This is a genomic window from Variovorax sp. YR750, from assembly GCF_900109805.1.
Classification (GTDB): Bacteria; Pseudomonadota; Gammaproteobacteria; order Burkholderiales; family Burkholderiaceae_C; genus Variovorax; species Variovorax gossypii.
In genome coordinates, this window is the sequence record NZ_FOBJ01000001.1 from 511558 (window position 1) to 565712 (window position 54155).

Sequence of the window (54155 nt, forward strand, 5' to 3'; positions counted from 1 at the left end):
GCGACTTCGCCAAGGGCAAGGACGGCGGCGCGCTCGGCCTGATGCACGTGCAGAAGAACTTCCTGCTGCCGGGGCTGAACAACATCTTCATCGCGCAGGCTTCCAACGGGCATTCGTCGCTCAGCGGCAAGTTCTACAACCTGGACAACAGCACGACCACCACCGGCTTCCTGCTGCCGGCGGGCATCGGCCAGTCGGACGCCTTCCTGTTCGCGCCGCTGGTCGAGCGCACGGTAATCACGCCGCAGCCCGGCGCGAAGCAGCGCCGCATCCTCGACTCGATGGACTTCCAGATCGGCCGCTTCGGCGGCCAGACGCTGATCGGCTACCAGACCACGCGGCCCGACAACGGCCCCGAGACGCGCGACTTCACTCTCGGCGGGCGGCTGTCGTACGGCATCGCCAAGTACACCAAGCTGCTGGCCGAACTGGGCACGACGCGCCGCAGCACCGACGGCCAGCCGAAGCAGACGCTGAACAAGGGCACGATCGCCGTGGCCTTCTCGCCGAATACCGACTTCTGGACCCGGCCCGAATTCCGCCTCTACGCCACGCGCGCGAGCTGGAACAAGGCCGCGGCCGACGCCAACGCCGGCACCTTCGGGGCCAACGGGCGGCGCAGCGCGACCATCTTCGGCATCCAGATGGAAGCCTGGTGGGAGTGAGCGGGCGAATGGCGATCCCGCACGCCCTCCTGGCGGCGCTCTTGTTGCGCTCGCAACGCTGTGTTTCGTCCGGGAAATCACAGCGCGCGGCCCCGAAGGGGCTGCCTAAACTGCCGCCGGCTCCGGAATCCGGCAATCCAGACAACAGAAGAGACAAGCAGATGAACACATCCCGATTCGCCATTGCCGCCCTGTGCCTCGCCATGGGAAGCGGCGCCGCCATTGCCCAGCAGCAGAGCGTGGAAGTCCTGCACTGGTGGACCTCCGGCGGCGAGGCCGGCGCGCTCAACGTGCTCAAGGGCAACCTCGAGAAGCAAGGCGTGAAATGGAACGACATGCCCGTGGCCGGCGGCAGCGGCGAAGCCGCCATGACCGCGCTGCGGGCGCGCGTGACCTCGGGCAACCCGCCCACCGCTTCGCAGATGTTGGGCTTCGACATCCTCGACTGGGGCAAGCAGGGCGTGGTGGCCGACCTCAACGCGCTCGCCCAGAAAGGCGGCTGGGACAAGGTGGTGCCCCCCGCGCTGCAGAAGTTCTCGAAGTTCAACGGCAAGTGGATCGCCGCACCCGTCAACATCCACTCGACCAACTGGGTGTGGGCCAACCAGGCGGTGCTGGCCAAGGCCGGCGTGACGGCCGAGCCGAAGACCTGGGACGAGTTCATCGCCGCCGCCGAGAAGGTGCAGAAGGCAGGCTTCATCGCCATCGCCCACGGCGGCCAGCCGTGGCAGGACGCGACGCTGTTCGAGAGCGTGGCGCTGTCGACCGGCGGCATCGACTATTACCGCAAGGTCTTCATCGAGCTCGACGGCAAGACCATCGCCTCGCCGACCACGGAGAAGGTGTTCCAGCGCATGAGCCAGCTGCGCAAGCTGGTCGACAAGGACTTCTCGGGCCGCGACTGGAACGTGGCCTCGGGCATGGTGATCGGCGGCAAGGCCGGCTTCCAGGTGATGGGCGACTGGGCCAAGGGCGAGTTCTTCAACGCCAAGCAAACGCCGGGCAAGGACTTCGCCTGCTTCCGCTTTCCGGGCACGCAGGGCGTGGTCACCTTCAACACCGACCAGTTCGTGATGTTCAAGATGAAGGACGCCGACAAGGAGGCCGCGCAACAGAAGCTGGCCGCCGCGATCATGGAGCCGGGCTTCCAGTCGGCCTTCAACGTGGTGAAGGGCTCGGCGCCTGCGCGCACCGACGTGCCGGACACCGCCTTCGATGCCTGCGGCAAGAAGGCGATCAAGGACGTGGCCGAGGCCAGCCAGGGCAACACGCTGGTCGGCTCCATGGCGCACGGGCACGCGGTGCCGGCTTCGATCAAGAACGCGTTCTACGACGTGATCACGCGGCACTTCAACGGGCAGCTCGACGACAAGAAGGCAGTGGCGGCGCTGGCATCGGCGGCAAAGAACTGATCCCTGCCGCTCTTGAAAGCTCACAACAACCTGCTCCCCCGGCTCCTGCTGAGCCCCAGCGCCCTGCTCGTGCTGGTCTGCGTGTACGGGTACATCATGTTCACGGTGTACCTGTCGTTCACGGCGTCGACCATGCTGCCCACCGCCGAGTGGGCAGGCACGGCGAACTACGAACGACTGCTCGGGCTGGAGAACTGGGAGGTGTCGCTGCGCAACCTCGCGGTGTTCGCCGGCCTCTACATCGTCATCGCGATGGTGCTGGGGCTGGCGCTGGCGATCCTCATCGACCAGAAGATCCGCGCCGAGGGCGTGCTGCGCTCCGTCTTCCTCTACCCGATGGCGCTCTCGCTGATCGTCACCGGCACGGCCTGGAAATGGCTGCTCGACCCCGGCGTCGGCCTGGAGCACACGCTGCAGAGCCTGGGCTGGAGCAGCTTCTCCTTCGGCTGGATCAAGGACGGCGACATGGCCATCTACTGCGTGGTCATCGCCGCCGTGTGGCAGACCTCCGGCTTCGTGATGGCGATGTTCCTGGCCGGCCTGCGCGGCGTGGACAGCGAGCAGATCAGCGCCGCGCGCGTCGACGGCGCGCGCACCTGGCAGATCTACGCGCGCATCGTGATTCCGCAGCTGGGGCCGGTGTTCGTCTCGGCCTTCGTGATCCTGGCGCACATGGCGATCAAGTCCTACGACCTGGTCATCGCGCTGACCAACGGCGGCCCGGGCCGCTCGACCTGGCTGCCCTCGGTCTTCATGTACCAGTACACCTTCGCGCGCAACGAGATGGCGGTGGGCGCGGCGAGCTCGGTGCTGATGCTGATTGCGATCAGCGTCGTGGTCGTGCCCTACCTGCTGCGCGAGATGCGGGGAGCGAAAAACAATGGCTGAGCGAAGCCTGCGCCTTGCGCTCTACGCGCTGCTGGCCGTGATGGCGCTGGTGTTCCTGATGCCGGTGTACGTGATGGTCGTCAACTCGCTGAAGCCGCTGGAGGAGATCCGCAACGGCAACCTGATGACGCTGCCGGTCGACTGGACCCTCGCGCCCTGGCGCGCCGCCTGGAGCACCGCGCAGATCGGCGTGCAGCCCACGGGGCTCAAGCCCTACTTCATCAACTCGTTCCTGTTGGTGGTGCCGGGCGTGGTGCTGTCGACGCTGATCGGCGCGGTGAACGGCTACATCCTCACGCAGTTCAGGGTGCGCGGCGCGCACCTGCTGTTCGCGGCGATGCTGTTCTCGGTGTTCATCCCGTTCCAGATCGTGCTGATCCCGATGGCCAAGACGCTGGGCCTGCTGGGCATCGCGGGCACGGTGACGGGGCTGGTGTTCGTCAACACGGTGTACGGCATCGGCTTCACCACCCTCTTCTTCCGCAACTACTACGCCGCGTTTCCGCAGGAGCTGGTGCGCTCGGCGCGCATGGACGGCGCGGGCTTCTTCGGCGTGCTGTGGCGCATCCTGCTGCCCAACAGCACGCCGATCATCATGGTGACCGTGATCTGGCAGTTCACCAATATCTGGAACGAGTTCCTCTTCGGGGCCTCGTTCAGCGACTACAGCTCGTTTCCCATCACCGTGGCGCTGAACAACCTCGTCAACAGTTCCACGGGGGTGAAGGAATACAACGTGCACTTCGCAGGCGCCTTCATCGCGGCGCTGCCGACGCTCATCGTGTATCTGGTTTCCGGCAAGTACTTCGTGCGCGGCCTCATGGCCGGCTCGGTCAAAGGCTAGTTAGCTTGTTAGGTAGTGAATGGCATCCCTGGACTTGATTGGCATCCGCAAGAGCTTCGGCCCTGTACATATCCTGCACGACATCTCCATCGCGCTGGAAGACGGTGAGTTCCTCGTGCTCGTCGGCCCCTCGGGCTGCGGCAAGAGTACGCTGATGAACATCATCGCAGGGCTGGAAGAGCCCACCGAAGGCCGGCTGCAGCTCAACGGCGGCGACATCACGCGCGCAGCACCGGCCGAACGCAACATCTCGATGGTTTTCCAGTCGTACGCGCTCTACCCCAACATGACGGTGGCGAAGAACATCGAGTTTCCGCTGGAGATGCGCAAGGTCGACAAGGCCACGCGCGCCGAGCGTGTGAAGAAGGTCGGCGAGCTGCTGCAGATCGGCCACCTGATGGACCGCAAGCCGCGCCAGCTCTCCGGTGGCCAGCGCCAGCGCGTGGCGATCGGGCGTGCGCTGGCGCGCGAGCCGCAGCTCTATCTGTTCGACGAGCCGCTGTCCAACCTCGACGCGCAGCTCAGGCTGGACATGCGCACCGAGATCAAGAAGCTGCACCAGCGGCTCAACGCCACCATCGTCTACGTCACGCACGACCAGATCGAGGCCATGACGCTGGCCACGCGCATCGCGGTGATGAAGGGCGGCGTGCTGCAGCAGTTGGGTACGCCGCACGAGGTCTACAACCGGCCGGCGAATACCTTCGTGGCGAGCTTCATGGGGTCGCCGCGGATGAACCTGCTGAAGATGCGGATGGCGAGCGAGCGGCATGGGGAGCTGCGGCTGGTGGGCGGCGATGGCGGTGTCGGGGCTACCGCGATCAAGCTGCCGCCGGGTGTGTTGTCCTCGGTGCCGCAGGTCGTACTGGCCGGGCGGGACGTGATCGTCGGACTGCGAGCCGAGGCCGTGGACCTGGCCGCCGAGAGCATGGAGCCCGGCCCCTCGCATTGCCATCTGGAAGCGCGTGTGCAGGTGGTCGAACCAACCGGCGCGGACACGCTGGTGCTGCTGGACATCGACGGGCATGACTTCACGGCGCGCCTGCCGCCGGATGTGGCGCTGTCGGCTGGTGCTCGGGCCCGGTTTTCTGTCGATCTGGCGAAGGTGGTTTTCTTCGATGTGGAGACTGAGCAGCTGATCGCCTAGCCTGCCGCCTGAGCAGGATCGGACCCCATGCCTCTTCGAGCCACTCCGTCGACATGCTTGAGCATGTCCGGCAGCCTGTGCTTTCCCGCCATCGACAACACCCGGCGCTTCGCTTCGTCGCAGGTCATTCCGGCCGCCGTGACGAAGAGCGGCCGGCTGCTGCCCCCGCGAAAAAGGAAGGCCTCCAGCGGAACACCGAGGTACTTCGTCTTCGCCACGCCGACGACCGGTACCGCTCGCTCCAATTTGTTCCAGAGCGCGGCACCGAGGCCATCCCGCGGCGGATCGCCGAGAGTCACATAGCCGTCGACGACGATGCATTCGAGGGGCTCGCGGACTTCCTTCAGCACAGCCTCGATGCACGGCAGCTCGCGCCGGAAAAACTCGCCGGGAACATACTCGGCGACGGCAGGAATGCGAACGACGATCTCTCGCGCCGCAACAGCATCGCTCCAGTTTCGAAGCAGCACGCCGGCAGCGACACCGCCGGCTCCCTGGTAGTCGACATCAACCGCGAGTATCACTGTCGTGTCCTGACATGGGCTGCTCCACTGCGCGGGCTCGCAACTCGCCCCGGATTTCACATCGACCATGAAAAAATCCTCAAGCGCCACAGGCACTTGAGGATTTTGAAAGGGGTCTGGTAGGACGTACTGGATTCGAACCAGTGACCAACGGATTAAAAGTCCGCTGCTCTACCAACTGAGCTAACGTCCCGGAACCATTTTTTGCTTTTTACCGGAAGTGATATCCGGCAAAGCCAAAGATTATAGCGCGACGTTGGACGCGATTTTGTCCAGAACCCAACCTGCCGCGCATTGACCGAAAGTCGCGGTCACGCTGACCACCGATCCGTAGCCGTGGCAGTTGAGCGAACCGTCGCCGCTTTCGATGGCGCACGAGGCATCCGGCGGTGCCACGCTCTCGCGGCTGAACACGCAGGCGACGCCGATCTTGCGGCCCTCGCGCGGGGCGCCGTGCTCCTTGCGCAAGCGCTGGCGGAGCTGGGCCAGCAGCGGGTCGTGCGTGACCAGCGACAGGTCTTCGATGTCGACCTTGTGCGCCTGCCGCTTGCCGCCCGCCGCGCCGACCGTGATGAAGCTGCTGCGGGACGCGCGTGCCCATGCCGCCATGGCCACCTTTGCCTTCACCTGGTCGCAGGCGTCGATGACGGCCGTTGCCGGTCTGTTCGCAGCCTGCGCAGCCTCGAGGAGCGAAAGCCAGTTGCCGGGCTCGACGAAATCGTCGATGGCCTGCACCTTGCACTCGGGGTTGATCTGCGCGATGCGATCGCGCATGGCTTCGACCTTGGCCTGCCCCACGGTCGCGTCGAGCGCATGGATCTGGCGGTTGATGTTCGACTCCGACACGTGATCGAGGTCGATCATGGTCAGCCGCCCCACTCCGCTGCGCGCCAGCGCCTCGACGGCCCACGAGCCCACGCCGCCGATGCCGACGACCAGCACGTGCGCATTACGGATGCGCGCGGCGCCGGCCACGCCGTACAGCCGCTCGAGCCCGCCGAAGCGGCGCGCAAAGTCGGGCGCCGCGGTGTCGGTGACGACATCCGCGGCGGCTGGAGGAAGAGTGGTGATGGACGCGTTGGCGATGATGGTGCTCAAGCGGAATGCTCCGCCCGCATCAGCGCAGGCGCGAGAGACGTTCGCGGCCGGCCTGCGCGGCTTCCGACTGCGGGTAGGCCTTGGTCAGGTCTTCCAGCGTGCGGCGCGCGGCGCGCGTGTCCTTCAGCTCGATCTGGCAGTTCGCGATCGACAGCACGGCCTCGGGGGCCTTGGCATGGTCGGGCGCGAGCGAGAGCATGGAGCGGAAGTTCGCGATGGCCTCGTTGTAGTTGCGCGTGGCGTATTGCGCATTGCCCAGCCAGAACAGCGCCGAGGCGTTGTAGCCGCTTTGCGGGTAGCGCTTGACGAATTCGGCGAACGCGGTCTGCGCCTGCGCGAACTGGCCCGAGCGGAACACGCCGAGGGCGGCCTCGAAGTCGGCCTTTTCCTTCGGGTCGGCATTGAACTCACGGCCGTCCACCGACACCTTCGAAGGCTCGCTCTGCTTGAGCTTGTCGTCGATGGTGGTCTGGCGCGACTGCATTTCGCTCAGCGTGCGGGTGAGCTGCTCGTTCTGGCCGGTCATGCGAGCCAGGTCGCCTCGCATCTGCTCGATCTGGTTCTGCAGGTCGAGCAGGCTGCGGCGCAGCTGGCCGTTTTCGTCGGTCAGCCGCTGGTCGGTCTGCTGGCGCATGGCCTCGACGCGCTGGCGCAGGTCGAGGATGGCGCGGCGAGCCTCGTCATCCTCGAACAGCGCGGCCTGCGACGCCGCCGAGACGCAAAGCAAGGCAGCGGCCAGCGCCGCGCCTCTCAGCATGACGCGTGGCATCACCGGGTGTAGCGGATTTCGGCGCGACGGTTCTGCGCCCAGACTTCTTCACCGGAGCCGGTGACGGCAGGCTTTTCCTTGCCGAAGCTCACGGCCTCGATCTGGTTGTCGTTCACGCCAAGCAGGGTCAGCGCGCGACGCACGGCTTCGGAACGCTTCTGGCCCAGCGCAAGGTTGTACTCGCGGCCGCCGCGTTCGTCGGTGTGGCCTTCGATGGAGATGCGACGCTGCGGGTTGGCCTTCAGGAACCTGGCGTGGCCGTCGATCACCGACTGGAACTCGGGCTTGACCGTGTAGCTGTCGTAGTCGAAATACACGATGCGCGCCACGCCCACCGGACCCTGCGCGGTGCCTGCGGTCGGATCGATGGTGACAGGAGCCACGGTGCTGGCGCCCTGCTGGCCGCCGGCGGTGCCGGAACGGTCGGTCACCGGCGTTTCGTTGAGCTTGGTGCCCGACGAGCAACCGGCGATGAGAGCCACGATGGCCAGCGAATAGATCGTACGTTTCAACATTTTTGAAAACTCCTCAAATAAACCTTAGTCATTGCTTTTGAAACGGACCCCAGTCCGGTTCCCTGATGTCTCCCGCCTGTCCCGCCAGTCGTGCCTTTATTTTTCCATCGAGCGTGGTCGTCATCAGGGCTTCGCGGCCCTGCAACTGCGTTGCGTAGACGATCAGCTTGCTGTTCGGAGCAAAACTCGGACTTTCGTCCGCGGAGGTGTCGGTGATCGCGCTGACGTTGCCGGTTGCCAACTCCATCACGTGGAGTTTGAAGGCGCCGCCCACTCGCGAGATGTAGGCCAACCACCGGCCATCGCCGCTGACAGACGGAGAGATGTTGTAGGTGCCGCTGAAGGTCACCCGGGTCGGACTGCCGCCGCCGGCGCTCATCTTGTAGATCTGGGGAGCACCGCCGCGGTCGCTCACGAAGTAGATCGTGCCGCCGTCGGCTGAATACACCGGCTCGGTGTCGATGCTGGAGCTCTGGGTCAGGCGGCGCGGTTCGCCGCCGCTGGCCGGAATGGAGAAAAGCTGCGAGCCGCCATCGCGGCTGAGCGTGACGGCGAGCGAGTTGCCGTCGGGCGCCCATGCCGGAGCGCTGTTCGAACCCTTGAAGTTCGCGAGCAGGCGACGCTGGCCGGTGGCCACGTTGTGCACGTACACCACGGGCTTGCGCGACTCGAAGGACACGTAGGCCAGTTGCTGGCCGTTGGACGACCAGCACGGAGAGATGATGGGTTCGGGGCTGGCGAGTGCGGCCTGGGCGTTCTCGCCGTCGGCGTCGGCCACCCACAGCGAGTAGCGGCTGCCGGCCTTCGTGACGTAGGCAATGCGGGTCGAGAAGATGCCCTTTTCGCCGGTCAGCTTCTCGTACACGTAGTCGGCGATGCGGTGCGAAGCCAGGCGCAGGTCGCCCTGGGGAACGGTGTAGCTCTGACCACCCAGATCTTGGCCCTTCACCACGTCCCACAGGCGGAAACGCACGTCGAAGCGGCCGTCGGCCAGACGCGTGACGCTGCCGACCACGAGCGAATCGGCCGTGCGCTGGCGCCACAGGGAAAGATCGGGGCGCGATGCCTCGTCGAGAGCCTGGCCCGAAGCATCGACGCCACGGAACTGGCCGCTGCGCTCCAGGTCGGCCTGGACGATGTCGGAGATCTTCTGCGGGGAGGATTCCTGTCCCTTGAACGGAACGAGCGCGATCGGCAACTGCGTGAGCCCCACCCCGGAAACCTCGACCCGGAACTGGGCCAGAGCGGGAATCATGGGGGTGGCAGCGAGGGCCGCTATGACGGTGCGGCGTGCAAATAGCGATGAAGAAGGAGTTGGAATTTGAGCTGGCAACGGCTTGTTCATGCGGTTCGGAGAGGTTTCGGGGTGAAAAGTTCTCCCCTGCTTCAACGGGCCACATGTTACACACTGGCTTGGGCCCGCCGTCACAAAACGTTTATCCGTCAGCGCAGTCCTACAGGCGCGGCTGCGGCAGGCCCCGCACGAGGGGCCCCGTAGAATCCGCCGCCATGCAAGCATCCCCCGGCGGCGAGAACGCACGCCCTCCCCTGATGCGCCGTCTGGCGCGACTCATGACCTGGTTCGGCGGCTCCCGCCAATGGTGGGCTCTCGGATTGAGCGGGGCACTGCTGGCAGCCATCACGGAGCCGCTGATGGCTGCTCTGCTGAAGCCCCTGCTCGATCGGGGCTTCACGCGCGGCGAGATGCCGCTGTGGTTCGTTCCCGCCGCCGTGCTGCTGCTGTTCGCGGTGCGCGGCATCGCACAGTTCATTTCCCAGTACGCGCTCTCGCGCATCGCCAACGAAGGCATGCAGAAGCTGCGTCGCGTGCTGTTCGAGCGGCTGCTCGGCGCCGAGCTCGCGCTGTTCGCACGGCAATCGGCCAGCGCCTTGTCGAACACGGTGGTCTATGAAGTGCAGACCGGCGCGATGCTGCTGGTGCAGGCATTGCTCGGCCTCTCGCGCGACGGCTTCACGCTGGTTGCCCTGCTGGGCTACCTGATCTACCTGAACTGGAAGCTCACTCTCATCGTCGCCTTCCTGGTGCCCAGCATCTCCTGGATCATGAAGGTGTTCTCCAAGCGGCTCTACCGTCTGACCCAGCAGGGCCAGCAGGCCACCGACGAGCTGGCCTACGTGGTCGAGGAAAACGTGCTCGCCCACCGCGTGGTGCGGCTGCATGGCGCGGAAGGCGCACAGGGCCGCCGCTTCGAGCAGCTGAGCCAGCGCCTGAACCGGCTGGCCGTGAAATCGACCATCGCGCAAGCGGCCACGACGCCGCTCACGCAGATGATGGCCTCGCTGGCGCTCTCGGTGGTGGTGATGATCGCGCTCTGGCAAAGCGGCAAGCAGGGCTTCACCGTGGGCGGCTTCGTCGCCTACATCACGGCCATGCTGATGCTGATCGCGCCCATCCGCCGCCTTGCCGAGGTGGCCGGCCCGATCACGCGCGGCCTCGCCGCGCTGGAACGCGGGCTGATCCTGATCGACGACGTGGCGCCCGAGTCTCAGGGCACGTTCAGCATCGAGCATGCCCAGGGCCGCATCGAGCTGCGCAACGTGCGGGTCAGCTACCGCGGCGACGACGAGCAGCGCGCGCTCGACGGCGTGAGCCTGACCATCGAACCCGGCCAGGTGGTGGCCTTCGTCGGCCCTTCGGGTTCGGGCAAGACCACGCTGGTCAACCTGCTGCCGCGCTTCGTGCAGCCCAGCAGCGGCCAGGTGCTGCTGGACGGCCACGACACCAGCGAATGGCAGCTCAAGAGCCTGCGCGCCCAGTTCGCGATGGTGAGCCAGGACGTGGTGATGCTCAACGAGACACTGGCGGCCAACGTGGCGCTGGGCGCCGAGATCGACCGCGAGCGCGTGATGGAGTGCATAGCAGCGGCCAACCTGAGCGCGCACGTCGAGAGCCTGCCCCAGGGCCTCGACACGGTGCTGGGCCACAACGCCACCCAACTCTCCGGCGGCCAGCGCCAGCGCCTCGCCATTGCCCGCGCGCTCTACAAGAACGCGCCAGTGCTGCTGCTCGACGAGGCCACCTCGGCGCTCGACACCGAATCCGAACGGCTTGTGCAGGACGCCCTTCAGCGCCTGATGCAGAACCGCACCACGCTGATCGTGGCGCACCGCCTCTCGACCATCCAGCACGCCGACCGGATCATCGTGATGGAACAGGGCCGCATCGCCGAGCAAGGCAGCCACGAGCAGCTCATGGCGCTCGACGGGCTCTATGCACGACTGCAGACGCTGGCGATGCGCAGCGCCTCGCCGGGGCAGGATCCGACGCTCTGACGGGCAGCTCGTGCTGCCTCAGAGCAGCACGATGTCGTACTGCCCCTGCCCGATCGCCGGCTCGGCCTGCAGCGAGATCGGCTTGCCGATGAAATCGCTCAGCCCCGCCAGGTGCTGGCTCTCCTCGTCGAGGAAAAGTTCGATCACCTGCGGCGACGACACGATGCGGAACTCGCGCGGCGTGAACTGCCGCGCCTCGCGCAGGATCTCGCGCATCACGTCGTAGGCCACGCTGCGCGCGGTCTTCACGATGCCCTGCCCGCCACAGGCGATGCAGGGCTCGCAAAGCATGTGCGCCAGCGACTCGCGCGTGCGCTTTCGCGTCATTTCCACCAGCCCCAGCTGCGAGAAGCCGCCCGCCGTGGTCTTCACGCGGTCGCGCGCGAGCTGCTTGCGGAACTCCGCCAGCACCTGCTCGCGGTGGTCGTCGCGGCCCATGTCGATGAAGTCGACGATGATGATCCCGCCCAGGTTGCGCAGCCGCAGTTGGCGCGCGATGGCCTGCGCCGCCTCGAGGTTGGTCTTGAAGATGGTGTCGTCGAAGTTGCGCGCGCCGACGAAGCCGCCGGTGTTCACGTCCACCGTGGTCAGCGCCTCGGTCTGGTCGACCACGAGGTAGCCGCCCGACTTGAGGTCGACGCGCCGACCCAGCGCCTTCGCGATTTCCTCGTCGACCGAATACAAGTCGAAGATCGGCCGCTCGCCCTTGTAGTGCTGCAGCTTGCCGGCCGCCTTGGGCATGAATTCGAGGCCGAACTTCAGCAGCACGTCGAACTGCTCGCGCGAGTCGATGCGGATGGTCTGCGTCTCCTCGCCGGTCATGTCGCGCAGTACGCGCTGCAGCAGGCTCAGGTCCTGGTGCAGCAGCGACATCGGCGGCATGCGCATCGAGGCCTCGCGGATGCGCGACCAGGTCTTGCGCAGGTAGGCGATGTCCTCGGCCAGCTCGGCGTCGCTCGAATCCTCACCGTTGGTGCGCAGGATGAAGCCGCCCGTGTTGGCCGGCACCACGCCGCCGCTGTCGGCAGCCGCCGCTGCCTCGATCAGCGCCAGCATCCGGCTGCGCAGCGACTCGCGCTGCTCCGCCGGGATCTTCTGCGACACGCCGATGTGGTTGTCCTGCGGGAGAAACACCAGCAGCCGCCCGGCGATGCTGATCTGGGTGGAAAGCCGCGCGCCCTTGGTGCCGATGGGGTCCTTGATGACCTGAACCAGCAGCGACTGGCCCTCGAACACCTGCTTCTCGATGGGCACCATCGGCCCGCCGTTGCGGTGGTCGCGCTCCGGCGCCGGTGCGCTGGGCCGAGAACCCGGCGTGAACGGCGCCACGATGTCGGCCACGTGCAGGAAGGCGGTGCGCTCCAGGCCGATGTCGATGAAGGCCGACTGCATGCCCGGCAGCACGCGCGACACCTTGCCCAGGTAGATGTTGCCGACCAGCCCGCGCTCCAGCGTGCGTTCGACGTGCAGCTCCTGCACGGCACCGTGCTCGATCAGCGCCACGCGGGTCTCCTGCGGAGACCAGTTGATCAGGATGTCTTGCATGGAATTCTCAGGTTTTGAAGCCGGCGTTTCGAAGCAGCCCTGCCGTCTCGAACATGGGGAGTCCCATGATGCCCGAATAGGACCCGCTGATGTGCTCGACGAACGCCGCGGCAGCGCCCTGAATGGCATAGGCACCGGCCTTGCCCAGCGGCTCGCCGCTTCCGGCATAGCGGGCGACCTGCGCCCTGGTGATGTCGGCAAAGCGCACGCGCGACACGCTGAGCGCCGCATGGCTCTTCCTGCCGTGGTGCAGCGCCACCGCGGTCAGCACGCGATGCGTGGTGCCCGAAAGCATCCGCAGCATGCGCTCGGCGTCCTTTTCGTCTTCGGGCTTGCCGAGGATGGTGCGGCCGAGCGCGACCGTGGTGTCGGCGCAGAGCACCGGTGCTTCCGCCAGGCCCCGCTTGCGCATCCGCGCCACGGCGGCATCGAGCTTCAGGCCGGTGACGCGCTGCACGTAGGTGGCCGGCGCCTCGTTGGGCAGCGCGGCTTCGAGCGACTCGGCATCCTCGTCGGCATCGGCCAGCAGCAGTTCATGGCGGACGCCGAGCTGGCCGAGCAACTGGGCTCGGCGCGGGCTCTGCGAGGCGAGGTAGATGAAATCCGGCAAGGCTCAAATCTCCTGTGGCGTCGGCTGTTCGCCGGCCACGACGTGGTTCCAGACCAGCCCCTGCGGCAGGCTCGCGGGTCCGAACAGAAAGTGAAGGACGCGCCGGCGCGCCGGCGACTTCGCGCGCGACGAGGCGTGCAGCAGCAAGGGGCGCATCAGCAAGGCGTCGCCGTGCGCCGCCGTGCAGACGGTTTCGCCATGGGCGGCTCGCAACGCCTGCGCTTCGTCGCCGTCCAGCCGGCCGGCGCGGTGGCTGCCCGGCACGACACGCAGCGGCCCGGCATCGGCGCCGCAGTCGTCCAGATGCACACGCACGGCGAGCAGCGACTGCAACACATCGATCGGTGGCTGCACGTACGGCTCACCCTCCTTGATGACGCAGGGCATGCCGCCGCCCGAGGCAGGGATCGACGTGTCCTGATGAAGAGCGACCAGCCAGTTCCTGTCGGCGGTCTTGTCGAAGAGCGTGCACTGCACGGCAACAGACGATGCATCGAGCAGGCCCATGCCGGAAAGCCGCGCCTTCAGCTGGATGGCCATCTCGCTGCACGACGGATGGGCCAGGAGGTTGCGGCTGCCCGCCGCCTGCCCCAACCAGTGATCGAGCGATTGCGCCGTGGCATCGAGCAGCTCGTGCGGCAACAGCGCCGGCACCAGCGCATGGCCTCTTTCCTCGAGCAACGCGACCTGCCCGTCGGCGTTCGTCATTCGCGGTGGTAAGGATGGCCCGCATTGACCGACCACGCCCGGTACAGCTGCTCGACCAGCAGCACCCGCGCCATCGCGTGCGGCAGGGTCAGGTCGGACAGGCGGATGCGTTCGTGGGCCGCGGCCTTGAAGGCGGGATCGAGCCCGTCGGGCCCGCCGATGACGAGCGCGACGTCATCGCCCTCGCCCTGCCAAGTCTGCAGGCGCGCGGCCAGCGCCTTGGTGGTCAGCGCCGTGCCGCGCTCGTCGAGCACGACGATGCGCATGCCGCGCGCGATCGCGCCTTCGATGCGCTCGCGCTCGGCGGCGTAGAGCGTTTCAAGTGTCTTGGAGCCGCGCGGCTCGGTCTTGACGGCGCGCAACTCGAGCTTGAGTTCGGGCGGAAAACGCTTGGCATAGTCGTCCCAGGCAGTCTGAGCCCAATCGGGCATGCGCTGCCCGACGGCGACCACCAGCAGCTTCATGCGCGACGGGCTGGCGCCTTCCTGGCGGCCGTCGTCTTCTTCGCGGCGGGCTTCTTGGCGGCGGGCTTGCCCACGACCTTGACCGGCACGCGTGCCGTGGTGGTCTTCTTGGCAGGCGCCTTCTTCGCTGCGGTCTTCTTGGCCGGAGCCTTCGCAGCCTTGGCTTCCTGCTCTGCCGCACGGATGGCGGTCTTGGCGGCGCTCGAGCGGCGCAGCGTCGGTTCCTTGGCAGCCTTCTTTTCCTCGGCACCAGCCTTGGATGCAGTGGCTGCCGCCGGCTTGACGCCGCCGAGCTTGGCTCGCACCGGCTTGTCGCCCCAGATCTCTTCCAGGTGGTAGTACTGGCGGATGGCGGGCTGCATGATGTGCGCCACGGCCGAGCCGCAGTCCACGATGATCCACTCGCCGTTGTCCTCACCCTCCACGCGCGGCTTGGCGAAACCGGCTTCGCGCACCGCGTCGCGCACGCTGGCGGCCAGCGCCTTCGTCTGGCGGTTGGAGGTGCCCGATGCGACGATCACGCGCTCGAACAGCGGCGAAAGATGCTCCGTGTCGAATACCTTGATGTCCTGCGCCTTGACGTCTTCGAGGCCATCGATGATGGCTCGCTGGAGTTTCTGGGTGTCTTTCTTTGCGGCGGCTTCAGTGGTCATCAGGCAGAGCGGTAGAGGTGGTGTTGGTCAATATAGCGTGCAACCGTGGGCGGAACCAGCGAGGAAATGTCCACGCCGAGCGCCGCGCGCCTCCGGATCTCGGTGGCGCTGATGTCCATGGGAGGCAGTTCGAGCGCCTCGAAACGCGCGCCAGCCGGGAGGCCGGGCAGTGATTTCGGATCAAAACGGGCAGTGTTACCCGTCGATAGTGCGCGATACGCTACAGAAACAATAGCAATGCCGAGTATATCCTGCCAGCCGTGCCAGGTCGGCAGCGCGCTCGCCTGGTCGGCGCCCATGATCAGCACCAGCTGCGCGCCGGGCTGCTCGCCCTGAAGTTCGTGCAGAGTGTCGAGGGTGTAGGTTGGGCCGTCGCGCAGCACTTCGCGGCTGTCGATGACGACGGTGCCCTTCAGGTCGCCGAAAGCCAGCCGGGTCATGGCGAGCCGGTCTTCCTTCGGCGTGAGCGCCCTGCTCTTGTGCCAGGCCTGGCCAGTGGGAATCACGTGCAGTTCGTCCAGATCGAGCTGCGCCATGGCGGCTTCCGCAAGTGCCACATGGGCGTTGTGCGGCGGATCGAACGCGCCGCCGAAAACGCCGATGCGGCGCGGTGCCTTGCCGGAAGAAGGGTTCACAGCCAGTCGCGACGGACGATGAAGTTGCTGTACAGCGCGGCCTCGGGGCTGCCGGGTTCGGGCTGCTGCTGGTAGGCCCAGCTCGCCAGCGGCGGCATCGACAGCAGGATCGACTCCGTGCGTCCGCCCGACTGCAGGCCGAAGTGCGTGCCGCGGTCCCACACGAGGTTGAACTCCACGTACCGGCCGCGCCGATAGAGCTGGAAATTGCGCTCGCGCTCGGTGTAAGGCGTTGCGCGGCGGCGCTCAACGACCGGCAGGTAGGCCGGCAGGAAAGAGTCGCCCACGGAGCGGATCATCGCGAAGCCGTTCTCGAAGCCGCCTTCGGAGAAATCGTCGAAGAAGATGCCGCCGACGCCGCGCTGCTCGTTGCGGTGCTTCAGGAAGAAGTACTCGTCGCACCAGGTCTTGAAGCGCGGGTACTTGTCGTCGCCGAAAGCGGCGAGCGAATCGCGGCACACGGTGTGGAAGTGCACCGCGTCTTCCTCGAAGCCGTAGCACGGCGTGAGGTCCATGCCGCCGCCGAACCAGCAGACCGGCTCGCCGCCTTCGGGAAGCGCGGCCAGCATGCGCACGTTCATGTGCACGATGGGCACGTACGGATTGCGCGGATGGAACACCAGCGACACGCCCATTGCCTCGAAGGGCGCGCCCGCGAGTTCGGGTCGGTTCTGCGTGGCCGAGGGCGGCAGCTTCGGACCGCGCACCTGCGAGAAGCCGCAGCCCGCGCGCTCGAAGAGTTCGCCGCCTTCGAGGATGCAGGTCAGGCCGTTGCCCTGGAGCGGCTCGCCGGGCGCCTTCTGCCAGGCGTCGCGCACGCAGGTGCCGCCATCGGCCTTCTCGACCGCCGCGATGATCGAATGCTGCAGCCCGCGCAGGTATTCGCCGACGGCCGCCGGATTGGTCTGCTGCATCAGGAGCCGTGAGGGTTGCGCGCGTGCACCGCGCGGAAGCCGATGTCCTTGCGGTACTGCGCGCCATCGAAGCTGACGCGCGCCGCGACCTCGTAGGCCCGCTGCTGCGCCTGCTTCACGCTGTCGGCCAGCACGGTCACGCAGAGCACGCGGCCGCCGCTGGTCTTGAGCTCGCCGTTGTCGAGCGTGGTGCCCGCATGGAACACCACCGCATCGGGCGCCTCGGCCGGAATGCCGGTGATGCGGTCTCCCTTGCGCGGCGAGAGTGGATAGCCGTGCGCTGCCATCACCACGCCCAGCGCCACGCGGCGGTCCCACTGCAGCTCGACCTGGTCGAGCGTGCCGTCGGTGGCGTGCCAGAACACCTCGAACAGGTCGGACTTCAGGCGCATCATGATCGGCTGCGTCTCGGGGTCCCCCATACGGCAGTTGAACTCGAGCGTCTTGGGGTGGCCGGTGGCGTCGATCATCAGGCCGGCGTAGAGGAAGCCGGTGAACGGAATGCCGTCCTTTTCCATGCCGCGGATAGTCGGCAGGATGATCTCGCGCATGGCGCGCGCATGCACCTCGGCCGTGACCACGGGCGCGGGCGAATACGCACCCATGCCGCCGGTGTTGGGGCCTTCGTCGTTGTCGAGCAGGCGCTTGTGGTCCTGGCTGGTGGCCAGCGCGGTCACGTTCTTGCCGTCGCACAGCACGATGAAGCTGGCTTCCTCGCCCTGCAGGAATTCCTCGATGACGACGCGCGCGCCGCCTTCGTTGTGCTGAATTCCCAATGGATTGCCGAACTTGTTGTCGACCAGCATGAAGTCGACGGCCTCGTGCGCTTCCTGCGCGGTCATGGCGACCACCACGCCCTTGCCCGCCGCCAGGCCGTCGGCCTTGACGACGATGGGAGCACCCTTGGCGTCGATGTAAGCATGCGCGGCCGCGGCGTCGGTGAAGGCCTCGTACTCGGCCGTCGGGATCTTGTGGCGCTTCATGAAGGCCTTGGAGAAGGCCTTCGAGCTCTCGAGCTGAGCGGCCGCCTGCGTCGGGCCGAAGATGCGCAGGCCGTGCGCGCGGAACTCGTCGACCACGCCGGCAGCCAGCGGCGCCTCGGGGCCGACCACGGTCAGCGCGATCTTTTCCTTGATGGCCCACTCGCGCAGCGCGGCGGGCTCGGTGATGTCGATGCAGTCGTAGCGCTCGTCGCTCGCCGTGCCGCCGTTGCCCGGCGCCACGTACACGCGGCTGACCCGGGCAGCCTGAGCCAGTCGCCATGCGAGAGCGTGTTCGCGGCCCCCTCCCCCAATTACCAGTACCTTCATTCGCGGGCCTTCATTTCTCGCTGTGATTCAACAAACATTCATTCGGCGACGGCTGCTCACTCGGACAGCGAGGCGTTGTGATACACGTCCTGCACGTCGTCCAGGTCCTCGAGCACGTCGAGAAGCTTCTGCATTCTTGCGGCGTCCTCTCCGGTCACGTCCACGGTGTTCTCGGCGCGCATGGTGACTTCGGCCGCATCGGGCTTCAGGCCGGCGGCTTCGAGCGCGTTCTTCACGGATTCGAAGTCGGCCACGGCGGTGAGCACCTCGATGGCGCCGTCGTCGTCGGTGATGACGTCCTCGGCGCCTGCCTCGAGCGCCGCTTCCATCACCTTGTCTTCACTGGTGCCCGGCGCAAAGATGATCTGGCCGCAATGCTTGAACTGGAAGGCCACCGAGCCTTCGGTGCCCATGTTGCCGCCGTGCTTGGAGAACGCGTGGCGCACTTCGGCCACGGTGCGCACGCGGTTGTCGGTCATGGTGTCGACGATGATCGCCGCGCCGCCGATGCCGTACCCTTCGTAACGAATTTCTTCGTAATTGACGCCTTCGAGGTTGCCCGTGGCCTTGTCGATGTTGCGCTTGATGGTGTCAATGGGCAGGTTGACCGCCTTGGCCTTTTCCACCGCCAGCCGCAGCCGGGGGTTTCCGCTCAGGTCGGCGCCGCCGGCACGGGCGGCCACCGTGATTTCTCTGATGGCGCGGGTCCAGAGCTTGCCCCGCTTCTCGTCCTGGCGGCCCTTCCGGTGCTGAATGTTCGCCCACTTGCTATGTCCGGCCATGGCTTTCTATCTCGCTGTCCTGTGTTTCTGTGTCAATCCGAGCAGGCCCCGAGTTTACTGTCCGGCGCACACAACGCCGGTCCCGGGGGGGCGGAATTCGGCTCAATGCTTTTGGTGATAATTGTTCGATGACGCCATCGCCTTCCGTCGGGCCCGGGAATCCCGACGCCCTGCCACCGCACGCACCCTTGCCGCTGTACTACAGCACCGAGGCGGAGCATCAGGCGTTCCTGAGGCGCATCTTCGACAGCACGGCGGCCGACTACGACCGCATCGAGAGCGTGCTGGCCCTGGGCACGGGCCCCTCGTACCGCCGTGCGGCGCTGCAGCAGGCCGGACTCTCGGCGGGCATGAAGGTGCTCGACGTGGGCATCGGCACCGGACTGGTCGCGCGCGAGGCCCTGAAGCTCATCGGCTCGATGGGCCAGCTCGTCGGCGTCGACCCCAGCGCCGGCATGATGAGCCAGGTCAGGCTGCCCGGCGTCGAGCTGGTGCGCGGCGTGGCCGAGGCCCTGCCCCGGCCCGACGTCAGCTGCGACTTCGTGAGCATGGGCTATGCCATGCGCCACATCAGCGACGTGGCCGCCGCCTTCTCCGAATTCCATCGCGTGCTGCGCCCCGGCGGGCGCGTGGCGGTGCTCGAGATCACCAAGCCCGAGGGCCGCGTCGCGACGGCGCTGCTCAGGGGCTACATGCGCGCCGTGGTGCCGCTGATCGCACGCGTGATCGGCCGCCAGCGCAACACATCCGAACTGTGGCGTTATTACTGGGACACGATCGAGGCCTGCATTCCTCCCGAGCGGGTGATGCAGGCGCTGGCCGCCGCGGGCTTGCGCGACGTGCGCCGGCACACGAGCCTCGGCGTCTTCTCGGTCTACACCGCCATCAAACCAGAACACACCGTCGAGGCCAGTTGACAGTGCCAGCTCAGGACGAAACCTCCACTTCCCATCTGCGCGTCGAGCGCCTTTCGCTGCCCGCCAGCCTGGCGCTGGCCGCTGGCGGCAAGGCCCCATTCGCCGCGCTCGGCTACGGCACGCCGCACGGCGTGGCATGGATGCCGACCGTCAACGCACGCGTGCTGTCGGCCACCGGAGCCATGGCCGACGTCTGGCACGTGAGCAACGGCTCGCACGTCAGGTCGGGCACCACTGGCATCGCGCGCTGGCGCACCGACGGGCACTGGCTGCTCGGCGCCATCGACCTCGACGAAGCCGCCGAGAAGCAGGGCCTGGCCGAGCTCGCGCACCGCGCCTATCGCGACCTGTTCAAGACGCTCGACCAGGCCGGCACGCCGCACCTGCAGCGCATCTGGAACTACCTGCCACAGATCAACGCCGACGGCGGCGGGCTGGAGCGCTACCGCCAGTTCAACCTCGGGCGGCAGGAAGCCTTCCTCGAAGCAGGCCGCGCCGCCTTCGAGGGTGCCCCGGCCGCCTGCGCGCTGGGCATTCACCAGGGCGCGCTGTCGATCCGCTTCCTGGCCGGTCAGCGCGCGCCGCTGCCGGTCGAGAACCCCCGGCAGGTCTCGGCCTACCGCTATCCAGAAACCTACGGCCCGCGCTCGCCGACCTTCTCGCGCGCCGCGCTGGCGGACATCGGCGACGGCAACATCGCCCTCTTCATCTCCGGCACCGCGAGCATCGTGGGCCACGAGACCGTGCACCACGGCGACGTGCAGGAGCAGACGCGCGAGACCCTGCGCAACCTGCAGGCGGTGATAGCCGCCGCCAACGAGCGCTGCAGCGCGAAGTTCTCGCTGGCCGAGCTCGACTGCGTGGTCTACGTGCGGCATCCGTCCGACACCGAGACGGTGCGCGGCATCCTCGAAGGCGCGCTCGGTGCCGATGCGCCGATGGCGCGCCATGCCGTGTACCTCGAAGCCGACATCTGCCGCAGCGACCTGCTGGTCGAGATCGAGGCCCACACGGTCGCGGCCGGCGAACTGCGGGCCTGACCGGTCGTCGTCCGACCGCGCCTCGCCCGACCTACCGATCCAATGACCCGCGTGCTGAGACTTCTCACATCGATTCCGCTCGCGTTGATGCTCTACGCGTTGCTGCTGTTCCTCGGCCTGATCTCCCTGGTCTGGAACCTCTTCGCCATGCTCATCCATCCGGTGATGCCGGCGGGGCCCGCGCGCACGCTGGGCCGCATGACCATCGCCTTCGCCTACCGCATGTTCTGGTGGCTGGCCTCGGTGACCGGCATGATGCGCATCGATGCCACCTGCCTCGACCCGATGCGCAAGGAGCCCGGCGTGATCTTCGTGGCCAACCACCCGACCATGCTCGACGCGCTGCTGCTGGTGGCGCGGCTGCCGCGCAGCGCCTGCATCATGAAGGCCGACCTGATGGGCAACATTTTCCTGGGCGCGGGCGCCCGGCTGGCGCGCTACATCAGCAACAAGTCGGCGCGCACGATGGTTCGCCTGGCGGTGAACGACCTGCGCAACGGCGGCCAACTCGTGATCTTTCCCGAGGGCACGCGCACGGTGACGCCGCCGCTCAACCCGTTCCGCCCCGGCACCACGCTGATCGCCAAGCTGGCGCAGGCGCCCATTCAAACGGTGTTCATCGACACCGACTCGCCCTACCTCGCCAAGGGCTGGCCGCTGTGGCGCGTGCCGCCGCTGCCCATCGTCTTCAGGCTGCGGCTGGGCAAGCGCTTCGCGCCCACGCAGGACAGCGACGTGCTGCAGGCCGAACTCGAACAATACTTCCGACAAAACATGGAACAGCGCGCCACCGACGCGTCCCCCGAATGCCAGACGCCTCGCGCACACACCTTGTCCTGATCCCCAGCTACAACACCGGCGAACGGCTGTTCTCGACGGTCGCCGCCGCCCGCGCGCAGTGGAGCCCGGTGTGGGTGGTGATCGACGGCAGCGACGACGGCACCGGCGAGCGCCTGCAGCAGATGGCCGAGGGCGATCCGGGCCTGCGCGTGTGGGTGCTGCCGCAGAACCAGGGCAAGGGCTCGGCGGTGCTGCACGGCCTGCGCGCCGCGAAGGAGGCAGGCTTCACTCACGCGCTGACGATGGACTCCGACGGCCAGCACCCGGCCGACCTGATCCCCGCCTTCATGCAGGCCTCGCTGCGGCGCCCTGAGACCATGGTGCTGGGCCGCCCGGTGTTCGACGCCAGCGCGCCGCTGCTGCGCGTGCGCGGACGGCGCGTGTCGAACGGCTGGACGCAGCTCGAAACCCTGTTCGCGGGCGTCGGCGACTCGCTCTACGGCTTTCGCGTGTATCCCGTGGCCGACCTGATCGCGGTGATGGCACGCCAGCCCTGGATGCGGCGCTTCGACTTCGACACCGAGGCCGTCGTGCGGCTGGCATGGCGCAGCGTCAAGCCGGTGAACATCGACGCGCCGGTGAAATACCTCACGGCGGAGGAAGGCGGCGTCTCGCACTTCCGCTACGGCCGCGACAACGTGCTGCTCACCTGGATGCACGCGCGGCTGATGATCGAATTCGTCCTCCGGCTGCCCTTGCTGCTGTTCCGCAAGCTGGCGAAGAAGCCGCCGTTCCAGGACTGATGTCTTGTTCCCTCCCCCAGAGGGAGAGGGTGCAAATGCACTATGACGCCTCGGCCGCGCCGCCCAGCGCTTTGTAGAGCGTCATCGTCGCGTTGAGCTGGTTCAGCCGGTTCTGGGCCAGCGACACCTCCGCCGTGCGGCGCCTGTCCTTCGCATCGAGCACCGGCTGCAGCGTGGTCGCACCCGCGCGGTATCGCACCTCCGACAGGCGCTCGGCTCGCTGCGCCTCCTGCAGCGCCAGTGCCAGCTTTTCGCTTTCGGCGCGAAGCTGCGCACGCGACGAGAGCGCGTTCTCGACCTCCGACAAGGCCGTATAGAGCGACTGCCGGAAGCCCACCACCGCCTCTTCGTACTGCGTCTGCGACACCGCCACGGTCAGGCGCGCGGTGTTCCATTGCAGGAACGGCAGCGTCAGCCCTGCGCCCAGCGTGCCCACGGGGTTCTTCAGCAGCTCGCCCAGCGCGGTGCTCGAGGTGCCCAGCGAGCCCGTCAGGCTCAGCGCCGGATAGAAGCCGGTGCGCGTGGCGTCGACGTTCGCCAATGCGCTGCGCAGCCTCTGCTCGGCGGCACGCAGGTCCGGGCGGCGGCCCAGCAGGCTCGCGGGCACGCCGGCATCGATGACAGGCAAGGCGGTGTCGAGCAGCTGCGTCGGCTCGGCGGCCATCTGCTCCGGCGGCTGGTCGAAGATGATCGCCAGCGCGTTGCGCGCCTCCACGCGCTGCTGCAGCAACTGCGTGTGCGCGGCCTCCTGCGTGGCGAGGTTCTGGCCGGCCTGCGCCACGTCCAACCCCGACACCGCACCCGCCGCGTACTTGACCCGCGCCAGCGCGAGGATGCGCCGGCCATCTTCCATGCCCGCCTCGCTCAGCGCTATGCGCTGGTTCAGGTAGCCCGCCTGCCAATAGGCGCCCGCCGTGGTGCCGATCAAGGCCAGCGCGGCCGCCTGGCGGTCGGATTCGGTAGCCTTCAGTTCCCATTCGGCGGCGCTGCGCACCGCCGAGAGCCGCCCCCACAGGTCTAGCTCGTAGCTCAGCGTCACCAGCGAGCTCGACGCGGAACCGGCCACGCCGCCGCGCTTCAGGTCGTAGCTGCGGCTGGTGTTGGCCTGCCCGACCACGCTCGGCGCGAGGTTCGTGTTCGCCAGCCCGGCCTGCAGCTGCGCGCGCTGCACGCGGATGCCCGCCACGGCCAGGTTGTTGTTGGTGCGCAGCGCGTTGTCGATCAACTGGTCGAGCTGCGGATCGTTGAAAGCCTTCCACCAGCCGGAGGACAGCATCGCGGCCGCGCTGCCCGGGCCGGCCGACTGCTGCCAGCCCTGCGGGATCTCCAGCGGGCGCTGCGCGCGCTGCTCCGGCTTGAACAGGGTGCACCCGCCGAGCAGCAACACGGCCGCCGCCACCGCCGACGGAAGAAGACGCGCCCTACTCACGAGCCAGCGCCTCGATGGGATCCAGCCGCGCCGCATTGCGCGCCGGCAGGTAGCCGAACAGCACGCCGATCAGCGACGCGCAGAGAAACGCCGAAACCACGGCGCCGATTGAAAAGATCATTTGCCATTGCTTGACGAGAAGCGAGAAGAGAAAGCTGATGCCGTACGAGAGCGTCACCCCGATCAGGCCGCCCACCAGGCACACCAGCACCGCCTCGGTCAGGAACTGCTGCAGCACGTCGCTCTGGCGCGCGCCCACCGCCATGCGGATGCCGATCTCGCGCGTGCGCTCGGTCACCGACACCAGCATGATGTTCATCACGCCGATGCCGCCCACCACCAGAGAGATCACCGCGATGAGCGACAGGAGCAGCGTGAGCGACTGGCTGGTGCGCTCCGCCGTCTTGACGATGCTGTCCATGTTGAAGGTGAAGAAATCCTTGGTGCCGTGGCGCAGCGTGAGCAGCTTGACGATGCTGTCCTCCGCCGCCTTGGTGGGCTGGTCGTCGCGGATGCGCACCGTGATGTTGTCGAAGTGCTGCTGCCCGAAGAGACGGCTCGCGCCGGTGCTGTAGGGCAGCCAGATGTTGAGCGACTTGTTGCCGTCGCCGAACACCGTCTTCTTCTCCTGCGCCACGCCGATCACCGTGCACGGCAGGCTGCCCACCAGGATGATCTTGCCCACCGGCTCGGTGCCGTCGGGAAACAGCTTGCGCTTCGTGTTCTGGTCGATCACCACCACCTGCGACTGATGGCGCACGTCGGAGGCGGTGAAGGCCGCGCCGCTGGCCATCTGCATGTCGCGCACGCGGAAGAAACTGTCGCTCACGCCGTTCACGGTGCCGTTGATGTCGACGCTGCGATAGCGCAGGCGCAGGCTGCGCGAAGTGGTGGGCGTCACGCTGTGCACGTAGGGCTGCACCGCGATGGCGTCGAGGTCCGAAGGCATCAGCGTGCGGATGCTCGTGGCCTTGTCGTCGCCGAAGTCGCGGCCCGGATACACGTCGAGCGTGTTGGTGCCGATGGCGCGGATGTCCGACAGCACATAGCGCTTGGCGCCCTCCCCGATGGCCGCGATCGACACCACCGAGGTGATACCGATGATGATGCCCAGCATGGTGAGCGCCGTGCGCATGCGGTGCGCCATCATCGAGCGCCAGGCCATGCGGAAGGCCTCGGCGAAGCGGGCCCAGCCGGTGCTGAAGCGCGCGATGCCCAGCCTGGGCCTCGTCATCGCCGTGGGGGCTGCAGTATCAGCTTGCGCCGCCTGCGCTGGCGCCGCCACGGTCGGCACGTTGGGGCGGTCGCCCACGATCACGCCGTCGGCGATCTCGATGATGCGCTCGGTGCAGCTCGCCACCTGCATGTCGTGCGTCACGATGATGATCGTGTGCCCCTGCGCATGCAGTTCGCGCAGGATGCCGATCACCTCCTGCCCGCTGCGGCTGTCGAGCGCGCCGGTGGGCTCGTCGGCCAGGATCACCTGCCCGCCGTTCATGAGCGCGCGCGCGATGCTCACGCGCTGCTGCTGGCCGCCCGAGAGCTGGCTGGGCCGGTGCTCGGTGCGGTCACCCAGCCCCAGCCGCGCGAGCAGCTGACGCGCGCGCGAGTCGCGTGCCTGGCCGTCGGTGCCGGCGTACACGGCGGGCACCTCGACGTTGCCGGTGGCCGTCAGGTGCTGCATCAGGTGGTAGCGCTGGAAGATGAAGCCGAAGTGCTCGCGGCGCAGCTCGGCCAGCGCGTCGCTGTCGAGCGCACCCACGTCCTGGCCCGAGACGGTGTAGGTGCCGGTGCTCGGTCTGTCGAGGCAGCCGAGGATGTTCATCAGCGTCGACTTGCCCGAACCCGAGGCGCCGACGATGGCCAGCATCTCGCCGTTGCCGATGTCGAGGTTCACGTCCTTGAGCACCTGCACTTCCTGCTCGCCCGAGGGAAAGCTGCGACCGATGCCGCGCAGGGTCAGCAGTGGCTTCTTCGGCTCCTGCGTCATCAGCGCTTGCCCCGTCCGCCGCCACCGTTGTCGCCGGTCTCGCCGCGCTCAGGCACCGCGGAGGCATCGCCGGTGATGACGTTGTCGCCTTCCTTCAGGCCTTCGAGCACCTGGGCCTGGAAGTTGTTGGAAATGCCGACGCGCACCTTGCGCTTTTCCACGGTCTGGTCGGCCTTGAGCACGCGCACTTCCTGGCGACCGTCCTTGTCGCGCTCGCCGAGCGCCGTCAGCGGCACGGTCAGCGCCTGCTTCGCCTCGCCCAGCAGGATGGCGACCTGCGCCGTCATGTCCACGCGCAGCGTGCGGTCGGGGTTGGGCACGTCGAACAGCGCGTTGAAGAACACCGCGTTGTTGATCTTCTCGGGCGAAGGCTGCACCGCGCGCAGCGTGCCGTGATAGCGCTTGTCGGGGTCGCCGAGGATGGTGAAGTACACCGGCTGACCCGGCTTCACCCGCACCACGTCGGCTTCGGAAACCTGCGCCTTGACGGTCATGGTCGACAGGTCGGCCAGCTTCATCAGCGTGGGCACCTGGAAGGCCGCGACCACGGTCTGGCCCTCGAGCGTGCTGATGGAGACCACGTCGCCGTCGATGGGCGCGACGATGCGCGTGTACGAGAGGTTCTGCTGCGCCGAGGCCACGGCCAGCTTCTGCTGGCGGATCTGCGCTTCCAGCGATACAGCATCGGCGCGCAGTGCTCGCAGCTCGGCGTCGGCGCTTTCCATGTCCTGCTTCGCGGCCGCGTCCTGCGCGAGCATTTCCTGCTGCCGCGTCCATGTGAGCTGCGCCTGCTTGACGCGCACTTCCTTCGCCAGCTTCTGCGCCTGCAGGTTGTCGAGCTTGGCCTGCTCCTGCGCCAGGGTGTTCTGCGAGATGACGGGGTCGATCTCGGCGAGCCAGTCGCCCTTTTTCACTGTCTGCCCGAGCACCACCTTCAGCGACTTGAGCTGGCCGCTCACCTGCGCGCCCACCTCGACCTGCTTGAGCGCCTGCAGCACGCCGGTGGCGAGCACCGCGTTCTCGAGATCGGTGCGCTGCACGGTGGATGTGAGGTATTCGCTCTTCTTCGCCGGGCTCAGCAACGAAGAGGCAATGACGGCCAGCACGATGAAAACGGCAATGCCGATCAGGTATTTGCGCGATCGCCGGGGCGGGTTATTGGTCATGCAAAGAAAAAGAATGAAGGCGCCAGGGGCAGATTGTTTCGCGCGAGGAATTCGACGCCGAAAAAGAAAAGAAGCTACGCGGGTTTTCGCACAATCCTAGCTGCGTTTGCTGAAGGGCTTTTAAAGACCCGCGCTTTGTATTGACACCATCCTCTTACAAGCGGACGCACAGCGATTCCTGCCCCGGCCAGATCGTGACTTTAGGCACTGTCCGCACGCGAATTGCACTCCTACATTCGCAATTGGGCAGCGCATTGCAGGCCGCCCACGACAGCAGATGCCAATGGTCCGCGAATATCTTTTTCGCGGCCGGGGCATCTCTTTTTCGATGCATTCAATTAAGGGGAAACGACCATGAAATTCAAACAGTCGAACACGCTGCTGCGCAATGCAGCACTGGCCGGTGCAATTGCAACGCTGCTGGCTTTCAGCGGCGCGGCGAGCGCGGCCCACATGCCGCAGGACAGCGACATGCTGCAGACGACGGGCATCGTCGCCAGCGTCGGCACGCCCGCTTCGAAGATCGGGATGGAAGAAGTCTCGGCCCAGCAAGACCTGCTGAGCCTCGTTGCGCCCGCCGCCGAGCCCGAGAAGGCTCAGCCCGTGAATACCGCCATGGTCAACAGCTGCTCGAGCCGCTGGTACTGGCGCAGCCTGCTGGAAGAAATGGCTTGCGGCTTCTCCGGCCAGGGCTGGTTCAACTGAACCTTGCGACGTGAAAAAGCCGCCCTCGAACGGGGGCGGCTTCGAAAGAGCTGAAGAAGAAGCTCAGCGCGCGCGGCGCGAGCGAAGCAGCAGCGTGATCAGCAGCAGCGACAGCACCACGAACGCGATGAACGACCAGTTCGCCAGCGTCAGGCCGAACAGCGACCAGTCGATCTTCGAGCAGTCGCCGCCGCCGCGGAAGATCATCGGCAGAGCGCGCTTCAGCGGGAAGGTCTCTATCATCCCGTAGAGGTCGCGCCCGCAGGAAACGACTTCGGGCGGATACCACTGCAGCCAGCTCTGCGAGGCCGCCGTGTAGGCACCGCCCAGCGCGGCCAGCAGCGCCAGCACTCCGCCCACGACCCGCAGCCCCACGTTGCGGAACGCACCGGCCAGCCCGGTGAACAGCGCCACCAGCACCAGCGCATAGCGCTGGACGATGCACATGGGACAGGGCTCGAGCCCAACCACGTGCTGCAGGTAGAGCCCGAAGGCCAGCATCAGGACACAGGCAAGGCAGATCAGCCCGAACGCGCGGCGCGGCGCGCCGAAGTACCAATCGATCAAGGAGATACCCAATCTTCTTCTACGAACACTCTGGCCTTGCGCGGATTGGCGACGACGGTGTCGCCCTCCTTCAAGCCCAGATCGCGGAACTGTTGCGCAGGGAGTTGCGCTTCGATGATGGTTCCGGAGCCCGGATTATCTGGATTCGATTCCGCGGGCTCAAGTTCCAGCCGCGCGATGGGTCCGACAACAATTGCGCGCGACAGCGTGGCGACGATGCCCGAGGCGCCGTTCACGTAGCGTGTCACGTCGATGTCATGCGGGCGCACGTAGGCGCGTGCCTTGGCGTCACGCGCGCCGCTGTGCTCGGGCGAGTCGAGGCGCATGCCGTCCAGCTGCACCGCGCCGTTGTCGGCACGGCCGTGGAACAGGTTCACGTCGCCCAGGAAGCCGTAGACGAACGGGCTCGCGGGCTGGTCCCACACTTCCTGCGGCGAACCGACCTGCTCGATCTGACCCTTGTTGATGACCACCACGCGGTCGGCCACCTCGAGCGCCTCTTCCTGGTCGTGCGTGACGAAGATGGACGTGACGTGCAGCTCGTCGTGCAGCCGGCGCAGCCAGCGGCGCAGTTCCTTGCGCACCTTGGCGTCGAGCGCGCCGAAGGGTTCGTCCAGCAGCAGCACCTTGGGCTCCACCGCCAGCGCGCGAGCCAGCGCAATGCGCTGGCGCTGGCCGCCGGAAAGCTGCGACGGGTAGCGGTCGGCCAGCCAGTCGAGCTGCACCAGCTTGAGCAGGTCGGTCACTTTCTGCCTGATCTGCGCGTCGCTCGGTCGCTCCTTGCGCGGCTTCACGCGCAGGCCGAAGGCCACGTTCTCGAACACGGTCATGTGGCGGAACAGCGCGTAGTGCTGGAACACGAAGCCCACCTGCCGCTCGCGCACGTGCACGTCGGTGGTGTCCTCGCCAGAGAACAGGATGCTGCCGGTGTCGGCCGTCTCCAGCCCCGCGATGATGCGCAGCAGCGTGGTCTTGCCGCAGCCCGAGGGGCCGAGCAGTGCGACGAGTTCGCCCGAATCGACGTCGAGGCTCACGTCGCGCAGCGCGCGGAAGTCGCCGAACTGCTTGCTGATGTTGCGGATTTCGATGCTCATGACTTCTGTTCTTTCTCGTTCACTCAGGCCGCGGAGGCTTCCGGCGGACGCTCGGGGGGCAGCTCGGCAATGGCCTTCATCTCGCGCTCGTGGCGCCATTCGATCACCGACTTGATCACCAGCGTGACCAGCGCCAGGATCGCCAGCAGCGAAGCCACCGCGAAGGCGGCCACCGACTGGTATTCGTTGTAGAGCACTTCCACGTGCAGCGGCATGGTGTTGGTCTGGCCGCGGATGTGGCCCGACACCACCGACACCGCGCCGAACTCGCCCATGGCGCGCGCGTTGCACAGGATCACGCCGTACAGCAGGCCCCACTTGATGTTGGGCAGCGTCACGCGCCAGAAGGTCTGCCAGCCGGTCGCGCCGAGCACGATGGCGGCCTGCTCCTCGTCGGTGCCCTGCGCCTGCATCAGCGGCACGAGCTCGCGCGCGATGAACGGGAAGGTCACGAACACGGTCGCCAGCACGATGCCGGGCACGGCGAAGATGATCTTGATGTCGTGCTCGGCGAGCCACGGTCCGAGCCAGCCCTGCGCGCCGAACACAAGCACGTAGATCAGGCCCGCCACCACCGGCGACACCGCGAACGGCAGGTCGACCAGCGTGGTGAGCAGCGCCTTGCCGCGGAACTCGAACTTGGCGATGGCCCAGGCGCCGGCCACGCCGAACACCAGGTTCATCGGCACGGCGATGGCGGCCGTGATCAGCGTGAGGCGGATGGCGCTCCAGGCATCGGGCTCCTTCAGCGCATCGATGTACGCGGTGACGCCCTTGCGCAGCGCCTCGGTCGCCACGGCGGCCAGCGGCAGCACGAGGAACAGGAACATGAACCCGAGCGCGAGGCCGATGAGCAGCCAGCGCACCCAGGCGGCTTCGGTGGTGCCGGCCTGGGCGCGGCGAACGACTTTGGAAGGGGCACTCATGTCAGCTTCCCGAACGGCGACGCTGCCAGGCCTGCAGGCCGTTGATGACCAGCAGCAGCAAGAAGGAAATGACCAGCATCACCAGCGCGACCGCGGTGGCACCCGCGTAGTCGTACTGCTCCAGCTTGCCGATGATGATGAGCGGCGTGATCTCCGAGATCATCGGCATGTTGCCGGCGATGAAGATCACCGAGCCGTACTCGCCGATGGCACGGGCGAAGGCCATGGCAAAGCCGGTCAGCAGCGCCGGAGCGATGGACGGGAAGATCACCTTGGTGAAGGTCTGCAGCCGCGTCGCGCCGAGCGAGGTCGCGGCTTCTTCCAGTTCCTTCTCGGCGTCTTCCAGCACCGGCTGCACCGTGCGCACCACGAAGGGCAAGCCGATGAAGATCAGCGCGATCACCACGCCCGCCGGCGTGAAGGCCAGCTTGATGCCGTGCGGCTCCAGCAGTTGCCCGATCCAGCCATTGCCCGCGAGCAGCGCGGTCAGCGAAATGCCGGCCACGGCCGTGGGCAGCGCGAACGGCAGGTCGACCAGCGCGTCGACGATGCGCTTGCCCGGAAACTTGTAGCGCACCAGCACCCAGGCCACCAGCAGGCCGAACACCGCGTTCACGATGGCGGCGATCAGCGAGGCGCCGAAGGTCAGCCGGTACGAGGCCATCACGCGAGGTGCGGTCACGGCCACCCAGAACTGCTCCCAGCTCAGCGTGAAGGTCTTGAAGACCAGCGCCGACAGCGGGATCAGCACGATCAGGCTCAGGTAGAGGATCGAGAAGCCGAGCGTGATGTGGAAACCGGGCAGTACGCGCTTGGCGCCCCCTGCCCGGTTGGCACGAGAAAAAGGCGCTCCCGCCGACGGGAGCGCCGAAGTGACAGCGCCGCTCATTTACTTTCCGCCGGGGGTGTACAGCTTGTCGAACTGGCCGCCGTCGTTGAAGTGCACCTTCTGCGCTTCGCCGAGGCTGCCGAAGAGTTCCTGCACCGTGAAGAGCTGCAGCGGCTTGAAGGTCGAGGCGTACTTCTTGAGCACCGTCTGCGAGCGCGGACGCAGCGCGTGCTTGGCGGCGATTTCCTGGGCTTCCTCGGAGTACAGCCAGTCGAGATACGCCTTGGCGAGTTCGCCGGTGCCCTTCTTGTTGACGGTGCGCTCGACCACGGCCACCGGGTTCTCGGCCACGATGCTGATCGAGGGGTAGACCGAGTCGACCTTGCCGGTGCCGAATTCGCGGTCGATGGAGACCACTTCCGACTCGAAGGTGATCAGCGCGTCGCCGATGTTGCGCTGCAGGAAGGCGGTGGTCGCGTCGCGGCCGCCGCGTGCCAGCACGGGCACGTTCTTGAACAGCTTGCCGACGAACTCGGCGGCCTGGGCGTCGGTGCCGCCCTTCTTCTTGATGTAGCCCCAGGCAGCCAGGTAGGCGTAGCGGCCGTTGCCGCCGGTCTTCGGGTTGACGATCACGACCTGCACGCCGGGCTTGACCAGGTCGTCCCAGTCCTTGATGCCCTTGGGATTGCCGTTGCGAACCAGGAACAGCATGGTCGACGTGGTCGGCGCTGCGTTCTCGGGGAATTTCTTGTTCCAGTCCTTCGCGACCACGCCGGCGTTGGCGAGGAAGTCGATGTCGGTGGAGGTGTTCATCGTGACCACGTCGGCGTCGAGGCCGTCCGCCACCGCGCGGGCCTGCGCGCTGGAGCCGCCGTGCGACTGGTCGATCTTCACGTCCTTGCCGGTGGCCTTCTTGTAGTGCGCCACGAAGGCCGCGTTGTAGTCCTTGTAGAACTCGCGGGCCACGTCGTAGGAGGCGTTCAGCAGCCCGGTGCCTTGTGCGAAGGCGGTGCTGCCGGCGAGTGCGGAGGACGCCAGCGCGAGCACGGCGACGAAGGTCTTGATTCTGGAAGTCATGTGGTTGCCAGGTTTTCTGAAAATTCACGGCCCGCCGACCATGCGGCGGGCTCGTCGGTCAGCGACTGGAGCAGGGCAAGGCCCAGCGGCCAGTCCCCGTGTCCCGAGTCGATGTTGATGTGGCCCGCATTCTGCATCCGCACGAACTCGCTGCCCCAGGCGCGCGAATACGCGCCCGCCAGGCGGATCGGACAGTACGGGTCGTTGCTGCTGGCCACCACGATGCTGCGGTAAGGCAGCGCGGCATACGGCACGGGCGCGAAATCGGAGAGCACGGCGCGGCGCTCGGGGTCGGCGGGTGCGACCAGCAGCGCGCCCTGGATGCGGGCCGCGGCCTCGGGCGGCAGGTGGGCCGTGGCGATGCAGCCCAGGCTGTGCGCCGCGATCACCACCGGGCCGTCGCTCTCCAGCACCAGCTTCGCCAGCGTCGAGACCCAGGCTTCGCGCTTGGGCGAGGCCCAGTCGTCCTGCACCACGCGCGCGGCGCCCGGAATGCGCTCCTCCCACAGGCTCTGCCAGTGGCCGGGCCCGGAGTCGCGCCACCCCGGCACGATGACAACACGCGTCTGCATGACTGAGCCGCCCTGCCCGCTTACTTGTTCGGCTGCGGCGTGATGCGCAGGTACGGGCGCACGGCCTTGAAGCCCTTGGGGAAGCGCTCCGCCAGCTCGGCCGGATCCTGGATGGCCGGGATGATGACCACGTCGTCGCCGTCCTTCCAGTTCACGGGCGTGGCGACCTTGTGGCTGTCGGTGAGCTGCAGCGAGTCGATGACGCGCAGGATCTCGTCGAAGTTGCGGCCGGTGGAGGCCGGATAGGTGATGGTGGTGCGGATCACCTTCTTCGGGTCGATGATGAACACGCTGCGGACGGTGGCCGTGGCCGAGGCGTTCGGGTGGATCAGGTCGTACAGGTCGGCCACCTTGCGGTCGGCGTCCGCGATGATGGGGAAGTTGACCGTGGTGTTCTGCGTGTCGTTGATGTCGCCGATCCATTCCTTGTGCTTGGTGGCCGGGTCGACGCTCAGCGCGATGGGCTTCACGCCGCGCTTGGCGAATTCGCCCGACAGCGCGGCGGTCTTGCCGAGTTCGGTGGTGCACACGGGGGTGAAGTCGGCGGGATGCGAGAAGAACACGATCCACGAATCGCCGGCCCACTGGTAGAAGTCGATGGGGCCTTCGCTCGAATCCTGGGTGAAATTGGGGGCGGTGTCGCCGAGACGCAGAGTAGCCATGGTCGCTCCTGGATTGGATGAGAGTCCCGGATTGTGCGAACCCTTGCTTCAATGCCAAACGAATATCTGCTTGTTTGGATATGACGTTTTCCGCATAACGAGGCCGCCCAGCCCCAGGGCGGCCCCGGAGCTAGAACATCCGCATGTCCGCGCTCTGCAGGTGTTCCATCAGGAAGTCGATCAGCTTGCGCACCGCCGGCACCAGCGCCCGCCGCGCCGGGAACACCATGTGCGCAACCACCGGCGGGGGGCCCCAGCCCGGCAGCAGCCGCACCAGCCGGCCGGCCTCCACGTCGGCGCGGCACATGTAGTCGGGCAGCATGGTCGCGCCGATGCCGCCCAGCGCGCCGAACTGCAGCGTGGCGAGGTCGTCCGCGACGTACAAGGGCGTGTGCGAATGGACGAGGCTCTCGCCGTTCGGGCCTTCCAGCCGCCAGTCGCTGCGCCCTTCCCCGTTGACCGACATGGCCGCCGTGGGCAGCTTCGCCAGGTCGGCCACCGTCTGCACCGGGCCATGCCGCGCCAGCAGCGCCGGGCTCGCCACCAGCACGCCGCGGCTGTAGCCGAAGGTCTTGGCCACCAGCACCGTGCTGTCCTCGATGGCGGGACGCACCCGCAGGGCGATGTCGATGCCCTCCTCGATCAGGTCGACCGGCCGGTTGATCACCTTCATGTCGATGCGTACCGCCGGGTAGCGCTCCATGAACACCGGCATCAGCTGCGCCAGCCCGCTGTGCGCAATGGTGACGGGGCAGCTCAGCCGCACCAGCCCGCTGGGCTCGGTCTGCACCTGGGCCACCGCCTCGGCCGCCGCCTGCGCCGCGTCGCGCATGGCCGACGCGTGCCGAAGGTAGATCTCACCGGCCGGCGTGAGCGACAGCCGCCGGGTGCTGCGCTGCATGAGCTGCACCCCGAGGCGCTCTTCCAGCTCCGCCACGCGGCGCGAGAGGCGCGACTTGGGAATGCCCATTGCCCGGCTGGCGGCTGCGAAGCCGCCGCGCTCGGCCACTTCGGCGAAGAAAACCATGTCGTTGAGGTCTTGCATGGCAGTCATTGTCCTGCAGATGGAACGATGTAGGCAAATTTTGGCTACTTATCACCCACTCGGTCGAAAAATAGAATTCTCACATCCGCCGGCCACATTGAGCGCCGACAGCCAACACAGAAAGTGATTGATTGAAATGAAGCTGCTCCACATCGACTCCAGCATCCTCGGCACCAACTCGACCTCGCGCCTGCTCTCGGCCGAAGTCGTGACCGCATGGCGCGCCGCCCACCCCGACACCGCCGTCGAATACCTCGACCTGGCCGTCGACACCCCGCCGCACTTCGGCGCCGACGCACTGGGCATCAAGATCGGCGTGCAAGCCCAGCCCACCGAAGCCCAGGTGCGCGAGAACGCCCTGTCCGAAAAGCTCGTGAGCCAGTTCCTGGCCTCGGACGTGGTCGTCATCGGCACGCCGTTCTACAACTTCTCGATCCCGACGCAGCTGAAGGCCTGGATCGACCGCCTCGGCCAGGTCGGCCGCACCTTCAAGTACACCGACAAGGGCCCCGTGGGCCTGGCCGGCGGCAAGACCATCATCGTGGCCTCCAGCCGCGGCGGCGTCTACTCGACCAGCGAAGGCGGCCAGGCCATGGAACACCAGGAGAGCTACCTCAAGGCGGTCTTCGGCTTCTTCGGCATCACCGACGTGCGCATCGTTCGCGCCGAAGGCGTGGCGATGGGCGATGAAGCCCGCAACGGCGCCCTGGCATCGGCCCGTGCCGACATCCTGGTGGCGACGGCCGAGGCCGCGAACCAGCGCGACGCCGCGATCGCTGCCTGAAGAACGCGCTCCTGCGCGAACAAAAAAGCCGCCCGATGGGCGGCTTTTTTATGTCCGGGTCAAACCGGTCTCGGTCAGGCCGAGTGACTCTTCACCCAGGCCACGTACTTGTCCATCCAGCCCTGCAGGAACTTCTTCGAGCCTTCGTTGCCGATGTGGCCCTTGTCGTCGAACAGGTCTTCCTTGGCCTGCAGGAACACTTCGGGCGCGCCCAGCGTAGGCACGTCGAGATACGCCAGGATGTTGCGCAGGTGCTGCTGCGCCAGCGCGGTACCGATGGCACCGACCGAGATGCCGACCACGCCGGCCGGCTTGCCCGCCCAGGCGCTCTGGCCGTAGGGGCGCGAGGCATGGTCGATGGCGTTCTTCAGCACGCCGGGAATGGAACGGTTGTATTCGGGCGTGACGAACAGCAGGCCGTCGGCCGCCGCGATCTCCGTCTTCAGGCGCTTCACGGATGCAGCCTGGTTGCCGTCGTCGTCCTGGTTGTACAGCGGCAGGTCGTCGATGCGCAGGGTTTCGAAGGTGAAGTCCGAAGGCGCGAGGTGCGCCAGCGCGAGGGCCAGCTTGTGGTTGTAGGAATCCTTGCGCAGGCTGCCGACGATGACGGCGATGCGGGTCTGGGCCATGGGTGAAGCTCCTTTGATGAGGGGTCGGAAATGACGAACGCGATTATGCGAAGCGCCCAAGACCTTTTCTGGAAAAGTTCATGCGGCCCCGGGCGAACGGCGGCAAGATGTTGTGCTCCTCCAACCTCATCGAAGCGCAGGACGCATCAGTGATTCAGTCATCCTCCCACTACGACGTCATCGTCGTCGGCCTGGGCGCGCTCGGCGCCGCCACGCTCTACCAGCTCTCGCAGCGCGGCGCGCGCGTGCTGGGCATCGACCAGTTCTCCCCGCCGCACGACCAGGGCTCCTCGCACGGCGACTCGCGCATCACGCGGCTGGCCGTCGGCGAAGGCGACGAATACGTGCCCTTCGTGCAGCGCTCGCACACCATCTGGCGCGAGCTCGAGGCGCGCACCGGCAAGCCGCTCATGACCACCACCGGCGGCCTGATCCTCGCGCCGCGCGACCGCGTCGCCGAGCACCACGGCAAGTCCGACTTCGTGCGCCGCACCATCGCCTGCGCCGAGCGCTTCGGCATCGCGCACGAGGTGCTCGACGCGGCCGGCATCCGCGCGCGCTTTCCGCAGTTCAAGCTGCAGGGCGACGAGATCGGCTACTTCGAGCACGAGGCCGGCTTCGTGCGGCCCGAGGACGCCATTGGCGCGCAGCTCGCCGTGGCCCGCGATTCGGGCGCGCAGACACGCACCGGCGAGCGCGTGGAGGCCGTCGAGCCCGTGGGCAACGGCGACACGCTGCGCGTGCGCACCGCCGGCGCGAGCTTCACGGCCGATCGCGTCGTCGTCGCGGCCGGCGCATGGCTGCCGGCCTTCCTGGGCGCGCAGGCCCGGACCGACTGGCAGGCCGATTTCTCCGTGCACCGCCAGGTCATGCACTGGTTCGACACCGGCAGCGCCACCGCAGACTTCGCGCCCGGGCGCTTCCCCATCTTCATCTGGATGTTCGGCGACGGGCCGGAAGACTACATGTACGGTTTCCCCGCCTCCGATGCGTCGCAGCCCGCGCTCAAGGTCGCGACAGAACAGTACGTCGCCGCCACCACGCCCGACACCATCGACCGCAGCGTGAGCGCGGAAGAAAGCGCCGCCATGTACCGCGAACGCGTGGCCGGCCGCTTCCCGCAGATCGGCGGCCGCGCAGTGAAGGCCCGCGCCTGCATGTACACCGTGACGCCCGATCGCCGCTTCGTGATCGACGCGCTCGACGGCATGCCCAACCTGCTCGTCGTCTCGGCCTGCTCGGGCCATGGCTTCAAGCACTCGGCCGGGCTGGGAGACGCCATCGCGGATCATGTGCTGGGCCGCGAGAGCACGCTCGACCTCTCGCCCTTTGCCCGCCGGCGGCTGCTGGAGAAGGCGCAGGGCTGAAGCACGCGCCGGCGATCCCGGGCATCATCGCTGCCGATCTTTTTCACTGTCGGATACAGGAGCGAAGCGCGATGAGATTTCTGGTGGTGGGTGCCGGCGCACTCGGTGGTTATTTCGGCGGTCGTCTGCTGGAGGCGGGACGCGACGTCACCTTCCTGCTTCGCCCGCGCCGCGCGGCACAGCTCGAGAAGACCGGGCTGGTGGTGCAGAGCCCCTTCGGCAACCTGAACCTGCCCGCCCCCAGGCACGTACTCGCCGACAACATCGACGGCCCCTACGACGTGATCGTGGTCGGCAGCAAGGCCTACGACCTCGACTCGACGATGGACTCGTTCGCGCCGGCCGTCGGCCCCGACACCGTGATCCTGCCTTTGCTCAACGGCATGAGCCACATCGACCGGCTGGCCGAACGCTTCGACGCCGAACGCGTGCTGGGCGGCCTGTGCATGATCTCCGCCACCCTCGACGACGAAGGCCGCGTGCTGCACCTCAACGACATGCACGGCCTGAGCTTCGGCGAGCGCGCGGGCGGCCGCTCGGCCCGCGTCGATGCCATCGCCGCGCAGTTCGCCGGCGCGAAGTTCGGCGCCACCGCCAGCGAGAACATCGCGCAGGACATGTGGGAGAAATGGGTCTTCATCGCCTCGGCGGCCGGCCTCACCAGCCTGATGCACGCATCCATCGGCGACATCGTGGCCGCCGGCGGACAGGACGTGGCGCTCTCGATCTTCGACGAGTGCTGCGCCATCGCCGCCCACAACGGCTTTGCCCCGCGCGCGGCCGCCGTGCAGCGCGGCCGCGCCATCATCACGGCCGCCGGCTCGCCGATGACGGCCTCGATGTACAAGGACATGGCGCGCGGCGCGGCGGTCGAAGCCGATCACATCGTCGGCGACCTGCTGGGCCGGGCCGCTCCAGGCAACGCGGCGGTGCCCACCGTGCTGCGCACCGCCTACGTCCATCTGAAGGCCTACGAGGCACGTCGCGCACGCGAGACTGCCGCCTCTGCCTGACGCAGTCGTGAGAGAAGCGCTGGCCTTCCTGCACACGGCGCAGGTGCACGTGCCGACCTTCGAGCGGCTGGTGCGCGCGGTCGCACCCGGGCTGCCCGTGCGGCACGTCGTGCGCGAAGACCTGCTGGCCGATGCACGCATCGCCGGCGTCGACGACGCCGGGCTCGTCGCCCGCGTTCACGAGGCCATGCGCGAAGCTGCCTCGGGCGGCGCAAGCGTCGTGGTGTGCACCTGCTCGACCATCGGCGCCATCGCCGAACGCACGCCCACCGGCGACGCATTCAGGGCGCTGCGCATCGACCGGGCCATGGCCGACCGCGCGGTGCGCACGGGGCCGCGCGTGCTGATCGTCGCGGCGCTCGAAAGCACGCTGGCGCCGACCCGGGCACTGATTCTTTCCGCCGCCCGGGAGGCCGGCGTCGACGTGCAGCCCGCCATGCTGCTCGTCGAAGAGGCATGGCGGCATTTCGAGGCCGGAAACAACGCGCTCTACATCGAGACGCTGGCTTTCTCGATCCGCGCGGCGGCGAAGGCGGCCGACGTCGTGGTGCTGGCCCAGGCCTCGATGGCTCCCGTGGCCGACAGGCTCGCCGACCTCGGCATCGACGTGCTCAGCAGCCCTGCTCCGGGCACCGCGCACGCGGTTTCACTGGTGCGGGCGCTCAGTCCGACTTGAGGATGGTCTCGCCCTTCAGCATCCCCATGTCGCGGATGTTGAAGCGATGCCGCTTCCAGCCTTCCCAGGTGCGACGCATGTTGCCGATGGAGATGAGGTAGTACAGCACCTTGAACATGCCGATCGGCCCGCGCGACGGCGTGCCGCGGTAGATGTCGCCGGCCAGCAGCGTCATCAGCCCTTCCTTCACGCGGAACGGGTTGCCCGGGTGCATGAACATGTCGCGGATGGTGGGGTTGGTCACGCGGTAGATGAACCACGAGTACTCGCGCGGCCCCTTGCGCATCATGGCCTCGAAGCCCTTGCGCGCTGCCGCCAGCCCGGCCGGCCGGTCGAGCGCGGTCGCCACCAGCTCGGCGCCGTCGAAGGCGCTGTGCATCGCGAGGTACACGCCCGAGGAGAACATCGGGTCGATGAAGGTGAAGGCGTCGCCCAGCATCAGGTAGCGGTCGCCCGTGGCGTGCGTGCTGGAGTACGAGAAGTTGCCGGTGGCATGCACCGCGTCGTCGACCAGCGTGGCGTTCTTCAGGCGATCGACCAGCACCGGGCAGGTGGCGATGGTGTTGTAGAAGAACTCCTTCAACGGCTTGTCGCGCGTCTTCAGGTAATACGGCCAGCACACGGCACCCACGCTGGTGGTGCCGTCGGCCAGCGGAATGAACCAGAACCATCCGTGAGGAAACCAGCAGATGCTGATGTTGCCTTCCTTCTTGCCCTCCAGCCTCTCGGCGTTGGTGAAGTGGCCGAAGAGCGCGGTGCTGTTGTGGTCGGGGTTCTTTTCCTTGCAGCGGAATTTGTTGGCCAGCAGCGTGTCGCGGCCGGTGGCGTCGACCACGAAGCGGGCACGCCAGCTGCGGCGCGCGCCGTCGTCCATCTCGGCCTTGACCGTGGCGCCGTCGGCATCGAAGGCCACGTCGCGCACCTTGCAGCCCTCGATGGCCTGCGCGCCGCAGGTGGCCGCGTTGCGGAACAGGAGCTCGTCGAGCTCCGAACGGCGCACCTGCCAGGCGGAGTCGAGCGACTTGTCCAGGCCCTCGGCGAAGTCGACATAGCTGCGGTGCTCGTGCTCGGGCGAGACGAACTCGATGCCGAACTTGGGCATGCCGATCTTCTCGACCTGGTCGCGCACGCCGAGCTTCTCGAACAGCTCCACGTTCGCGGGCAGCAGCGATTCGCCGATGTGAAAGCGCGGGTGGTGTGCCTTCTCGAGCAGCACCACCTTGCGGCCCTGCCGTGCCAGCAGCGCGGCGACGGTCGATCCGGCGGGGCCTCCGCCGACGACCAGCACGTCGCAGGATTCGTCGGCGGCCTGAGGCGCGGAGGAAGAAGCTTGGGACAAGGACATTCGAAGGCGAGCAACAATGTTTTGACAGTCGTAGAGCATAGCGCGCTGCCTCCCCGTCCCCGCGAACACCGCAAAGTCTGCTAAGCGGCCCGCGGCGAAGAGCAGCACACTGCCGCGCATGAGCCTCCTTCGCACTATCTGCCTCGCCGCCGCCTGCCTCACGGCCACACTCGCCCAGGCCGCCGGCTTCAGCACCATCGAGATACCTGCCGACCGCGAAGGCCCGGCGATGCAGGGTGCCGTGTGGACGCCCTGCGCCGCGCCCGCTGGAGATATCAAGCTCGGCCGCACCACGATCCAGGGAGTGCGGGACTGCCCGCTCCCGCCAGGAGCCGCCCGCTTGCCGCTGATCGTGATCTCGCACGGCTACGGCGGCTCCTTCCTCGGCCATCACGACACGGCGCAGGCGCTTGCGGACGCGGGCTTCATCGTCGCTGCCATCAGCCATTCGCAAGACAACTTCCAGCTCCGCGGCGGCCCGGACGACAAGATCGTCGCGCTGGCGACGCGAACCGCCGACATCAAGCGGCTGATCGACCACATGCTCCAGAAGTGGCCCGCGCACGGCAGGATCGCGGCCAACCAGATCGGCTTCTACGGTTTTTCGAGGGGCGGCTACACGGGCCTCGTGCTCGCGGGAGCGCGTCCGGACTTCGAACGGTTGCCGCCACTGCCTTCATCCCCGTGCGCAACGGCGCCCGAAGGCAAGGCATGCGAATGGGTGAAGCAGGGCTTCCAGGAACTGCTCGCCACGCCACTGACGCACGACGCCCGCATCAAGGTCGCCGTGATCGCCGATCCAGTCAGCATGCTCTTCGACGCCCAGGGCCTGAAGAACGTGAAGATCCCGATCGAACTCTGGGCCTCGGCCTACGGCGGCGACGGCGTCACGCCTGAGAGCGTCGCCGCGGTCCGCCGCAACCTGCCCGTGGCGCCCGAATGGCATGTGGCCGAGAAGGCCGAGCACTTCGGCTTTCTCGCGCCATGCTCGCAGGCTCAGATCGAGGCCAAGGTCGAGATCTGCCGCGACGCGCCCGGCTTCGACCGCACGGCCTTTCACAAGGCATTCAACGCCGAGGTGACGGCCTTCTTCGACCGCCACCTCGCGCCGAAGCACTGACTGCCCCAGCCCGGCTTCAGCCCGCGCGGCGCTTCGACGCCAGCCGCCGCACCACAGCCACCAGCCGGTCGACTTCGACGAAGGTGTTGTAGAACGCCAGCGAAGGCCGCACCGTGGTCTCGACGCCGAAGCGGCGCAGGATCGGCTGCGCGCAGTGGTGGCCCGTGCGCACCGCGATGCCCTCCTCGTTCAGCGCCTGCCCCACCTCCTCGGTGGTGTAGCCGTCGAGCACGAAGGACATCACGCTGGCCTTGTCGGCCGCCGTGCCGATCAGCCGCACGCCCGGAATCGCGCCGAGCTGCGCCATGCCGTACACGAGCAGGTCGTGCTCGTAGCGCGCGATGTTCTCGATGCCGACCTTGTTGACGTAGTCGATGGCGGCGCCCAGCCCCACGGCGTCGGCGATGTTGCCGGTGCCGGCCTCGAACTTGTTCGGGATCGGCTGGAACACCGTCTTCTCGAAGGTCACGTCGGCAATCATGTTGCCGCCGCCCTGCCATGGGGGCATGTCTTCCAGCACTTCGCGCTTGCCCCACACCACGCCGATGCCGGTCGGGCCGAACACCTTGTGGCCGGAGAACACGAAGAAGTCGGCGCCGATGTCCTGCACGTCCACGCGCATGTGCGAGACCGACTGCGCGCCGTCGACCAGCGCCTTTGCACCCGCGCGGTGCGCCAGCTCGACGATCTCCTTCACCGGCACCACCGTGCCCAGCGCGTTCGAGACCTGTGTGACGGCAACGATCTTCGTGCGGTCGTTCAGCAGCTTGCGGTATTCGTCGAGCAGCACCTGGCCCGAGTCGTCTACCGGAATCACTCGCAGCTTCGCGCCCGTGGCAGCAGCGAGCTGCTGCCACGGCACGATGTTGGCGTGGTGCTCGAGGTTCGACACGACGATCTCGTCGCCCTCGCCCACGTGCTGCCCGCCCCAGCTCTTGGCCACCAGGTTGATGGCCTCGGTGGTGCCGCGCACGAAGATCACTTCCTCCACCTCGGGCGCATTGATGAACCTGCGCACGCGCTCCCGCGCGCCTTCGTAGGCGTCGGTCGCACGCGCGGCCAGCTCGTGTGCGGCGCGGTGGATGTTCGAGTTCTCGTGCTCGTAGAAGTACGCGATGCGGTCGATGACCGACTGCGGCTTGTGCGTGGTGGCGGCGTTGTCGAACCACACCAGTTGCCTGCCGTTCACGCGCTCCTGCAGGATCGGGAAGTCGCGCCGCACGGCGTGCACGTCGAACGGCGGATGCTGGCCGCTGCCGGCCAGCGGCACGGCGTCGGGGCCGCGCGGATCGGGCTTCGCCGGCGTGACGAAGCCGCTGGGCAGGCGCACCGCGTCGACGAAGTAGAACTGGGGATTGCTCCCTCTCCCCTCTGGGGAGAGGGTTGGGGTAAGGGGCAACCCCGCACCTTGCGTCGTCCGCAGGCCCTCACCCCGGCCCTCTCCCGCAAGCGGGAGAGGGAGCAAGACCTGCGGAGGCGCAGACACGGCAGAGAGCGCGCCGGCCGGAGGATGCCCGAAAGCGTTGCTCAAGAAGTAGAACGGTGACGCGTCCGCCTGTGGTGCCGAAAGCGCACTCACCTGCTGCGGCACGCCCTGCACCGTGCCACCGGAGCGCGGCTCGAAGGCCGGCGCCACGGAGAGCACGCTGTCGGGCACACCGTTGCCTGCCACCGCATGCGGCACCAATGCCGGCGCGCGGTTCGCGAGCGAAGGCACCTGCGTGGGCGACGCCGGCACCAGGTTGGCGCCCGGGACCTGCCCCTGCGGAAACGGCGTACCCGGCACGCTGGGCCCGAAGCCGGCCGGGCTCGCGAGCGGCGAGCCCGCGGGCGCGACATTGGCCGGAAACTGCGCGCCCGGCACCAGCCCGTTCGCCACGCCGGGCACCGAATCGGGCGGCGTGCCCGGCAGTGCGGAGAACATGGCGCTGGCCATGCGCGCGAGAACCGCCGGGTCGAACGGCGCGTCGCCCGGAATCGATGGAGTACTGCTGCTCACAGCGGCTTACTTGTAGGTGTCGGGATAGTCGTGGTACTTGCCGATCTCGACGTCGTCGAGCACCGCCAGCGCGTCGGTGGTCAGCACCGCGAGCGAGCAGTACAGCGAGATCAGGTAAGACGCGATCGCATGGTTGTTGATGCCCATGAAGCGCACCGACAGCCCCGGGCCCTGCTCGCCCGACAGGCCGGGCTGAAAGAGGCCCACCACGCCCTGGCGCTTGTCGCCCACGCGCAGCAGCAGGATCTTGCTCTTGCCGTCGGCCACCGGCACCTTGTTCGACGGAATCAGCGGAATGCCGCGCCAGGTGATGAACTGCGAGCCGAACAGGCTCACCGTCGGCGGCGGCGTGCCGCGGCGCGTGGCTTCGCGGCCGAAGGCGGCAATGGCCAGCGGGTGCGTGAGGAAGAAGGCGGGCTCCTTCCAGACCTTGGTCAGCAGCTCGTCGAGGTCGTCGGGCGTGGGCGCGCCGGTCAGCGGGAAGATGCGCTGCTCTTCCGACACCTGGGCCAGCAGGCCGTAGTCGGGGTTGTTGATGAGCTCGCTCTCCTGGTTCTCCTTGATCGTCTCGATCGTCAGGCGCAGCTGTTCCTTGATCTGGTCGTGCGGGCTGCTGTAGAGGTCGGAGATGCGGGTGTGCACGTCGAGCACGGTGCTCACGGCATTGAGGTAGTGCTCGCGCGGGTTCTCTTCGTAGTCGACGAAGGTGCGCGGCAGCTGGTTCTCTTCTTCGCGCGAGGTGCAGGTGACCTTGATCGCTTCCGGATTCTTGACCTTGTTGACGCGGTAGATGCCCGCCTCCACCGGCACCCATTGCAGCAGATGCGTGAGCCAGCGTGGGCTGATGGTCTCGAGTTGGGGGACTGTCTTGGTGGCATTGGCCAGCTGTCTTGCGGCGTTGTCGCCAAGGGCGGTGGTACCACCAACTGTTGCGCTCATGAATCAGGGCTCCGTGGTTGAGAAAAAAGTGGCCGCCAGTGTCCGGCGGCCACGGGTTTTCCCTCAACAGGCTATAGCCGCCAAGTTGATTCGTCGCGCAAGACGCGATTGCTCCAGTTGCTCGCAACGCATGAGCAGGCCGACCATGTTGATGCCCAGCGCGGTCGCGAGCTTCTGCGCGGTGACGATCGAAGGAATGACGCGGCCGCGCTCGACTTCACCCACGTAGGAGCGGTTCAGGTCGGAACGCTCGGCCAGTTCCTCCTGCGACCAGCCCCTGTCCTCGCGCAGCTGGCGGATGGTGACGCCGAAGTCTTCCACAAACGCTTTCATGCCGCTCCTCCCGTCTTCGGTGCGTTCTGCAAACTTGCCTGCGTGACGCTCGCGCCCGGAGGCACGTCGTCGGTGATCCACACGTTGCCGCCGATGACCGCGCCCTTGCCGAGCGTCACCCGCCCGAGGATGGTCGCGCCGGCATAGATGACCACGTCGTCCTCCACCACCGGATGCCGTGGCAGGCCCTTCTGCAGGTTGCCTTCGGTGTCTGTCGGAAAGCGCTTGGCCCCCAGCGTGACGGCCTGGTACAGCCGCACGCGCTTGCCGATGACGGCCGTCTCGCCGATCACGACGCCCGTGCCGTGGTCGATGAAGAAGCCCGCGTCGATCTGCGCGCCCGGGTGGATGTCGATGCCGGTCTGCGCATGCGCCAGCTCGGCCACGATGCGCGCCAGCAGCGGCAGTCCGAGCTTGTAGAGCTCGTGCGCGAGGCGGTGATGAATCATCGCGAGCACGCCGGGGTAGCACAGCAGCACTTCGTCGACGCTGCGCGCGGCCGGGTCGCCCTGGTAGGCGGCGAGCACGTCGCTGTCGAGCAGGCGGCGCAGGCCGGGCAGCGCATTGGCGAAGCGGCGCACGGCCTCGGTGGCGGTGTCGTCGATCTCGCTCGCGGGGCGCGGCTCGTGACGCGCGTTGAAGTTCAGCTCCAGCCGCGCCTGCACCAGCAGCGCCTGCAGGGCAGCGTCGAGCGTGTGGCCGACATAGAAGTCCTCGCTCTCGTGGCGCAGGTCCGGCGGGCCGAGCCGCATCGGAAAGAGCGCACCCTTCAGCGACTCGACGATCTGCGTGAGCGCGTCGCGCGACGGAAACTCGCGGGCGCCGGGCTCTCGCGAGCGGCGCTGCGAGTCGCGCCATTCGTCGCGCACGCCATGCAGCGCGCGCACGATGTCGCTTACCTCGAAATGGGCCATGTATGTTTTCTCCCGGGAACGTCTTGTAGGGGTGTGCTCAGTCCTGCACCCACGGCAGCCTGTGGAAGCGCCAGCCGTCGGCGACGCCGCGGTGCTGGTGCTCGTCGATCTCGCCCTCGAAACCCTCGAGGACATTGAAGACGTTCGTGAAGCCGGCCTTCGCCGCCGCTTCGGCTGCCAGCGCGGAGCGCTTGCCGCTGCGGCACAGCAGGAGCACGACGGCTTCCTTGCCGCCGTCCTTGGCCAGCTTTGCCTCGAGTTCGCGCACGAAGCGCGGATTGCGTGTGAGCGCCGTGCCCGTGGCCCAGGCCACGTGCTGGCTGCCGGGCACATGGCCGACGAACTTGCGCTCTTCACCGGAACGCACGTCGACCAGCACGGCCTGGCCCTTCTGCACCAGTTCCCAGGCCACCGGCGGCCTGACGCCACCGGCATAGGGCAGATCGTTCTCGGCGGCCGACGCGCGCGCCTGTTCCAGTGCTTCGGGCAAGGCGATGACTTCTTCTTCAACTTCCACTGACATGCTGTGAGGCTCCTGTTGTGCGTTGGATACGCCTTTGATGGCGATAACCATCACTGTAGGAGCCGGGCGCCGAAGCTCAAACAACTGAAAAGTCGATTCCTAACAACCATCCGATCTATAGAAGACGGGCTCAGGCAGCCTCTCCGGCGGCCTCCGCGGCGCGCACGGCCGGGGCGGTCAGGTCCACGCTCCTTGTTCCGTCCACGCCGTACGGCACGTCACCAGCGATGGTCACGCGGCGCACCACGCGGTGCTGGTCGCCGTAGTCGTTGATCGCGTAGTGCTGGGTGGCCCGGTTGTCCCAGATCGCCACGTCGCCCTGGGTCCAGCGCCAGCGCACCGTGTTCTCGAGGCGGTGCACGTGGCTTTGCAGCACGCTCAGCAGATGGCCAGAGTCCTGCGTGGAATGACCCGCCAGCCGCTTCACGAAGTGGCCCAGCACCAGGCTGCGCTCGCCGGTCTCGGGATGCACGCGCACCACCGGATGCTCGGCCTCCAGCAGGCGGCGTGTGAACACGTTCCTGTAGCGCCTGGTGCCCTCCTCGTCGAGATCGGAGGGCGAGCGCGAGGCGGCATAGTCGTAGTCGTTGCCGTGAATCGCGCGCAGACGGTCGGCCAGCGCCTTGAGGTCGTCCGGAAGGCTCTCGTAAGCCGCCACCGTGTTGGCCCAGACCGTATCGCCGCCATAGGCCGGGATCACCACCGCGCGCAGGATCGACACCTGCGGATAGGCAACCTCGAAGGTCACGTCGGTATGCCACGAATTGGCGCGGCCGCCATGGCGCGAGTCGAGCTCCAGCAGCCGCGTGCCGTCCTTCGAAGGCACGGTCGGATGCGGCACCAGCTCGCCCCACAGGCGCCCGAAGGCCTCCTGCTGGGCGTCGTCGAGATGCTGCTGGCCGCGGAAGAAGAGCACCTTGTGCCTGAGCAGCGCAGCCTTGATGGCACCGAACACCTCGGGCTGAAGAGTGCCCGAGAGGCGCACGCCACGCACCTCGGCGCCGATGTGGCCGGCCTGGCGGACGATGTCGAGTTCGTGGCCCTGCGCGTCCTGCGCAGGGGCTGCGGAAGAAAGAATGGCGCTCATCGGAGGTCCTTTTTTGGGGGATCCGGAAGATTCTGCGAGGCGCCTGGTGGGGGCGGAAGGAAGGTGTTTGCAGTTTCTAATGCGTGGGCCGACTAAGCGGGCCTCCCATGGAGAACTGACAAAAGAAAACCCGCCGTAGCGGGTTCTCGGGGTAGGTCGACATGTCAGGGCTTGTCGCGCCCGTCTCGTAACCTCTTCAACCGAAGCTCCGCTTCGTTGGCGGAGAGTTGCCCTTCTGCGACCAGCTTCTTGAGCCTTCGCTCATCCGCGCGGTTCAGCGCATCTTTCAGGAGGGCCATCTTGAGGTCTCGGCAAGGGTGGCATTCATAGAAGCTCGAGGAACCCGCAACGACCTTCATCTTGGCGTCGTACTCCGCCGTGGCGATTCGTCCCGTAGGCTCGATACCCATGGCAAGTACTCGCCCGTTCTTGAACGTAACGAGCGCATCCCCTTCGCACCCCGTGCTACCCACTTTTTCGGGGTCGTACCCCCTCCACAAGACTCTCCGCATACGCTGCAAGGCATAGCGGACATCCTCCTCCGTCAGCACGACGTCATCGCAGTTCAGAAAGTCCTTGTTCTCCCAAGCGGTCCGACCCGAAGGGGCGGTGACCTCCACCTTTTGCACATAGGAAATGGGATATCGCTTATCAGCAGCCTCTGCCGATAATGTCGAGACGAAGAGCAATGCCGCCGCCAGCGCGCAGGTCCATGATGTCGGTGTGCGCATGATGAAGGTGTCAGGGTTTGTTGCCTTCGGTCCGTGCCTTTCTGAGCCGGACTTCCGCCTCGCCAGGAGGAATCTTTCCTTCCGCCTCAAATCGCTTGAGCCGTCGCTCATCTGCGCGATACAAGGCATCTTTCAGAAGAGCCATCTTGCGCTTCCTGCAAGGGTCACACTCGTAGAAATTCGGCGGACTCGTCGTGGGCTTCATCCCCGCGTCGAACTCCCCGGTGCTGATTCGTCCGGTTGGCTCGATACCCATCGCAAGGATTCTTCCATTCTTGAAGGTGACAAGCGCCTTCCCCTCACATCCTGTCGTATCGGTGTTTTCGGGGTCATAGTCTTTCCATGAAACCCTGCGCATGTACCGCAAGGCGTAAAGGACATCTTCCTCTGTCAGCACAACGTCGTCACAGTTCAGAAAGTCCTTGTTCTCCCAGGCACTTCGGTGCGAGGGATGTGTGATTTCCACCTTCTGCACATAGGCAATCGGGTAGCGCCCGTCGGCCGCCTGTGCTGGGAATGCCGCCGCCACAGCCAACGTTGCTGCAGCAATGAAAATTCTCGACTTGCTCATGGTTTTGGCATCGACAGATTCCAGTTCGCGCCCTGCGCCTCCGTCAGGTTCTTCCTGCTGACCACGGGATGGCGAAATACCTCATCCGCAGCAATCTGCATCGAACCCTGGAGTACGCTGACAAGCCAGGAGAGAGATTGATTCTGAGCCGCGGTCGGCGCTTCAAATATGCCGTACTTGCCTCGAATCTTCTCGAGCGGCCATTTCGATTCATCACCAATAGGCTTGAACCCTAGTGGCAACCTGGCTCTCCCGACCAACTCGATCCCGATAGCTTCCATATTGCTCGGATAGCGATCAGCGGGCGCCTTCAGCATCTCGATGCGATGCATCTCAGTCGCACCGACCTTCGCAGGGAAATCTCGAGGCTTGCACCTCTGCATTGCCAGACATCGCGCCTGCAACGGCCCCACATGATTCGTCCTCTGATAAATCGCCGCCGTCTGATAAATCGTCCCATCCTTGTCGATGAGAAAGTGCGCCCCGTTCGCCTTCGGCCGCTTGTAGCTGTTCAATGAAGACGCCGAAGTATCGGCGTCCGTCTGGTGCACCACGATGCCGGTGATTGCCCCGGCCCTCTTCCCTCGCTCGATCTGCAGACTGCGGGCATGCCTCACTCGTGCGTGGCTGATCATTCCATGTTCGTCAATTTCAACGAGCATGCGGTTCCTCCCTGAAGTGTTTGATTGAATGCATTCGCGAATTCGTGACCCGCATCGATGTGCGGAACACGACTTCGCGGCGCATGCTATGGCGACGACTTCAAAGGAGATTCAGGTCTTTAAAAGATTCGATCGATTTCCAAAATTCAGCACAGTCGATGAATTCGCGCCCTGTAAACCGCTGAAAACACGGGTGCCAGAAAAGAAAAAACCCGGCGCCATCACAGCGCCGGGTCGTCGCAGATGCCCGAGGGTCCGTCAGAGCTTCGCGATCGAAACCTCGGTCGACTTGACGAGTGCGACCACGTCGGAGCCCACCTTCAGCTGCAGCTCGTCGACCGAGCGCGTGGTGATGACCGAGGTGACGATGCCCCAGGCGGTTTCGACATCGACTTCGGAAACGACGTCGCCGCGGATGATTTCGCGGACCTTGCCCTTGAACTGGTTGCGTACGTTGATAGCTTGGATGGACATGATGGGTTCTCTTTCAGGTTGAGGAAATTCGTTGAGGAAAAGCACAGCAGACGCCGATCAGACGATCTCGGCGACGTCGTCGAATGCGAGCCTCGGGCCGCGCTCGAAGGTGCCCGCGTGGTCGGCCACGCCGAGGTTGACGAGGAAGTTCGCGCGATAGCGTCCGTCGGGGAAGAAGGCCTTGTCGACCAGGTCCGCGTTGAAGCCCGACTGCGGGCCGGCGTCGAGCCCGAGGGCGCGCGCCGCGAGGATCAGGTACGCGCCCTGCAGGCTGCTGTTGCGGAAGGCGGTGGCCTGCGCGGCTTCGGCGCTCTTCTCGAAGAAGGGCTTGGCGTCGTAGGCCGGGAACAGGCTCGGCAGGTGCTCGTAGAAGCGCGTGTCGTGCGCCACGATCACCGTGACGCCGGCAGCCAGCGTCTGCGCGGTGTTGCCCGCGGACACGGCCGGCTTCAGCTTCGCCTTGGCCTCCTCGCTGCGCACGAACACGTAGCGCGCCGGCTGGGCGTTGTAGGCAGTCGGGCCCCACTTGAGCAGGTCGTAGAGCTTGTGGATGACCTCGTCGGTCACGGGCACGGGCTTGAACGCGTGCACGGTGCGGGCCTTGCGGAACAGCTGGTCCAGCGCGGCTTCGGGAATGGCTTGCAGTGTGGTCATCGGGTTCTCTTTCTTTCGTGGAACACCGCGGAACCGGCTTTGCCGGGCCGCAGGTGTTGCCCCCGGAAGGGGGTTGGCGAAGCGACACGAAGTGCGCGCAGCCTGGGGGAGAGCTTCATGCTGCGGCGAGCGCCTGGTCGAGGTCGGCGATCAGGTCGTCGATGTGCTCGATGCCGACGGACAGGCGCACCGTGTCCTCGGTGACGCCGGCGCGGGCCAGCTCCTCGGGCGACAGCTGCCGGTGGGTGGTCGATGCCGGATGCGTAGCCAGCGAGCGCACGTCGCCGATGTTCACGAGGCGGGTGAAGAGCTTCAGCGAATCGAGGAACTTCGCCCCGCCCTCGCGACCCGAGCCGATGCCGAAGGTCAGCACGCCGCTGGCCTTGCCGCCCAGGTACTTCTTCGCGAGCGCGTGGTCGGGGTGGTCTTCGAGCGCCGCGTAGTTGACCCACTTCACCGCCTTGTGCGTCTTCAGGTGCTGCGCCACGCGCAGCGCGTTGTCGCTGATGCGGTCCACGCGCAGCGCCAGGGTCTCGATGCCCTGCAGGATCAGGAAGGCATTGAACGGCGAGATGGCTGCGCCCGTGTTGCGCAGCGGCACCACGCGCGCGCGGCCGATGTAGGCGGCCGGGCCCAGCGCGTCGGTGTAGACCACGCCGTGGTAGCTCACGTCGGGCTCGTTCAGGCGCTTGAAGCGCTGCTTGTGCTCCGCCCAGGGGAACTTGCCCGAATCGACGATCGCGCCGCCGATGCTGGTGCCGTGGCCGCCCAGGTACTTGGTGAGCGAGTGCACCACGATGTCGGCACCGTGCTCGATGGGGCGGCTCAGGTACGGCGAAGGCACCGTGTTGTCGACGATCAGCGGCACGCCGTTGCGGTGCGCGATCTCGGCGATGGCCGCGATGTCGGTCACGTTGCCGGCCGGGTTGCCCAACGACTCGACGAACACAGCCTTGGTCCGCTCGTCGAACAGCTTCTCGAAGCTGGACGGATCACGGTGGTCCGCGAAGCGGGTGGTGATGCCGAACTGCGGCAGCGTGTGAGCGAACAGGTTGTAGGTGCCGCCGTAGAGCGCAGTGCTGCTGACGATGTTGTCGCCGGCCTCGGCGATGGTCTGGATCGCGTAGGTCACGGCCGCCTGGCCCGAGGCCAGCGCCAGCGCCGCGATGCCGCCTTCGAGCGCCGCCACGCGCTGCTCGAGCACGTCCTGCGTCGGGTTGTTGATGCGGGTGTAGATGTTGCCCGGCACCTTCAGGTCGAACAGGTCGGCGCCGTGCTGGGCGCTGTCGAAGGCATAGGCGACCGTCTGGTAGATCGGCGGCGCCACGGCGCGGGTGGTCGGGTCGGGCGAATAGCCGGCGTGCACCGACAGGGTTTCGAATTTCCAGTTCTGCGACATGCGACTGCCTTTCAAATGGGCTGATGGATGAAGAGGCTCGTCAGATCGCCCAGCGCAATGCATGCGCCGGGGTTGCGAGCCAGCTGGCGTCGGTGCTCTCCGCTTCGGTCTCTTCGGACTTCTGCAGCACCCTGTCGAGGATTCGTTTTTCGATGGCGGCGAACGCCGGGTCGCCCTGCGAGCGCGGACGGGCCAACGCGATGTTCTCGTCGAGGGCGATGCGGCCGTCCTCGATCAGGATCACGCGGTCGGCCAGCGCCACGGCCTCTTGCACGTCGTGCGTCACCAGCAGCGCGGTGAAGCGGTGACGCTGCCACAGGTTCTCGATGAGGCGATGCATCTCGATGCGCGTGAGCGCGTCGAGGGCGCCCAGCGGCTCGTCGAGCAGCAGCAGGCGCGGGTGGTGCACCAGTGCGCGCGCCAATGCCACGCGCTGGCGCTGGCCGCCCGAGAGGCGTGCCGGCCATTCGTTCTCGCGGTCGGCCAGGCCGACCTGCGCCAGCACTTCCTTGCCGCGCGCCTTGGCATCGTTCGGCAGGCCCAGCGTCACGTTGTCGAGCACGCGCCGCCATGGCAAGAGGCGCGCCTCCTGGAACATGATCCGGGTGTCGTCGTGCAGGCCGTTCACGGCCTTGCCGTCGGTGTAGAGGCCGCCGGAGCTCGGCTCCTCGAGGCCCGCGATGAGTCGCAGCAGCGTGCTCTTGCCGCAGCCGCTGCGCCCGACGATGGCGATGAACTGGCCCGGCTCGATGGTCAGGCGGGTGTTGCGCAGCACCTCGCGCGCGCCATAGCGCTTGTGCAGGTTGCGCGCCTCGAGGCGCACGCCGCCGGCAATGGCTTGCGGCTGAGCCTGGGGCTGGATGTCTTTCAGTACGGCACTCATGGTTTCTTCAGGCTCCGGGCTTGAACAGCGCCACGTTCAGCGCGTCGATTTTTCTTGGCAGCAGCTTCTCGGCGAAGAAGGCGTCGGCGATGCGCTGCTGTTCGCCCAGCCCCTCGGGCACCACCGGCCGCACCGCGTAGCTGCGGCGGGCGTTGGCCTGCTCGATGGTCGCGGCGTCCAGCCCCCACACGGGCGACAACAGCGTGGCCGCCTCCTTCGGGTTCTGCTTGACCCACTTGCCGGTCTTCTCCAGTTCGGCGTAGACCACGCGCAGCACGTCGGGCCGCGCCTTCGCGAACTTGCTGCTCGCGAGGTAGTAGCGCTGGTACGACGCGATGCCCGCGCCGTCGGCCAGCACACGCACTTTCGACTGGCGCTGGGCCGCTGCGAGGAACGGGTCCCACACCACCCAGGCGTCGATGGCGCCCTTCTCGAACGCGGCACGGCCGTCGGCCGGCGTGAGGTAGGCGGGCTCGATGTCCTTGAACGACAGGCCGGCCTTGTCGAGCGCGGCGATCAGCAGGTAGTGCGCGCCGGCAGCCTTCGCGAAGCCGACCTTCTTGCCCTTGAGGTCAGCCACGGTCCTGATGGGCGAGTCCTCGCGCACCACGATGGCCTGCGCCGATGGCGAAGGCGCCTCCTGCGCGAGGAAGGTCAGGTCGGCACCGGCCGCCTGGGCGAACACGGGCACCGTGTCGGCCACGTCGGCGCTGATGTCGAGGTTGTCGAGGTTCAGCGCCTCCAGCAGCGGCAGGCCGCTGGTGAACTCGTGCCAGCTGAGCGCGACGTTCAGCGGCGCGAGCTGCTTCTCGAGCACGCCCTGCGCCTTCAGCACCGCGATGAGCGTCGACGACTTCTGGTAGCCGAGGCGAACGGTGACAGGCCGGCTGGCCACGCCCTGCGCGAACACGGCGCCCGAGCCGAGCGCGGCGAGCGTCGCGATGGCGGCGCGGCGGGAGATCGATGTAGACGAAGAGTGCGTCATTCCCCTGCCCTCACTTCGCCTTCTTCTGGTAGCCGGGGTGCCAGCGCAGCCACCATTGCTCCAGGCCGCGCGCGAACAGGTCGGCCAGCTTGCCGAGCAGCGCGTACAGCAGGATGCCCACCAGCACGATGTCGGTCTGCAGGAACTCGCGGGCGTTCATCGTCAGATAGCCGATGCCGGCCTGCGCCGAGATGGTCTCGGCCACGATCAGGATCACCCACATCAGGCCCAGCGAGAAGCGCAGCCCCACCAAGATCGACGACAGAGCCCCCGGCAGGATCACCTCGCGGTACAGCTGCCAGCGCGAAAGGCCGTAGGTGCGCCCCATCTCGATGAGCTGCGGATCCACGTTGCGGATGCCGTGGAAGGTGTTCAGGTAGATCGGGAAGAACACCGACACCGAGATCAAAAACAGCTTGGCCGACTCGTCGATGCCGAACCACAGGATCACCAGCGGAATCAGCGCCAGCGCCGGAATGTTGCGCACCATCTGGATGGTGGAGTCGAGCAGCGTCTCGAAGAACTTCACCGAGCCGGTCAGCAGGCCCAGTGCCAGCCCCGCCCCGCCGCCGATGGCCAGCCCCGCGAGCGCACGGCCCGCGCTGACCTTCACGTGCGTCCACAGCTCGCCGGACACGGTGAGGTTCCACGCGGCCTTGACCACGTCGATGGGCGCCGGCAGCACACG

The 54155-nt window shown here is 66.9% G+C and carries 58 protein-coding genes and 1 tRNA gene (2 of these 59 only partly in view); 16 read left to right on the forward strand and 43 right to left on the reverse strand.

Annotated features, from left to right (window positions below; all coding sequences use genetic code 11):
* The 5 genes from BMY35_RS02250 to BMY35_RS02270 all read left to right on the forward strand — a co-directional run.
* Positions 1-665, forward strand: partial view of a carbohydrate porin gene (locus tag BMY35_RS02250; protein WP_218152968.1) — the 3' portion only. The gene continues 703 nt to the left of window position 1, outside the view; the window shows 665 of its 1368 coding nt (coding positions 704-1368); its start codon lies off the left edge, out of view; its stop codon occupies positions 663-665.
* 203 nt (positions 666-868) lie between these two features.
* Entirely contained in the window at positions 869-2077 is a 1209-nt protein-coding gene (locus tag BMY35_RS02255) for an ABC transporter substrate-binding protein (protein WP_371287127.1), read from the forward strand.
* Between the two features lie 12 nt (positions 2078-2089).
* Positions 2090-2965 carry a carbohydrate ABC transporter permease gene (locus tag BMY35_RS02260; RefSeq protein WP_093195359.1) on the forward strand — a complete coding sequence of 292 codons (876 nt, stop codon included), beginning with the start codon at positions 2090-2092 and terminating at the stop codon, positions 2963-2965.
* Positions 2958-3809: a carbohydrate ABC transporter permease gene (locus BMY35_RS02265; RefSeq protein ID WP_093195360.1), complete on the forward strand. Its 852-nt coding sequence runs from the start codon at positions 2958-2960 to the stop codon at positions 3807-3809. The genes BMY35_RS02260 and BMY35_RS02265 overlap by 8 nt, the downstream gene beginning before the upstream one ends.
* A gap of 19 nt (positions 3810-3828) precedes the next feature.
* Complete coding sequence (locus BMY35_RS02270) at positions 3829-4956, forward strand: ABC transporter ATP-binding protein (RefSeq protein ID WP_093195361.1); 1128 nt, start codon at positions 3829-3831, stop codon at positions 4954-4956.
* Here BMY35_RS02270 and BMY35_RS02275 read toward each other — a convergent pair.
* The 6 genes from BMY35_RS02275 to tolB form a co-directional block, all read right to left on the reverse strand.
* Positions 4953-5549 (reverse strand): endonuclease V, encoded by a 597-nt coding sequence (locus BMY35_RS02275; protein ID WP_218152969.1) that lies wholly within the window; start codon positions 5547-5549, stop codon positions 4953-4955. The two genes, BMY35_RS02270 and BMY35_RS02275, sit on opposite strands and share 4 nt — an antisense overlap.
* Positions 5550-5597: 48 nt before the next feature.
* Positions 5598-5673, reverse strand: a tRNA-Lys gene (locus tag BMY35_RS02280).
* 50 nt (positions 5674-5723) lie between these two features.
* Complete coding sequence (locus BMY35_RS02285; protein ID WP_371287128.1) at positions 5724-6551, reverse strand: tRNA threonylcarbamoyladenosine dehydratase; 828 nt, start codon at positions 6549-6551, stop codon at positions 5724-5726.
* A gap of 46 nt (positions 6552-6597) precedes the next feature.
* Positions 6598-7347, reverse strand: coding sequence for a tol-pal system protein YbgF (gene ybgF, locus BMY35_RS02290; RefSeq protein ID WP_093195363.1), 750 nt, complete (start codon positions 7345-7347; stop codon positions 6598-6600).
* Positions 7347-7862, reverse strand: a complete 516-nt coding sequence (pal, locus tag BMY35_RS02295) for a peptidoglycan-associated lipoprotein Pal (RefSeq protein ID WP_093195364.1) — start codon at positions 7860-7862, stop codon at positions 7347-7349. The genes ybgF and pal overlap by 1 nt, the downstream gene beginning before the upstream one ends.
* A gap of 28 nt (positions 7863-7890) precedes the next feature.
* Complete coding sequence (tolB, locus tag BMY35_RS02300; protein WP_218152970.1) at positions 7891-9117, reverse strand: Tol-Pal system beta propeller repeat protein TolB; 1227 nt, start codon at positions 9115-9117, stop codon at positions 7891-7893.
* 254 nt (positions 9118-9371) lie between these two features.
* On the opposite strand from tolB, the gene msbA reads away from it, so the two are divergent.
* Positions 9372-11156, forward strand: a complete 1785-nt coding sequence (gene msbA, locus BMY35_RS02305) for a lipid A export permease/ATP-binding protein MsbA (RefSeq protein ID WP_093195366.1) — start codon at positions 9372-9374, stop codon at positions 11154-11156.
* An 18-nt stretch (positions 11157-11174) separates the two neighbouring features.
* On the opposite strand, the gene rng is transcribed toward msbA, so the two are convergent.
* From rng to BMY35_RS02350, 9 genes are read right to left on the reverse strand one after another with little or no spacing between them, the layout of a single operon-like run.
* The gene (gene rng, locus BMY35_RS02310) at positions 11175-12701 is read right to left on the reverse strand and encodes a ribonuclease G (protein WP_093195367.1); all 1527 of its coding nucleotides are present in this window, start codon (positions 12699-12701) and stop codon (positions 11175-11177) included.
* A gap of 7 nt (positions 12702-12708) precedes the next feature.
* On the reverse strand, positions 12709-13311 hold the full coding sequence (locus BMY35_RS02315; protein WP_093195368.1) for a Maf family protein: 603 nt from the start codon (positions 13309-13311) through the stop codon (positions 12709-12711).
* 3 nt (positions 13312-13314) lie between these two features.
* Positions 13315-14019 (reverse strand): phytanoyl-CoA dioxygenase family protein, encoded by a 705-nt coding sequence (locus tag BMY35_RS02320; protein ID WP_093195369.1) that lies wholly within the window; start codon positions 14017-14019, stop codon positions 13315-13317.
* Entirely contained in the window at positions 14016-14483 is a 468-nt protein-coding gene (gene rlmH, locus BMY35_RS02325; protein WP_070060813.1) for a 23S rRNA (pseudouridine(1915)-N(3))-methyltransferase RlmH, read from the reverse strand. Before rlmH ends, BMY35_RS02320 begins: the two co-directional genes overlap by 4 nt.
* On the reverse strand, positions 14480-15136 hold the full coding sequence (rsfS, locus tag BMY35_RS02330; RefSeq protein WP_093195370.1) for a ribosome silencing factor: 657 nt from the start codon (positions 15134-15136) through the stop codon (positions 14480-14482). Before rsfS ends, rlmH begins: the two co-directional genes overlap by 4 nt.
* Positions 15136-15771 carry a nicotinate-nucleotide adenylyltransferase gene (gene nadD, locus BMY35_RS02335; protein WP_093195371.1) on the reverse strand — a complete coding sequence of 212 codons (636 nt, stop codon included), beginning with the start codon at positions 15769-15771 and terminating at the stop codon, positions 15136-15138. Before nadD ends, rsfS begins: the two co-directional genes overlap by 1 nt.
* Positions 15768-16685, reverse strand: coding sequence for an oxygen-dependent coproporphyrinogen oxidase (gene hemF / locus BMY35_RS02340; RefSeq protein WP_093195372.1), 918 nt, complete (start codon positions 16683-16685; stop codon positions 15768-15770). Before hemF ends, nadD begins: the two co-directional genes overlap by 4 nt.
* Positions 16685-17995, reverse strand: a complete 1311-nt coding sequence (gene purD, locus BMY35_RS02345; protein WP_093195373.1) for a phosphoribosylamine--glycine ligase — start codon at positions 17993-17995, stop codon at positions 16685-16687. Before purD ends, hemF begins: the two co-directional genes overlap by 1 nt.
* 56 nt (positions 17996-18051) lie before the next feature.
* On the reverse strand, positions 18052-18777 hold the full coding sequence (locus BMY35_RS02350; RefSeq protein WP_093195374.1) for a YebC/PmpR family DNA-binding transcriptional regulator: 726 nt from the start codon (positions 18775-18777) through the stop codon (positions 18052-18054).
* A 128-nt stretch (positions 18778-18905) separates the two neighbouring features.
* On the opposite strand from BMY35_RS02350, the gene BMY35_RS02355 reads away from it, so the two are divergent.
* From BMY35_RS02355 to BMY35_RS02370, 4 genes are read left to right on the forward strand one after another with little or no spacing between them, the layout of a single operon-like run.
* Positions 18906-19694: a class I SAM-dependent methyltransferase gene (locus tag BMY35_RS02355; protein WP_093195375.1), complete on the forward strand. Its 789-nt coding sequence runs from the start codon at positions 18906-18908 to the stop codon at positions 19692-19694.
* Positions 19695-19696: 2 nt separating this feature from the next.
* On the forward strand, positions 19697-20734 hold the full coding sequence (locus tag BMY35_RS02360) for a chorismate transformation FkbO/Hyg5 family protein (RefSeq protein WP_093195376.1): 1038 nt from the start codon (positions 19697-19699) through the stop codon (positions 20732-20734).
* Between the two features lie 42 nt (positions 20735-20776).
* Positions 20777-21574, forward strand: a complete 798-nt coding sequence (locus BMY35_RS02365; RefSeq protein WP_093195377.1) for a lysophospholipid acyltransferase family protein — start codon at positions 20777-20779, stop codon at positions 21572-21574.
* Entirely contained in the window at positions 21541-22317 is a 777-nt protein-coding gene (locus tag BMY35_RS02370; RefSeq protein WP_093195378.1) for a glycosyltransferase family 2 protein, read from the forward strand. The genes BMY35_RS02365 and BMY35_RS02370 overlap by 34 nt, the downstream gene beginning before the upstream one ends.
* A gap of 40 nt (positions 22318-22357) precedes the next feature.
* Here BMY35_RS02370 and BMY35_RS02375 read toward each other — a convergent pair whose 3' ends face one another.
* From BMY35_RS02375 to macA, 3 genes are read right to left on the reverse strand one after another with little or no spacing between them, the layout of a single operon-like run.
* Positions 22358-23746, reverse strand: coding sequence for an efflux transporter outer membrane subunit (locus tag BMY35_RS02375; RefSeq protein WP_093195607.1), 1389 nt, complete (start codon positions 23744-23746; stop codon positions 22358-22360).
* Entirely contained in the window at positions 23739-25736 is a 1998-nt protein-coding gene (gene macB, locus BMY35_RS02380) for a macrolide ABC transporter ATP-binding protein/permease MacB (RefSeq protein WP_093195379.1), read from the reverse strand. The genes BMY35_RS02375 and macB overlap by 8 nt, the downstream gene beginning before the upstream one ends.
* Positions 25736-26902: a macrolide transporter subunit MacA gene (macA, locus tag BMY35_RS02385; protein WP_093195380.1), complete on the reverse strand. Its 1167-nt coding sequence runs from the start codon at positions 26900-26902 to the stop codon at positions 25736-25738. Before macA ends, macB begins: the two co-directional genes overlap by 1 nt.
* Positions 26903-27256: 354 nt before the next feature.
* Between macA and BMY35_RS02390 the strand changes: the two genes are divergently transcribed.
* On the forward strand, positions 27257-27607 hold the full coding sequence (locus tag BMY35_RS02390; protein WP_093195381.1) for a hypothetical protein: 351 nt from the start codon (positions 27257-27259) through the stop codon (positions 27605-27607).
* 63 nt (positions 27608-27670) lie between these two features.
* On the opposite strand, the gene BMY35_RS02395 is transcribed toward BMY35_RS02390, so the two are convergent.
* From BMY35_RS02395 to BMY35_RS02430, 8 genes are all read right to left on the reverse strand, one after another.
* On the reverse strand, positions 27671-28174 hold the full coding sequence (locus BMY35_RS02395; RefSeq protein ID WP_093195382.1) for a disulfide bond formation protein B: 504 nt from the start codon (positions 28172-28174) through the stop codon (positions 27671-27673).
* Entirely contained in the window at positions 28171-29268 is a 1098-nt protein-coding gene (locus BMY35_RS02400) for a sulfate/molybdate ABC transporter ATP-binding protein (RefSeq protein ID WP_093195383.1), read from the reverse strand. The genes BMY35_RS02395 and BMY35_RS02400 overlap by 4 nt, the downstream gene beginning before the upstream one ends.
* Positions 29269-29291: 23 nt before the next feature.
* Positions 29292-30194, reverse strand: a complete 903-nt coding sequence (cysW, locus tag BMY35_RS02405) for a sulfate ABC transporter permease subunit CysW (RefSeq protein ID WP_093195384.1) — start codon at positions 30192-30194, stop codon at positions 29292-29294.
* Between the two features lies 1 nt (position 30195).
* The gene (gene cysT, locus BMY35_RS02410) at positions 30196-31083 is read right to left on the reverse strand and encodes a sulfate ABC transporter permease subunit CysT (RefSeq protein WP_093195385.1); all 888 of its coding nucleotides are present in this window, start codon (positions 31081-31083) and stop codon (positions 30196-30198) included.
* The gene (locus BMY35_RS02415; RefSeq protein WP_093195386.1) at positions 31084-32100 is read right to left on the reverse strand and encodes a sulfate ABC transporter substrate-binding protein; all 1017 of its coding nucleotides are present in this window, start codon (positions 32098-32100) and stop codon (positions 31084-31086) included.
* Positions 32097-32672: an RBBP9/YdeN family alpha/beta hydrolase gene (locus tag BMY35_RS02420; RefSeq protein ID WP_093195387.1), complete on the reverse strand. Its 576-nt coding sequence runs from the start codon at positions 32670-32672 to the stop codon at positions 32097-32099. The genes BMY35_RS02415 and BMY35_RS02420 overlap by 4 nt, the downstream gene beginning before the upstream one ends.
* 20 nt (positions 32673-32692) lie before the next feature.
* Positions 32693-33334: a peroxiredoxin gene (locus BMY35_RS02425; protein ID WP_093195388.1), complete on the reverse strand. Its 642-nt coding sequence runs from the start codon at positions 33332-33334 to the stop codon at positions 32693-32695.
* Positions 33335-33464: 130 nt separating this feature from the next.
* Positions 33465-34379 (reverse strand): LysR family transcriptional regulator, encoded by a 915-nt coding sequence (locus BMY35_RS02430; RefSeq protein WP_093195608.1) that lies wholly within the window; start codon positions 34377-34379, stop codon positions 33465-33467.
* Positions 34380-34515: 136 nt separating this feature from the next.
* Here BMY35_RS02430 and BMY35_RS02435 point away from each other — a divergent pair, with 136 nt between their 5' ends.
* Positions 34516-35163, forward strand: a complete 648-nt coding sequence (locus tag BMY35_RS02435; protein WP_093195389.1) for an FMN-dependent NADH-azoreductase — start codon at positions 34516-34518, stop codon at positions 35161-35163.
* A 74-nt stretch (positions 35164-35237) separates the two neighbouring features.
* Here BMY35_RS02435 and BMY35_RS02440 read toward each other — a convergent pair whose 3' ends face one another.
* On the reverse strand, positions 35238-35792 hold the full coding sequence (locus BMY35_RS02440) for an NADPH-dependent FMN reductase (protein ID WP_093195390.1): 555 nt from the start codon (positions 35790-35792) through the stop codon (positions 35238-35240).
* A gap of 149 nt (positions 35793-35941) precedes the next feature.
* On the opposite strand from BMY35_RS02440, the gene solA reads away from it, so the two are divergent.
* From solA to BMY35_RS02455, 3 genes are all read left to right on the forward strand, one after another.
* Positions 35942-37159: an N-methyl-L-tryptophan oxidase gene (gene solA, locus BMY35_RS02445; RefSeq protein ID WP_093195609.1), complete on the forward strand. Its 1218-nt coding sequence runs from the start codon at positions 35942-35944 to the stop codon at positions 37157-37159.
* 71 nt (positions 37160-37230) lie between these two features.
* Positions 37231-38172, forward strand: a complete 942-nt coding sequence (gene panE / locus BMY35_RS02450) for a 2-dehydropantoate 2-reductase (protein ID WP_093195391.1) — start codon at positions 37231-37233, stop codon at positions 38170-38172.
* A gap of 7 nt (positions 38173-38179) precedes the next feature.
* A complete protein-coding gene (locus BMY35_RS02455) occupies positions 38180-38848 on the forward strand; it encodes an aspartate/glutamate racemase family protein (protein WP_093195392.1) in 669 nt (222 codons plus the stop codon).
* Here BMY35_RS02455 and BMY35_RS02460 read toward each other — a convergent pair.
* A complete protein-coding gene (locus BMY35_RS02460; protein ID WP_093195393.1) occupies positions 38835-40193 on the reverse strand; it encodes an NAD(P)/FAD-dependent oxidoreductase in 1359 nt (452 codons plus the stop codon). The two genes, BMY35_RS02455 and BMY35_RS02460, sit on opposite strands and share 14 nt — an antisense overlap.
* A 118-nt stretch (positions 40194-40311) precedes the next feature.
* Here BMY35_RS02460 and BMY35_RS02465 point away from each other — a divergent pair, with 118 nt between their 5' ends.
* On the forward strand, positions 40312-41313 hold the full coding sequence (locus tag BMY35_RS02465) for an alpha/beta hydrolase family protein (protein WP_093195394.1): 1002 nt from the start codon (positions 40312-40314) through the stop codon (positions 41311-41313).
* Positions 41314-41329: 16 nt separating this feature from the next.
* Here the strand turns inward: BMY35_RS02465 and BMY35_RS02470 are convergent, their stop codons facing one another.
* The 15 genes from BMY35_RS02470 to ssuC all read right to left on the reverse strand — a co-directional run.
* Entirely contained in the window at positions 41330-43249 is a 1920-nt protein-coding gene (locus BMY35_RS02470; RefSeq protein ID WP_256228137.1) for a family 2A encapsulin nanocompartment cargo protein cysteine desulfurase, read from the reverse strand.
* Positions 43250-43318: 69 nt separating this feature from the next.
* Positions 43319-44251, reverse strand: a complete 933-nt coding sequence (locus tag BMY35_RS02475) for a family 2A encapsulin nanocompartment shell protein (RefSeq protein WP_093195395.1) — start codon at positions 44249-44251, stop codon at positions 43319-43321.
* Between the two features lie 63 nt (positions 44252-44314).
* The gene (locus BMY35_RS02480) at positions 44315-44584 is read right to left on the reverse strand and encodes a helix-turn-helix domain-containing protein (protein WP_093195396.1); all 270 of its coding nucleotides are present in this window, start codon (positions 44582-44584) and stop codon (positions 44315-44317) included.
* Complete coding sequence (epsC, locus tag BMY35_RS02485; RefSeq protein ID WP_093195397.1) at positions 44581-45498, reverse strand: serine O-acetyltransferase EpsC; 918 nt, start codon at positions 45496-45498, stop codon at positions 44581-44583. Before epsC ends, BMY35_RS02480 begins: the two co-directional genes overlap by 4 nt.
* Before the next feature lie 37 nt (positions 45499-45535).
* The gene (locus BMY35_RS02490; protein WP_093195398.1) at positions 45536-46021 is read right to left on the reverse strand and encodes a rhodanese-like domain-containing protein; all 486 of its coding nucleotides are present in this window, start codon (positions 46019-46021) and stop codon (positions 45536-45538) included.
* Positions 46022-46151: 130 nt separating this feature from the next.
* Positions 46152-47108, reverse strand: a complete 957-nt coding sequence (locus tag BMY35_RS02495) for a TauD/TfdA dioxygenase family protein (protein ID WP_093195399.1) — start codon at positions 47106-47108, stop codon at positions 46152-46154.
* A gap of 164 nt (positions 47109-47272) precedes the next feature.
* Positions 47273-47839 (reverse strand): hypothetical protein, encoded by a 567-nt coding sequence (locus BMY35_RS02500; protein ID WP_093195400.1) that lies wholly within the window; start codon positions 47837-47839, stop codon positions 47273-47275.
* Positions 47840-47849: 10 nt separating this feature from the next.
* Positions 47850-48410, reverse strand: a complete 561-nt coding sequence (locus BMY35_RS02505) for a hypothetical protein (protein WP_093195401.1) — start codon at positions 48408-48410, stop codon at positions 47850-47852.
* A complete protein-coding gene (locus BMY35_RS02510) occupies positions 48407-49072 on the reverse strand; it encodes a peptidoglycan recognition protein family protein (protein WP_093195402.1) in 666 nt (221 codons plus the stop codon). The genes BMY35_RS02505 and BMY35_RS02510 overlap by 4 nt, the downstream gene beginning before the upstream one ends.
* A gap of 258 nt (positions 49073-49330) precedes the next feature.
* Entirely contained in the window at positions 49331-49546 is a 216-nt protein-coding gene (locus tag BMY35_RS02515; protein ID WP_007829250.1) for a TOBE domain-containing protein, read from the reverse strand.
* Positions 49547-49603: 57 nt separating this feature from the next.
* On the reverse strand, positions 49604-50200 hold the full coding sequence (locus BMY35_RS02520) for a malonic semialdehyde reductase (RefSeq protein ID WP_093195403.1): 597 nt from the start codon (positions 50198-50200) through the stop codon (positions 49604-49606).
* A gap of 115 nt (positions 50201-50315) precedes the next feature.
* The gene (locus tag BMY35_RS02525; protein WP_093195404.1) at positions 50316-51599 is read right to left on the reverse strand and encodes an O-acetylhomoserine aminocarboxypropyltransferase/cysteine synthase family protein; all 1284 of its coding nucleotides are present in this window, start codon (positions 51597-51599) and stop codon (positions 50316-50318) included.
* A gap of 40 nt (positions 51600-51639) precedes the next feature.
* Positions 51640-52482, reverse strand: coding sequence for an ATP-binding cassette domain-containing protein (locus tag BMY35_RS02530; protein WP_093195405.1), 843 nt, complete (start codon positions 52480-52482; stop codon positions 51640-51642).
* A 7-nt stretch (positions 52483-52489) separates the two neighbouring features.
* Positions 52490-53467 carry an aliphatic sulfonate ABC transporter substrate-binding protein gene (locus BMY35_RS02535; RefSeq protein ID WP_093195406.1) on the reverse strand — a complete coding sequence of 326 codons (978 nt, stop codon included), beginning with the start codon at positions 53465-53467 and terminating at the stop codon, positions 52490-52492.
* Between the two features lie 10 nt (positions 53468-53477).
* A protein-coding gene (gene ssuC, locus BMY35_RS02540) for an aliphatic sulfonate ABC transporter permease SsuC (RefSeq protein WP_093195407.1) crosses the window boundary here: on the reverse strand, positions 53478-54155 show its 3' portion. 171 nt of this gene lie beyond the right edge of the window; the window shows 678 of its 849 coding nt (coding positions 172-849); its start codon lies off the right edge, out of view; its stop codon occupies positions 53478-53480.

Bases quoted from the DNA above. Each gene is read 5' to 3' on its own strand.
- BMY35_RS02255 (WP_371287127.1), top strand. From the start codon at position 869: ATGGGAAGCGGCGCCGCCATTGCCCAGCAGCAGAGCGTGGAAGTCCTG.
- BMY35_RS02265 (WP_093195360.1), top strand. From the start codon at position 2,958: ATGGCTGAGCGAAGCCTGCGCCTTGCGCTCTACGCGCTGCTGGCCGTG.
- BMY35_RS02270 (WP_093195361.1), top strand. From the start codon at position 3,829: ATGGCATCCCTGGACTTGATTGGCATCCGCAAGAGCTTCGGCCCTGTA.
- BMY35_RS02275 (WP_218152969.1), bottom strand. From the start codon at position 5,549: ATGGTCGATGTGAAATCCGGGGCGAGTTGCGAGCCCGCGCAGTGGAGC.
- ybgF (WP_093195363.1), bottom strand. From the start codon at position 7,347: ATGCCACGCGTCATGCTGAGAGGCGCGGCGCTGGCCGCTGCCTTGCTT.
- pal (WP_093195364.1), bottom strand. From the start codon at position 7,862: ATGTTGAAACGTACGATCTATTCGCTGGCCATCGTGGCTCTCATCGCC.
- tolB (WP_218152970.1), bottom strand. From the start codon at position 9,117: ATGATTCCCGCTCTGGCCCAGTTCCGGGTCGAGGTTTCCGGGGTGGGG.
- msbA (WP_093195366.1), top strand. From the start codon at position 9,372: ATGCAAGCATCCCCCGGCGGCGAGAACGCACGCCCTCCCCTGATGCGC.
- rng (WP_093195367.1), bottom strand. From the start codon at position 12,701: ATGCAAGACATCCTGATCAACTGGTCTCCGCAGGAGACCCGCGTGGCG.
- BMY35_RS02320 (WP_093195369.1), bottom strand. From the start codon at position 14,019: ATGACGAACGCCGACGGGCAGGTCGCGTTGCTCGAGGAAAGAGGCCAT.
- rlmH (WP_070060813.1), bottom strand. From the start codon at position 14,483: ATGAAGCTGCTGGTGGTCGCCGTCGGGCAGCGCATGCCCGATTGGGCT.
- rsfS (WP_093195370.1), bottom strand. From the start codon at position 15,136: ATGACCACTGAAGCCGCCGCAAAGAAAGACACCCAGAAACTCCAGCGA.
- hemF (WP_093195372.1), bottom strand. From the start codon at position 16,685: ATGCAGCAGACCAATCCGGCGGCCGTCGGCGAATACCTGCGCGGGCTG.
- purD (WP_093195373.1), bottom strand. From the start codon at position 17,995: ATGAAGGTACTGGTAATTGGGGGAGGGGGCCGCGAACACGCTCTCGCA.
- BMY35_RS02350 (WP_093195374.1), bottom strand. From the start codon at position 18,777: ATGGCCGGACATAGCAAGTGGGCGAACATTCAGCACCGGAAGGGCCGC.
- BMY35_RS02355 (WP_093195375.1), top strand. From the start codon at position 18,906: ATGACGCCATCGCCTTCCGTCGGGCCCGGGAATCCCGACGCCCTGCCA.
- BMY35_RS02365 (WP_093195377.1), top strand. From the start codon at position 20,777: ATGACCCGCGTGCTGAGACTTCTCACATCGATTCCGCTCGCGTTGATG.
- BMY35_RS02370 (WP_093195378.1), top strand. From the start codon at position 21,541: ATGCCAGACGCCTCGCGCACACACCTTGTCCTGATCCCCAGCTACAAC.
- macB (WP_093195379.1), bottom strand. From the start codon at position 25,736: ATGACGCAGGAGCCGAAGAAGCCACTGCTGACCCTGCGCGGCATCGGT.
- macA (WP_093195380.1), bottom strand. From the start codon at position 26,902: ATGACCAATAACCCGCCCCGGCGATCGCGCAAATACCTGATCGGCATT.
- BMY35_RS02390 (WP_093195381.1), top strand. From the start codon at position 27,257: ATGAAATTCAAACAGTCGAACACGCTGCTGCGCAATGCAGCACTGGCC.
- BMY35_RS02400 (WP_093195383.1), bottom strand. From the start codon at position 29,268: ATGAGCATCGAAATCCGCAACATCAGCAAGCAGTTCGGCGACTTCCGC.
- cysW (WP_093195384.1), bottom strand. From the start codon at position 30,194: ATGAGTGCCCCTTCCAAAGTCGTTCGCCGCGCCCAGGCCGGCACCACC.
- cysT (WP_093195385.1), bottom strand. From the start codon at position 31,083: ATGAGCGGCGCTGTCACTTCGGCGCTCCCGTCGGCGGGAGCGCCTTTT.
- BMY35_RS02415 (WP_093195386.1), bottom strand. From the start codon at position 32,100: ATGACTTCCAGAATCAAGACCTTCGTCGCCGTGCTCGCGCTGGCGTCC.
- BMY35_RS02420 (WP_093195387.1), bottom strand. From the start codon at position 32,672: ATGCAGACGCGTGTTGTCATCGTGCCGGGGTGGCGCGACTCCGGGCCC.
- BMY35_RS02425 (WP_093195388.1), bottom strand. From the start codon at position 33,334: ATGGCTACTCTGCGTCTCGGCGACACCGCCCCCAATTTCACCCAGGAT.
- BMY35_RS02430 (WP_093195608.1), bottom strand. From the start codon at position 34,379: ATGCAAGACCTCAACGACATGGTTTTCTTCGCCGAAGTGGCCGAGCGC.
- BMY35_RS02435 (WP_093195389.1), top strand. From the start codon at position 34,516: ATGAAGCTGCTCCACATCGACTCCAGCATCCTCGGCACCAACTCGACC.
- BMY35_RS02440 (WP_093195390.1), bottom strand. From the start codon at position 35,792: ATGGCCCAGACCCGCATCGCCGTCATCGTCGGCAGCCTGCGCAAGGAT.
- panE (WP_093195391.1), top strand. From the start codon at position 37,231: ATGAGATTTCTGGTGGTGGGTGCCGGCGCACTCGGTGGTTATTTCGGC.
- BMY35_RS02460 (WP_093195393.1), bottom strand. From the start codon at position 40,193: ATGTCCTTGTCCCAAGCTTCTTCCTCCGCGCCTCAGGCCGCCGACGAA.
- BMY35_RS02465 (WP_093195394.1), top strand. From the start codon at position 40,312: ATGAGCCTCCTTCGCACTATCTGCCTCGCCGCCGCCTGCCTCACGGCC.
- BMY35_RS02470 (WP_256228137.1), bottom strand. From the start codon at position 43,249: ATGGCCAGCGCCATGTTCTCCGCACTGCCGGGCACGCCGCCCGATTCG.
- BMY35_RS02475 (WP_093195395.1), bottom strand. From the start codon at position 44,251: ATGAGCGCAACAGTTGGTGGTACCACCGCCCTTGGCGACAACGCCGCA.
- BMY35_RS02480 (WP_093195396.1), bottom strand. From the start codon at position 44,584: ATGAAAGCGTTTGTGGAAGACTTCGGCGTCACCATCCGCCAGCTGCGC.
- epsC (WP_093195397.1), bottom strand. From the start codon at position 45,498: ATGGCCCATTTCGAGGTAAGCGACATCGTGCGCGCGCTGCATGGCGTG.
- BMY35_RS02490 (WP_093195398.1), bottom strand. From the start codon at position 46,021: ATGTCAGTGGAAGTTGAAGAAGAAGTCATCGCCTTGCCCGAAGCACTG.
- BMY35_RS02495 (WP_093195399.1), bottom strand. From the start codon at position 47,108: ATGAGCGCCATTCTTTCTTCCGCAGCCCCTGCGCAGGACGCGCAGGGC.
- BMY35_RS02500 (WP_093195400.1), bottom strand. From the start codon at position 47,839: ATGCGCACACCGACATCATGGACCTGCGCGCTGGCGGCGGCATTGCTC.
- BMY35_RS02505 (WP_093195401.1), bottom strand. From the start codon at position 48,410: ATGAGCAAGTCGAGAATTTTCATTGCTGCAGCAACGTTGGCTGTGGCG.
- BMY35_RS02510 (WP_093195402.1), bottom strand. From the start codon at position 49,072: ATGCTCGTTGAAATTGACGAACATGGAATGATCAGCCACGCACGAGTG.
- BMY35_RS02515 (WP_007829250.1), bottom strand. From the start codon at position 49,546: ATGTCCATCCAAGCTATCAACGTACGCAACCAGTTCAAGGGCAAGGTC.
- BMY35_RS02520 (WP_093195403.1), bottom strand. From the start codon at position 50,200: ATGACCACACTGCAAGCCATTCCCGAAGCCGCGCTGGACCAGCTGTTC.
- BMY35_RS02525 (WP_093195404.1), bottom strand. From the start codon at position 51,599: ATGTCGCAGAACTGGAAATTCGAAACCCTGTCGGTGCACGCCGGCTAT.
- BMY35_RS02530 (WP_093195405.1), bottom strand. From the start codon at position 52,482: ATGAGTGCCGTACTGAAAGACATCCAGCCCCAGGCTCAGCCGCAAGCC.
- BMY35_RS02535 (WP_093195406.1), bottom strand. From the start codon at position 53,467: ATGACGCACTCTTCGTCTACATCGATCTCCCGCCGCGCCGCCATCGCG.